Raw genomic sequence first — 54,407 nt, 5'->3', positions numbered from 1 at the left:
GCCGTTGGCATCGCGCAGCGGATCGCGATAGGTCGAGTTGTCCTGCCAGCCACCGAGTTCGTAGCGGGCTTTCAATCGTGCCGAAGCAGGGCTGCGCCAGCCGATCGTGTAGGGCACGATCCAGCCGGTGGCCTGGTTCGTATTCCACTTCAGGCCATGCTGGCCATCCTCGGCCTGGCTGGGATCAACCTGGTAGGCGCCGACGCGGACATAGACATCGGGCGTCACCCAGGCCGTGGCATCGGCCATCCAGCTCGACACCGGCCACCAGGTGAAACTGCTGGTGCGGAATACGTAGGTCGGGTTGCCACAGGCCGAGTTGCCCTGGAAGTACTGGCACAGGTCCGAACCCAGGTGGTGGATGTTGGCGACGCTGCGCCCTGCTTCCAGCACCAACCGGTCGTTGAACAACTTCTGTTCGAGGGTCAGGTTGGCCAGGCGCGTGCCCTGGCCGCCGTAGATTTCCTGCACCGAGGTGCTGTTGCCTGTACTGCTGTTGGCGAGATTGGTGCCATGGCGGTTGATGCCGTAGGCCTTGACCGTCGCACCTCGCCAGCCAAACGCCGCGTCCAGGTCCACGTCGGCACCGAACATCAGCTGGCCGGCATAGGCCGTGCCGCTGCGCTTGCCACCGTCGAGCGTGGCGGCCGCTTCGCCGGTGTAGGCGAGCTTCGGAGCGAAGACGTCGCTCGCGTCGGCGGCTGCGGCCAGTGATGGCAGGGCCAGCAGGATCACTGTCGGCAGCAGGCGGCGGGAAGGGGAGGTCATGGGCGGGTTCCTTTTACAGGGTGGGAGCCGTGACCGGCTTCTTGAGCACGCGCAGCGCGACCGCGGTGACGGCCACGCCGGCCAGGAGTGCCAGCAGGTAGATGCCAAGATGGGTGACTGCGTTCGGGATCGGCAGCACGAACACGCCGCCATGCGGCACCTTCAGTTCGACGCCTGCGGCCATCGAGATCGCACCGGCCACGGCAGAACCAAGGATCAGCGCCGGAATGGTGCGCAGCGGATCACGCGCGGCATAGGGGATCGCGCCTTCGGTCACGAAACTGAGGCCAAGCACGCCAGCGGCACCGGCCGTGCCACGCTCCTCGGCAGTGAAGCGGTTGCTGAACAGCCATGTCGCCAGTGCGATACCCAGCGGCGGCGTCATGCCGCCGATCATCGTCGCCGCCATCGGCGTGTAGACCTGGCTGGAAATCAATGCGGTGGAGAAGGCGTAGGACGCCTTGTTGACGGGTCCGCCCATGTCCACCGCCATCATGCCGCCCAGCAGCAGGCCAAGCAGGATCGCGCTGCTGCCTTGCATGCCGCGCAGCCAGTCGGTCAGCCACGCCAGCAGCCCGGCGACCGGCGTACCGATCACGTACATCATCAACAGGCCGACCAGCAGTGTGCCCAGCACTGGCAGGATCAGCACCGGCTTGAGGCCTTCCAGGCTGCGCGGCAGGCGCAGCGCACGGTTGATCCAGTGCACGCCATAACCGGCGATGAAACCGGCCAGGATGCCGCCGATGAAGCCAGCGTCCATGTTCACTGCTACCAGTCCGCCGATCATGCCGGGGGCAATGCCGGGCCGGTCGGCGATGGAGTAGGCGATGTAACCGGCCAGTGCCGGCACCATCAACATGAAGCCGGACTTGGCGCCGATCTGGAACAGCGACCACGCCAGCGTGCCCTTGTGCGCGTCATCGAAGGCATAGATGCCGCCGAGTGCGAACGCCAGTGCGATCAGCAGGCCACCGGCAGTGACGAACGGCAGCATGAACGACACGCCGGTCATCAGGTGCTTGTAGGGGCCGGTGACCCTGGCCTTCTCGGTGGTGCGACCTGAAGCCACCGTGCCGGTCTGCACGCCAGCCTCGGCCAGCGCCTTGCGGATCAGGTTCTGGCCGTCATTGATCGCCGGCTTGGTGCCGCTCTTGAACAGGCGTTTGCCAGCAAAGCGCGACAGATCGACTTCGCGGTCGGCGGCGATCAGCACCAGGTCGGCGGCAGCGATTTCGCCGTCGCTCAACGCATCCTGCGCGCCGACCGAGCCCTGGGTTTCCACCCGGATCGCGTGGCCCAGTGCCTTGGCCGCCTGCTGCAGGCCTTCGGCCGCCATGAACGTGTGGGCGATGCCGGTCGGGCAGGAGGTGACGGCGACGATGCGCTTGCCCGTGTCATCCCTGGAAGGGGGTGCCGATGCTGCGGCGAGCTGCGCCAGCACGGCGAGCGGGTCGTCCAGCACTTCACCCAGGCCGGCGCGCACGATCTGGGCATTGCCGAAGCGGGCGCTGTCCGCCTCGCCGTCACCCACCAGCAGCAGCTGCGTTGCGGCGGCAGCCTGCGCGTCGGGCAATGCCCCGGTCACGCCCTGATCGCTGCGGATTTCGATCGCCAATTCGACCCTTTGCTGGCGTGCGGCGCGGCGCAGCGCTTCGGCGGCAAGAACGGCCTCGATGCTGCGTTCGCCAGCGGCGATGACTACGGTGGAAGCTTGCATGGCAACTCCTGGAATTCTTCGGGTTCGTCCTTGCAGCAGGGGCCATCGGTGGCCCAAGGCCAGCCGCAGCCCCCTCTGCAGGGGTTTCAATCCAACCGCTCGATCAGTACATCGCCGGTCCACGCGCGCACCTGCGCCGGGTCCAGCCGTCGCGCGTCGCCACTCTCCAGCCGGCTCATCGAGAACGCCGTGGCCAGTCGCGCACAACCGGCCAGGTCGGGGGAGGGCTCCAACAAGGCGGCGGCGATGCCGGCGACCATGGCGTCGCCGGCACCGACCGTACTGCCCTGCGCCAGTCGCGCCGGTCGTGCGACCAGGGCGCCGCTGCGATCAATGAACAGCGCGCCGTCGGCGCCCATCGAGATCGCTACGAGTGCAACTCCGCGTTCGACCAAGGCCCGGCCCGCGGCGCGCAGGGCGCTGCGATCCAGCAGCGGCGTGCCGGCCCAGGCCTCCAGTTCATGGCGGTTGGGCTTGACCGCGTAGGGCAGTGCACCCTGTGCACCACTCAACGCCGCGGCAAGCGCGTCGCCACTGGTATCCAGCAGTACGCGCGCGCCGGCGGCGCGCACCTGCGCCTGCAGTCGGGCCCATGCATCGGCTTGCAGCCCGGACGGAAGGCTGCCGGACAGCACCACCGGCAGCTGCGGCTGGAGCAGTGCGTCGAGTCGGCGCGATACCGCGTCCAGATCGGCGTCGCACAGTGACAGGCCGGGCAGGTTGATGTCGGTGGTCTCGCCGTTGGCATCTTCCACCAGCTTGATGTTGGTGCGGGTACGGCCCGGAATGCGCAGACACGCGTCTGCGATGCCCCGATCGGAAAACAGTGCGCTGAACACGCCGTCGTTGCCATCGCCGAGCACACCCAGCGCAGTGGTCGGCACGCCCCAGTCTGCCAGGCAGGCGGCCACGTTGATGCCTTTGCCGCCGGCGTCGTCGCGGGAACTGCGGGCGCGATGCACGTGACCCGGTTGCAGGTTCGCCAGCCGCACGGTCTGGTCGATTGCCGGGTTCAGGGTAATGGTGACGGCGCGGGAACTCATGCGCGCGCTCCATCGAGGGCACGCACCTGCTCGGCGGTTTCGCAGTCCAGCGCCGTCGCAGCCAGCGTTCGCAGATCGGCCAGCGCGCTGCCACGCAGGCGTGCTTTCACGGCCGGGATGTCGTTCGGGGTCATCGACAGTTCGTCCACGCCCAGGCCGGCCAACAGCAGTGCGCCGAACGGATCGCCGGCCAGCCCGCCACAGACGCCCACCCAGCGCCCATGCAGTCGTGCGCCTTCCACCGTGGCGCGGATCGCGCGCAGCACGGCCGGATGCAGGCTGTCGGCCTCGGCGGCCAGTTCCGGATTCTGGCGGTCGATCGCCAGCACGTACTGGGTCAGGTCGTTGGTACCGATCGAGAAGAAGTCGGCGTGGCGGGCCAGCACATCGCTCTGCGCCGCAGCGGCCGGCACTTCGATCATGATGCCGATCGGTACCCCGGGCGCCTGCAGTGCTGCGCGCTGGCGCTCGCAGATGGCGCGCAGTGCGACCAGCTCGCTCACCGAGGTGATCATCGGGAACATGATGGACAGGCGCGCGCCGTCTTTCGCCGCGCGGTACAGCGCACGCAGCTGCGGTTCCAGCAGGTCCGGCCGGCGCAGCAGCAGGCGCGCGCCGCGCACGCCCAGGAACGGGTTTTCTTCATGCGGCAGCTCCAGGTGCGCCACCTGCTTGTCGCCACCGATATCGAGCGCACGCACGATCAGTGGGCGGCCGCCGAGTGCCTTGGCCATCGCCACATACGTGGTGTACTGCTCATCCTCGCTGGGCGTACTGCCACGTTCAAGGAACAGGAATTCGGTGCGCATCAGGCCGACGCCTTCCGCGCCTTGCTCCAGTGCCAGCGGCACCTGCTCGGGCAGGTTGACGTTGGCGCCGATGTCGATGCGGTGGCCGTCCGGCGTCTGTGCCGGCTGCGCGCGTTGCGCCGCTTCACGCTCGCGGATCTGCTGCTGTTCGGCGATCCACGCGCGCGCCGAGGCGAGGTCGGCCTCGGACGGAGACAGGTAGAGCCGCCCGCTGCTGCCGTCGATGATCGCCTCGCGACCGGCGCTGATCGCGAGCAGCTCGCCCCCCCCGGCGACCAGGGCCGGCAGGCCGAGGGTGCGCGAGAGGATCGCGGTGTGCGAGGTCGGCCCGCCCTGCGCGGTGGCCAGGCCAATCACGCGGGTAGTGTCGAGGTTGGCCGTGTCGGACGGCGACAGGTCCGCCGCGATCAGGATGCACGGGTGCGCGGGCAGGTCGGCCAGGCCGCCACCGGCGGCCGACGGATCAAGCTGCGCCAGCACTCGGCGGCCAACGTCACGCAGGTCGGCGGCGCGCCCGGCCAGCACCGGGTTGCCCAGCGCGGCCAGGCCCGAGGCGATGTGTTCGATGGCCTGGTGCCAGGACCATGCGACGCCATGGCCTTCGACCATCAGCTGGCAGGTACGGGTAATCAGGTCGGTGTCGTCCAACAGCGCGGCATGGGCCTTGAAGATGGCGGCGTCCGAGGCGCCAAGCCGGCGCTGGGTGTCATCCTGCAGCGCGGCCAACTGCTGGCGGGTACGTGCGAGCGCGTCCTGCAGACGCGCCCCGCCTTCGCCGAGCGGGGCCGGGCGATCGGCGACCTCGGCCTGCGTGCTGGCCAATACATGCACCGGGCCGATTGCCAGCCCAGGGCTGGCACCGATGCCGACGATGGCAGCCTGTGCCTCGGGCGGATTCCAGCCTGCCACCGGCGTGGCCTTGCGTTGTGCTGCGCGTTCGGCGTCGGCCTTTTCCTGTGCCACCAGGTCCTCCATGACCCTGCGCAGCGCGGTCAGCAGGGCAGGGGCATCCGCCCCCTCGGCAGATACGCTGACGGCATCGCCATGACGCAGGCCAAGTTGCAGCAGCGCGACCAGACTCTTGGCGTCCGCTGCCTGGTCGCCGGCACGCACCTGGGCGCGGGCCGCAAAGCGGCGCGCCGTCTCTGCCCAGCGCGTGGCCGGGCGCGCGTGCAGGCCGCTGGGGTAGGCAATGGTCCAGTCAAAGCGCTCGGCCAGATCGGTGGCCGGTACCTGGGCGGTCGTGATCGCAATGTCGCCGGTCAGCGCGTTGACGATCTCACCCGCATCGGTGGTCGCAAACAGGCGCTGCAGCGTTGCCTCATCCTGGATCAGCCGGGTCAGGCGGCGCAGCAGGGTAATGTGGGTATCGGACTGGGCAGCGATGCCAACCACCAGACGGGTGACCTGCCCCGGATTCCATTCCACGCCTTCCGGCAACTGCAGCACGGCAATGCCATCGCGGCGCACCAGATGGCGGTCCTCGCCAAGCCCGTGCGGGATTGCCACGCCATGGCCGAGGAAGGTGTTGGCCAGCGCTTCGCGCCGTCCCATGCTGGCCTTGTACCCCGGCGCCACGCAGCCGGCCGCGACCAGCATCTGCGCGACCTGGGCGATCGCATCGGTCTTGTCCTGCGCCCGCGCGTCCAGGCGGATCAGTTCCCGGCTGACGGGGGAGGGGAAGGTCTGGGGCGACAAAGGGCGGCTCCGGCAAAAGGATGGCTGGGCATATTGGGAACGTTCCCACCGCCTATTTCAATGTGCACTGCACAAAATGCCAATAGCTCTTTGGCGTTAGCATTGTCCTGAACAGCCGCCGGGCCATGGCAGGCGCACTTTTCCGGGAACGTTTCCAATGAGTATCAGCATCAATGACGTCGCGCGTGTAGCGGGGGTATCCAAGTCCACCGTGTCGCGGGTGCTCGGGGGCGGCCCGGTCAGCGAAGAGGTTCGCGGCCGGGTCGAGGTGGCGATCCGCCAGACCGGCTATCGGCCGAACCTGCAGGCAAGGCGGCTGCGCTCCCGGCACACCGGCATCATCGGGTTGATCGTTGCGGATATCCGCAACCCGTTCTTCACTGCGCTTATCCGTGCGGTGGAGGAGGTCGCCTATCGCGAAGGCCTGCGCGTCACGCTCTGCAACACCGACGAAGACCCCGAGCGCGAGGCGCTGTACCTGCAGTTGATGCACGAGGAGCGCATCAGTGGACTGATCTTTGCGCCCACACGGACCACGGTGGGGCGGCTGGAACGGCTCACACTGGACTTCCCGACGGTACTGGTGGACCGCGCCGCGGCCAGCGGGTCGATCGACAGCGTGGTGCTGGACAATCCCGCGGCGATGGGCGCCCTGGTCGAGCATCTTGTCGAGCGTGGCTATCGCCGCATCGGCGGCCTGTTCGGCAGCACCAGCACCACGGCGGCCGAGCGCCGCGACGGTTATCTTGCTGCGATGCGCACGCACGGATTGGAGCCGGATTACCGTGAAGTCGAGCCAACGGCCGAGGCCGCCATCGCAACGGTCGACCAATGGCTGGCCGGCCCTTCGCGTCCCGACGCGCTGGTCACCAGCAACAGCCTGCTGCTCATGGGTGCATTGAAGGCGGCACGCGGCGCCGGTCTCGCCATTCCAGGAGAGCTGGCGCTGGCAGGGTTCGACAACGAGCGCTGGACCGAGCTGGTCGAACCTGGCATTACCGCGGTCGAGCAGCCGGTTGAAGACATGGGGCGCGCTGCGATGTCGCTGTTGCTGGAACGCCTGCGCATGCCGGAGCTGCCCGTGCGCAGGCTGGTGATGACGGGAAGGTGCGTGGTGAGAGGGTCGACGGCTGGGCGATAGTCCGGCACCGGCCTGCGGCAGCCGCCAGATGTTGGCGGGTCATGCGTTGTCTGCTACAAGCCAACTGTACGCAGACACAGTGGAGGATCGCCTTGTCAGAGCCCTATTCAGCACTGCTCCGCCTGAAGATTTCCCACCACGATCTTTCCAGATGGCTGGCAGCGCCCGTGCCTTCATCATCCCGTTGGTCCGACTGGCGAGGCATCTCCGGGCAGTGGCGCATGGAAAACGGTCAATACCTTGCCTCGTGCAGCGACGAGGCGTTGGACCACCTGCTCGCGGATTGCCAGGCGCTGTTGGCCCGCTACCCCGACAATCGCGCCGCATTGAAGGCTTTCCTTGCCTCTGCACAGGCCGGGAATATCCAGATTGCCGCCTATGACCGCACTGCTACGCACTTTGTCGCAGGATCGCTGACGTATTCGGAGAGCCTTTACGATCTCATCGCGTTTCTTGCCGTGGCACGAGGCGCCGCCGACTTCCTGAAGGGGGGCGACGAAGGCGTGGCACTGATCCACGACTATCTCTGGGCCGAGGAAGGTGAGCAGGAGACGGTTGCTGCGATTGGGCTGGCCGGCCCCGGGGAATCCGGATTCCTGTCATCCGCAGACCTGGATGCCGCCACCGAGCCCTTCGAAACATTGGTGGAGGCCATGCTGGAAGCCGAGGACGACCCGGAGTTTCGTCCGCGCAACCAGCTTGATCGGCTTTGACCTCTGCCGCGTGGCATCCATGAAAGCAACAGCCAGGGCCCCGAAATGAAAGGACATCACACTCCCAACGCGCGCCACCGCATGCCTCGGCTCCTCGCACTTGGCCTCTGTGCGCTGGCTGGGTCCGCCGTGGCCGGAACAACGCAGCCGGCACGGACCTGGCTTGTCAGCGGCACGGAACTCATCACCCTCCTGCAGGGGAAAGGCGATGACGGGTTCTGCGACGGTGAACAGTGCCGGAGCCTGTCCAGCGCTCGCGCCAGCGGCTATATCCTGGGCGTCGCCGATGCCAGCCGCGGACAGTGGTGCGGGCAGGGCCAGATCCTTCCGCATGAACTGGTCGACCATGTGTCTTCCCATCTCCGGCAACTGCCCCGCGAGCGATTGCAGCAGGATGCGTCGCCACTGGTTGTCGAAGGGCTGCGCACGGCGTTTCCCTGTGGTCGCGGCACACCACGTGGCAACAGTGCCGAGCCCGGCAATGACCAATGAAGCACGCCGCGCCCGCTTGGCGACGATGCGGACGTCCTACACCCTCGCGACACGGTGCATTCACGGCCACCGACATTGGCGCTCGCCACACTGCATGTTCCTTCCACAGCACGACGTGCCCCATGGCTACCTGTGATGTCTGCGGCAACAACTACGACAAGAGCTTTACCCTGCAGCAGGGCGGGCGCAGCGGCACGTTCGATTCGTTCGAGTGCGCGATCCACGCATTCGCACCCCGCTGCGCACACTGCAAATGCGCGGTCATTGGGCATGGCGTTGAAGGAAATGGCCAGATCTTCTGCTGTGCACATTGCGCCGGTCATGCCGGCGTACAGGGGATAGCCGACCGGGCCTGAGCTGCCTTCAGCGCCCTCCTGCTTCCTGCCCAGAGACAAGCGAAGAAAGCCGCGCGATCCGGGCTGCACCCGAATCAGCCAGCAGCGCCAGTGCGCGCCGCTTCCGGGATGGCAGCCCCGCCACGACCTCCGGTGCCAGCACGACGTCGAACTCTCTGGCGTTGGCATCCAGCGCGGTGGCCAGAACGCACGAATCGGCCGTCATGCCACTCAGGCACAGGCGGCGCACGCCCAATTTGGCCAGCAGAATCGGCAAGGGACTGGCCAGGAACGCCGAGTGCTTGGGCTTGAGCACGAAGTAATGACCGGACAAGGGCGAGAGAAGGCTGGCAATTCGTCCCGCCGGACCGCCGTCCTGCCGGCACTGTTCCACCTGCTGGCGGAAATCGCGCTTCCAATCCGAGAAATTGTCATTGGCGTAGATGACCGGCCACCCGCGTTCGTCGAAGTGATCCCTCAGGCGCCGGATCTGCCGGGCGGCCCGCTCTGCCGCGGGCGCCAGCTCCTGCGCGCCCGGGAAATCGAAACGGCTGAACATGTCGATGATCAGCAAGGCCCTCGACGGATCATCTGCCATGGTTCAATCTCCTGTCTGGGTATGCGGCGCCTCGACCGGCTTGGATTGCGGCGAATCTTTCTGGCGCAGGAAGATCGTCAGCACCACCAGAGACAGCACGGCCAAGAATTCGCTTTGCCAGTTCTGCATGGATTCGAACCAGAATGTGCTGCTGGCGAGATGCTCCACAAAGCCTGGCGGCGGCAATCCCTTCAACTGCTGTTCGGCCTCCTCGGCGCGCCAGCTTCCCAATGCATGCAGCGTAAAGCTGAACAGGAACAACAGCCCGAACGCAATCGCCAGCGAATGACCGTAAAGAACCTTCCACAGGCCACCGCGCCTGACTGGCCAGGGCGTGCGGCCGGGTTCGATGCGATTCTGTTCCTGCGCAGGGTCCAGCGGCCGCGATTCGGCCGAACCGCGCTGGCGCAGGCTGACCGTCAGCAGAACGTACATCCCCATCTGCAGGAACTCGCTCTCCCAGTTCTCGAACGTAGCGCTGACGAAGTGCCCGGTAGCCAGGTAGTGCCAGAAATCGATCGGCATGCGTCCGTGCTCGACCAGTTCCTGGTTGTGCACGTGATGCCCCGCAACTGCCTGCCCCACAATGAACGCCAACGTGAGCGCAAGCAGCACCAGTGAGAGACCGTTGCGTTTCCACATGCAAGACCTCGTTCAGGCTGTTCCAAAGATCGTCCATGAAGCTTGCGTGGGCAAAGGGCCATGCCTCGTGATTGCTGCGCATCCGGAATGTGAGGCGGACTCAACGCTTCCCCGTCGGATCGGGATCAGGGCGCTCGTAGTCCTCCGGTACCGCCTTGGGGCCATCGCCGTCGTCGGGCATGTCGTGCTCCTTCCATCTGGCTCGATCGTTGCGCCGTTTGTCCGGCGTGTGCGCCTTTGACTGATCGTCCACATCCGTCGTTGGATTGAAGGGCAGTTTGTCGTTCATGGGCAGCTCCTGCGGCGAGAGAGTGAAGCCTGCGCCGCGCCGGGTTAACGCCACGACGCTGCAGAATGAACGCCGCGCACACCGGGATGTCACTGCAGCCGGATGGCGGCCTTGCGATGCTGAAGGCCCGAGCTCCTGGAGCAGCACGATGCAGGCATTGACCTATCACGGCCGCAGGGATGTGCGCGTCGAGACTGTGCCCGACCCGGTACTGGCGGCGGATGACGATCTGATACTGCGGGTGACCGCCACCGCCATCTGCGGTTCAGACCTGCACCTCTACCGCGGCAAGATTCCTGATCTGCACGATGGCGATGTACTGGGCCACGAATTCATGGGCGTGGTGGAAGAGGTCGGCAGCGGCGTGACCCAGGTGAAGCCGGGCGATCGCGTGGTGATTCCCTTCGTGATCGCCTGTGGCGAGTGTTTCCACTGCAGGCTGGCCGAATATGCCGCATGCGAGACCACCAATCCTGGCAAGGGCGCGGCGCTGAACCAGAAAGGGCTGCTGCCTCCAGCTGCTTTGTTCGGATACAGCCATCTGTATGGCGGCGTAGCCGGTGGCCAAGCCGAATTCGTACGCGTGCCGAAGGCCAACGTGGGCCCGTTGCGCATTCCGGAAGGCGTGGCCGATGAGCAGGTGCTGTTCCTGTCTGACATTCTCCCGACCGGCTATCAGGCCGCGCTGAACGCGGGTGTGAAGCCCGGCTCGACGGTGGCCATCTTCGGCGCCGGTCCGGTTGGGCTGATGAGCGCGGCCTGTTGCCGACTGCTGGGAGCAGAGACCATCTTCATGGTCGACCACCTCCGTTACCGCCTGGACTATGCACGCCGTGCTTACGGCGTGACCCCCATCGACTTCAAGGAGATCGAAGACCCGGCCGATTACATCCTTGCCCAGACCAGTGGGCGGGGCGTAGACGCCTGCATCGAGGCCGTAGGCTTCGAGGCCGAGGGCAGTGCGCTGGAGTCAGCGTTGACCGCTGTAAAGCTGGAAGGCAGCAGTGGCGTGGCGATACGGCAATGCATCGCGGCAACGCGCCGTGGCGGCGTGGTCAGCATTCCAGGCGTCTATGCCGGCTTCATCCATGGTTTTCTGCTGGGTGATGCGTTCGACAAAGGACTGACATTCAAGATGGGCCAGACCCATGTGCAGGGGCTGATGCCGGAACTTCTCGACGCAATCATGGAAGGAAAGCTGGATCCGGGTGACATCATCTCGCACCGGATGCGCCTGGCCGACGCTGCGCAGGGCTACGCGATATTCGATGCCAAGGATGACGACTGCCGCAAGATCGTGCTGACACCCTGAGCATGCTGCCATGAGCGCGATTGCCGCCGGTGTCTACGCACTGTGGCTGGCTGCCGGCTGGCTGGACTTCCATTTTCACCGGCGGACCGACCTTCCACACACCTCTGCGATGCGCGAAAGCCTGTTGCATGGGGTGCAGTTGCTGCTGATCGGCAGCGGGGTGCTCGCATGGCTCCTGCTGGAAAACACGCTGTCGCTCGTCACGTTTCTGGCACTTCTGGTCCTCGCGCACGCAATCGCCGGCTACTTCGACACCGTCAGCGCGGACGGCAGGCGACGCATCAGCCCGGCAGAGCAGCATGCGCACAGCGTGCTCGATGCCGCGCCGTGGGTCCTGCTGGGCTGGGTGGGCTGGCAGGTCCACCCCCGGTGGTCGCTCGAAGTGAAGCCTGCAGCACCGGGCCTCTGGTGGCTGGTCCTGCTGCCGGCGCTGGGCGTGGTCGTGCTGCCATGGTTGTGGGAGCTGCGGCAGTGCCTGCGCGCACGGCGGCAGCGCCGGCAAGCGAGCGCGTGAGGATGATCGTGCAGAGAATTCATGCGCCGGCTACGCCTCCCAGACAGTGATGCGACCGCTTGCGGCCTACGTTCGACATGTCTCTTCATTTCAGGCCCCTTCATGCAGCATGTGACGTCGCCATCCCCGCTGGAGGGCCGCGCTCGCGAGGTAGTGGTCCAGCGGCCCGACCTGCCATTGCCCGGAAGCGGCCGCACGCTGCGGCGGTGGCAGGCGCTGGCGGCATGGGGGGCGGAAGACCTGTGCCTGGCCAAAGTGCTTGAGGCGCACTACGACGCCCAGGCGATCATCGCCGAACTGAACGCGCCCGAACTGGCTGAAGGCCAGCTACTGGCGGTCTGGGCCGCGGAAGGTCCAGCCAACACACTCCGCTTCGATGCCCACGGCCAGCTCCATGGTGACAAGCCCTGGTGTTCCGGCAGCGCGTGGGTGGATGCGGCATTGGTAACCGTCCGCAACGCGCAGGGCGTGTGGCTGTGCCAGGTCGCGGCGAAACACTGGCGCACGCTTGCAGATGAGCCCTGGCCGGCCGTTGGCATGGCCGGCGTTCCGTCCACCACGGTGCGATTCGACGGCGCACCGATGGCGCTTCTGGGAACGCGCGATGAGTACCTGCAGCGACCGGGTTTCTGGCACGGCGGTGCGGGCATCGCGGCAGTCTGGTTCGGCGCGGCGGCCGCCTTGGCCGAGCGCATGCGGCTAGCCTGCACCGAGGGGAATCGCGCGCGATTACTGGGTGAAGTGGACCTCGCCTTGGGCCCGGCGGCGGCGCTGCTTCGCGAAGTGGCGGCACGCATCGACGCCGCGCCGGAATCGGCGCATCGCGAAGAGGTCGTGCGCCTGCGCTGCGTGGTCGAGCGCGCGGCGACGCGTGTCCTGGATCTGGCGGGGCGCGCACTGGGCCCGGCGCCGATGTGCCTGGAGGATGCCCACGCCCGTCGCTGCGCGGACCTGACCGTGTTCCTTCGGCAGAACCACGCAGATCGCGATTGGGAATGGCTGGGCGGCCAGCGGGCGAGCCAGGAGGCGACATGGGCGCTGTAGCCAGGACACCCCTGCAGGGGGAAGGAACGCAGGAGCAGGCATGGCTGCGCTGCGATTGGCTGTGGCAGCGGCCGGCAACATCGGCCAATGCCCTGTGCGCCGGCCATGATCGCGTCGTGGTGGTCGCACCCCATCCAGACGACGAGATCCTCGGCTGTGGTGGACTGCTCCGTCACGCTGCGGAGCAGGGCATGGAGGTACGCGTCGTCGCCGTGACCGATGGCGAAGCGTGCTATCCGGACGAGCACTGGTGGACGCCAGAACGCCTGCGCTCGGCGCGACGCGCCGAGCTTGCCGCAGCGCTTGGCGAACTCGGTATCCGGCCTGGATCCGCGTTTCATCTCGGCATCGCCGACGGCGCGGTCAGTGCGCACGAACAGGGTCTGGAAGATTGGCTGCAGCAGCACCTCCAGCCGAGCGACCTGGTCCTGGCACCCTGGCGCTTTGATGGGCATCCCGATCATGAAGCCGCAGGGCGTGCTGCCTGCAGGGCGGTGCGGGCAGTGGGCTGCCGACGCCTGGAGTACCCGGTGTGGGGCTGGCACTGGCTTGACCCCGCCTGCGCACATATGGCGTGGGAGGTTCCCAGGCTGATCGACATTTCAGCAGTGGCTGCCGCAAAACGAAACGCCATCGCGCACTTCCGGACCCAGACCGGCGAGGTGCCGGAATTGAACAGCCCGCCGGTGCTGCCCGCACATGTACTGACCCGATTCTTCCGGAACTACGAGGTATTCCTGGCATGAGCGCGCAACCATACTTCGATGAACTGCATGAGCAGGAGGATCCCTTCGGCTATCGCAGCCGGTGGTATGAAGAACGCAAGCGTGCGCTGCTGCTGGCCAGCCTGAGCCAGCGCCAGTTCACTCGGGGCTGGGAGCTGGGATGCTCCAACGGCGTGCTGACCGAGGCCTTGGCCGCCCGCTGCGAGCGCCTGCTGGCCACCGACATCAGCCCACGCGCAGCGTTCCGGGCCCGCCGCAATCTGGCCCACCTGCCGCATGTGCAGGTCCATTGCGCCAGCCATCCCGAGCAATGGCCGCCGGGCCGCTTCGACCTGATCGTCTGCGGGGAAATGGGCTACTACTTGGGTGCAGCAGCGCTGCACGAGCTGCGCGCCGGCATCGATTCGGCCCTTCGCGACGACGGACTGCTGGTCGCCTGCCATTGGTTGCCTTCGTTCCATGGGCGCGCAAGTCGCACCGACGTCGTGCATCGGTGCCTTGGCCAAGGCCTGCACGAAGCCTTCCACTATCGTGATGCGGACTTCGTGCTGCAGGGCTGGACGCGCAGCGCACTATCGCTGGCCCGCAACGAGGACCTGCGATGATCGGCATCCTGGTTCCGGCCCATGACGAGGCAGCCAGCGTGGAGCGCTGCCTGCAATCGATCCGAAGGGCAGCCCTGCATCCCGAGCTGCACGGCGAAGCAGTGCAGGTGGTGGTTGCACTGGACAGCTGCTCGGATGCCACCGCGTCCATCTGCCAGCAGCAGCGGGTCGATACGGTGCGCCTGGAAGCACGCTGCGTCGGCGTTGCCAGGGCAGCGGCCGCCGCTGAGCTGCTCGGACGCGGTGCGAGATGGCTGGCGAGCACCGATGCCGACAGCGAGGTACCTCCCGAATGGCTGGTTGCCCAGCTTGAGGGCCGGTGCGACGCCTTCTGCGGACTGGTGGACATAGCAACCACCTCCAGGACGGAGAAGCGCCTGCGACGCGCGTTCCAGAAACGGCAGCAGTGGGGCGACGATCATGGGCGCATCCACGGTGCCAATTTCGGCGTCTCCGCCCAGGCCTATCTGGCGGCAGGGGGATTTGCTCCCCTGCGCTGTGGAGAGGATGTTGCACTGGTGAGGAGGCTGCAATGCCTCGGCGCTGACGTAAGGTGGGCCGGCGCTCCCATCGTCATGACCAGTGCCCGCCTGGTGGGACGCGCGACCGGAGGGTTCTCGGCCTACCTGGCCGGAATGGAGGGTGCGCGCCCCGCCACGGCGGCAGATCGGCGGATGGCGGTACCTGGAAGCGCCTCGGAAACCACGCTGAATTGGGCATGATGTGATGTTTTCCCGGCTGGCGTTTACGGTTTCGCCACGATGCCCGTCCTAGAGTGAAGCGCTGGAAGAGCAGGAGTGGCACCATGCCGAATCGAGCCATCGCCTACGTCAGCGAGGCCGTCAGTGGATTCTCGCCGGAACGTCTGAAAGCGCTGATGGACGATGCCGCGCGCTTCAATCGGGGCGCAGGGGTGACCGGGGTGCTGCTGTTCGACGGCGAACGCTTCCTGCAGTACATGGAGGGCCCTGCCGATGGACTGGATGTGGCCTTCTCCCGTGTCACCGGCGCCAGCAGTCACATCCACCTGATCGAACTTGCGCGGGGGCGTGTCGGCCAGCGGCGGCTGCCGTTCTGGCCCATGCGTTGCCTGTCCGTCACTGCAGATGAGCTGCGCGAGATCGCCTGTGCCGACTGGACCAGCTTCATCCAGCGGGCAGCGACCGGACAGGCCGATGCCACGGCGATGGACAAGCTGCTGCTGATTGTCGAGCCCTACGCAAAGGCCGCCTGAGCCGGAAACCTGTTACTGCAGTGTGCCGCAGGGGAGAGGATGGAGCGAGGCAGGTTGTGAACCGCCTCATTTGGCTCTACGGCAAGGGCAGCATCATGGAAGGGCAGGACACTTCCTGCGTCAGAAGGAATCAACGTGCCCCTCCGCGCAATCGCTTACGCAAGTGAGGCGATACCGGGGCTTTCCATGGACCCTGTGGACGACCTCGCCAGGGCCGCTGCCCGCTTCAACTTCGAAGCAGGCGTGACGGGTGTGCTTCTTTACGATGGGCACCGCTTCCTCCAGTACATCGAGGGACCGGAAGACAGCATCAACGTGGTGTACAGCCGTATCCTCGGTGCCCGCAGCCATTGCGAACTGCTTGAGCTGGGCCGGGGCAGGGTGTCCGGCCGGTTCTTTCCCTATTGGTCGATGCGGCTGCTCTGGACCGACCCTGCCGACATCCGCAGCGTCGCTCGTGGCAACTGGAGCGGGCTCTCCCGCGGTGGTGCGCTGCGCCAGCTGGGGCAGGTGGTAGCCCCACACCTGGCGTAATCCCGGCGTCTGCCGCTCAATGCGTGGCAGGGGGCGCGCAGGCGTCTCCCACGACCTGCTGGACGGCTTCCTGCAACTGGTCGATGTGGAACGGCTTGGCCACGAAGGTTGCGCGGCGGTGGCGCAGCGGCACCAGCTGGTCATAGACCGCAGAGACGAACAGGTAGGGAATGCCGAGTTCCGCCAGTCGATCGGCCACCGGGAACACCACGCCATCGCGGAGCTCCACATCCAGAACCGCGCCATCGAAACGTTGCGTATCCAGCAGCCCCAGCGCATCGAACACGCTGTAGGCGTGGGTCACCCGGCCGCCGCCGTCTTCCAGCGCCTGTTCCATCAGTGCAGCCAGGTCGAGCTGGTCTTCAACCAGCAGCAGGTTGCACCTGCGCTGGTCCATTTCCGATTGCATGCGCGCATGCCTGTGTTGCCTTGGGAACTGCAGTGTGTGCTGTATTGCATCAACGGCGCGCGTGGGCCGTGTCAGCCCAGCGCGAAGCCGCCCCGCGCAGGTGCTCCATGCCGTCGATGCGGCGTGGAAGGCGGTGCGCCTTTTTTGACGGCGCGTTGGCGGCGGCCATGGATACTGCCGCCGTCCCCCAGCACTGGAGCCATGACCATGCCTCGATCCGCCACCGACCCCACCGCCCCCTGCGCATTGCGCGTGGAGTGCATGTCCCTGGATTGCGGCGGCGCTGCGATCGTCGTGGAGCTGGATCGCACCCCCGAACGGGCATGGATGAAGTCGCTCAAGCGCGCCCTGCAGGAGGATGACGTGCTGGAGGGTGCCCAGGCCAAGTTCGATGGCCGCTTTGTCTATGTCGTGGGCGTGGAAGGGGGCGCGCACCGTGCGCAGCACCGGGTGATCCAGGCGTTGAAGGCGTCCGCAGGCGCGCGCGCACCCGCAGCAAGCCCCCGTCGCGACGCCGGCAGCGCTGTAGTGTCCGGCGCGATGCCCGCCTGAGTTCGCGGCAGGCGTTGCCACGCAACAGCGGATGTTATGACCGCATCAGCGCCAGGTGCAGCGCGCACGCCCGCCGGCTCACGCCGGCCGACGGGGCAGTGATTGCTGCCTCGCCACCATGGTCTCCGGAGGCATGTCGCCCCACTACCGGAGACCATGATGGCAGACCAGAACACCGTCCGCAGCGAGCGCCTGCTGAAATGGCTGCAGGATGCCTACGCCATGGAGCAGGAGGCGGAGACCATGATGAAGGCCATGGCTTCGCGCATCCAGAACTATCCCCATCTTGCCGCACGCATCGGCCAGCACGTACTGGAGACGCAGCAGCAGGCCGCCTCCCTGCGCGAGTGCATTGAAGCGCTCGGCGGAAGCGTGCCCACCGCCAAGGGGCTGTTCGCGAGCATGACCGCAGCGATCCACGCTGCCGGCAACACCCTGATGGAGGACGAGGTCGTCAAGAGCATCGGCATCTCCTTTGGCTTCGAGAACACCGAGATCGCCACCTACCGGGCGCTGGTGATCGCGGCCGAGCGGGCCGCTGCGCCGGATATCGCGGCCGTGTGCGGCCAGATCCTGCAGGAAGAGATCGCCATGGCGCGCTGGCTGGAAGAGCACCAGGACAGCCTGGTCGGCGCCTTCCTCAACCGTGACGAAACGCCTGGCGCCCAAGCCAAGCGTTGATCCCGGTCCCGCCTGCCATACACAGGAGACAGTCCCATGTTCTTCCACCACAGGAAGCTGATGTACACCGTGCGCGTGCGCGAATCCAACCCGCAGCTTGCCAGCCTCATGCTGGAACAGTTTGGCGGCCCCCAAGGCGAACTGGCGGCTGCAATGCGTTACTTCACCCAGGGACTCGGTGAATGCGATCCGGGCCGCAAGGACCTGCTGATGGACATTGCCACCGAAGAGATCAGCCACCTGGAGATCATCGGCACCATCATCGCCATGCTCAACCGCGGCCCGAAGGCCATCCAGTCCGAGGGTCTTGCCGAAGCCGAGGACATGCGGCTGCTGGGCCAGAACAGCACCAGCCATACCGAACAGATCCTGTATGGGGGCGGCCCGGCGCTGGTCAATTCCAGCGGGGTGCCGTGGACGGCGGCCTACGTCGATTCGATCGGGGAGCCCACCGCCGACCTGCGCTCGAACATCGCCGCCGAAGCCCGCGCCAAGCTGGTCTACGAACGACTGATCACGGTGACCGATGATCCAGGCATCAAGGACGCACTGCGCTTCCTGATGACGCGCGAAATCGCCCACCAGAAGTCCTTCGAAAAGGCATTGCACAGCATCCAGCCCAACTTCCCACCGGGCAAGCAGCCGGGTGACCCCGCCTTTACCGACCTGTACATGGACATGTCGCAGGGCGACGGCGCCGATGACCTGCTGGGCAGCTGGAACAGCGGCGAGCTGTGGGAGCGGGTCAGCGACCGCGAGGCCCAGGCCGCTGTGGACGGCGGTGACGGCAGCGCCACGGTGGGCCTGGACCCACGCGAGCAGGCGGCGGTGCAGGCCATGACCCTGCGAACGCTTTCCGATCCCGAAGCACGGCCGACAACCGGTGCCGAACTGGGCGCCGGGCCGGGCGCCGGTGCGCTCGACCTGCCGCCACGGGAGCCTTGACGCGGGACAGGCCGGGGCGGGCCTCCGCCCCACGTTTCGCGTGAAAAAAAGTGGGCGGACACGCTGTCCGCCCACATGGGGTGCAACCGGTCAGTCTCGATCAACGCTGCTGGCCACCGCGGTTGTTGTTGCCGCCACGTTCCTGCTGTTGCTGCCGACCGCCCTGGTTGCCACCCTGGTTGCCGCCGCCATGGCTGTTCTGGCCGCCTTCGCGGCCGATGTCGGCCATGTGCTGGCGATCCTGGCTCACCGCTTCGCCGCCCTTGCGACCGGCTTCGCGCGCTTCTTCAGAGCTGAATTCATGGGCGTTGCCCGACTCATGCGCGGCGCGGCCGCCCTTGGCGGCGATCTCGCGCTGCTTGTCTTCGTCCATCGAAGCGAAGCCGCGGTTGCTGCTGCCCTGGTTCTGGTTCTGGTTGGCCATGGAAAGTCTCCTTGGAGTGAGCCGCCCGATTGGCGGCAGCGACCATCTTCCAGATCCGCCGCTAGACGGCGGTGGCACCACCGCCAACGTGATGTCATGCGCAGGCACGCGCTTCCTCATGCATTCTCCACGAAAGCAAATCCATCGGCGGGGGACACGGCATGCCGGTCGTGGTGCTCGAGCCGGGTGTCAACGCAGCGCGGCGTTGGCACGTACAGGTTCAACGCCGCCTCCACGCCGGTGTCACCGCGCGTTTGATCCGCACCGCTAAGGTAGAGCCATCTGCAACAACCCGGTGCTGTCATGCCTCTTCGTGCCATTGCATATGTAAGTGAAGCCACCCGAAACCTGACTGCAGAACGGCTGCAGCAGCTTGTCGCGGACGCGATGCTGTTCAACGAGTCGGTTGATGTGACCGGCGTCCTCCTGTTCGACGGCACGCGCTTCCTGCAATATCTCGAAGGCCCGGAGTCCGGTGTCAGCGCGGCGTACACCCGCATCCTGGCGGCCGGCAGCCACAACGGTCTGGTCGAACTCAACCGGGGCAGGGTGGGGCGGCGGCAGTTCCCGCACTGGCGCATGCACAGCGTGCGCGTGGATGAGCTGGCGCTGGGAAAGATCGCGATCTCCGACTGGACCGGCTTCGTGCGCAGCGCCTCCGCGCTCGCTCCTGGCACCAGTGCGCTTGATCGACTGCAATCGGTGGCGCAGGCGCCGCCAGGCGCCGGCGATGGCCGGTTGCTGGAGCCGGACGGACCGGTAGCACGATGAGCGCATGCGCCGCCCCGGGCACGCCAGGACATGTACGGATCGGCTGCGCAGGCTGGTCGCTGTCGCGCGCGGCGCAGGCGGCGTTCGGCGCAGGCGACAGCGTACTGCAGCGCTATGCCACCCGCCTGCCGATGGTCGAGATCAATTCCTCGTTCTACCGCCCCCACCAGGCGGCGACCTACGCCCGGTGGGCGGCGAGCGTGCCCGCGGGTTTCCGCTTCGCGGTGAAACTGCCGCGCGTGATCAGCCATGAACGCCGGCTGCGCGACGCGATGCAGCCGCTGGCGCTGTTCCTTGATGGCGTGATCGCGCTGGGGGACAGGCTGGGGCCGCTGCTGCTCCAGCTGCCGCCCAGCCTGGCGTATGAGCCGGCAACCGTAAAGGCATTCCTGCACGGACTGCGCGCACGCACCTCGGTTGATGTCGCCTGCGAACCGCGCCACCCCAGTTGGTTCACTGCAGACGTCGATACGCTGCTGAGCGACCATGGCATCGCACGGGTCGCGGCTGACCCGGCCCGGGTACCGGCAGCAGCTGTCCCGGGCGGTGACCGCACGTGGAGCTACTGGCGCTGGCACGGGCAGCCGCAGATCTATCGCAGCCCCTACAGCGAACAGGCGCTGGCGGGGCTGGCCCAGCACCTGCAGCGTGAAGCCGCTGCGCAGCGCCGCGCCTGGTGCGTACTGGACAACACCGCGCTGGGCCACGCGACCGGCAACGCCCTGCACCTGCAGGCACTGCTGCAGGAGGACGCGCATGCCTGAGGGCCCGTCCATTGTCCTGCTGCGCGAAGCCGCCAGCCGCTTCAAGGGTCACGTCGTGCGCGGCGTCTCCGGCAACAGCCGCATCGACCTGTCACCGCTGCAGGGACGCAGGGTCAAGGCGGTTCGCAGCTGGGGCAAGCACTTCCTGCTGGAGTTCAGCCACCACACGCTGCGCATCCATCTGATGATGTTCGGCAGCTGGCGCATCGACGAACGGAAGCCAGCTCCTGCACGGGTGTCGCTGGCATTCGACAACGGGGAACTGAATTTCTACGCGTGTTCCGTCCGACTGATCGACCAGCCGTTGGACGACGTCTACGACTGGCGGGCGGACGTGATGAACGACGCCTGGGATCCAAAACTGGCCCGGCGCAAGCTGAGGGCACTGCCGGACACCCTGGTCTGTGATGCGCTTCTGGACCAGACGATCTTCGCGGGCGTCGGCAATATCATCAAGAATGAGGTGCTGTTCCGCATCCGCGTGCATCCGGCCACGCGACTGGGCGACCTGCCACCGCGCAAGCTCACCGCCCTGATCAACCAGGCCCGTGCCTACAGCTTCGACTTCCTGGAATGGAAACGGCGCTTCGAATTGAAGAAGCACTGGCAGGTGCATACGCGAAAGGTGTGCCCGCTCTGCGGTGGCCCCATCAGCAAGCTGTACATGGGTACGACGCGGCGACGCACGTTCTTCTGCCCAAACGATCAGGTGCTCTACCCACCCTGAGGCCGCCTTCCATGGCGGCCGAGGGGCATGCGATTCGACTCAGGCGGCCTGCGCGGCCTTGGCATTGCCGCCGCCCTTGGCCAGCAGGGTCAGCTTCTCATCGGTTGCCTTTTCTTCCTCCAGCGTCTCCAGCAGCAACGGCAGGGCATCCTTGTAGCCCAGCTGCTTGGCCAGCGCGGCGATGGTGCCGTAGGAGGCAATTTCGTAATGCTCGACCTTCTGCGCGCCACCGATCAGGGCAGCGTCGCGCACCGGCCCCTTGTCGATGCTGTCGATCACCTCCTTGCTTTCCTCGACCAGGCCTTCCATCGCCGCGCACTTGATGCGCTTCAGGCGGATGCCGAGCACCTCGACCACCTGGTCGATGCGTTCGATCTGCCCCTGGGTTTCTTCCAGGTGCGTTTCGAACGCTGCGGCCAGATCCGGATTCTCGGCCGCACGGGCCAGGCGCGGAAGCGCCTTGGTCAGCTGCTTCTCGGCGCTGTAGATGTCCGAGAGCTCGTGGATGAACAGATCTTCCGCCGTCTTGATAGCCATGCTGGGCTCCGCTGTGAATGGAGTGCTCAGAGTAGGTCCCGTCCGGTTGCGATCAGGCGGGGAAGGAGTGAAGGTGGCATGTGAATTCCCACGCGGACCCTGCGCGCTGCCTTCACGAAGCAGCGTCTTTCGCGCATCGGCAGGACGCCGTGCCGGCGGCCTTCGCCATGGCTTCACAGTGGCATCGCTCCGTGCCCATGGAATGGCCGGTACGGTCAGTTCACCCCCGATCACGCTGGAGACTCCCATGAGCGATGACAAGAACAACGCCGGCAGCCCGGACCGGGACCGCATCAACGTCAATGAGGATTACGAACTGCGGTACTGGACCACGACGCTGGGCGTGTCCGCCGACGAACTTCGCGCGGCCGTCGCGGCAGTCGGGCCCACGGCGGTTGCTGTCCGGAAGCACCTGGGCAAATAGCGCGGAGCTGGCCATGTCCCTGGTCGAGTATCGCCGCAAGCGTCGTTTTGACCAGACCAAGGAGCCCGAGCCGGGCAAGGCGCTGCCGAAAGGCCAGCGCGCCATTTTCGTGGTGCAGCTGCATCATGCCAGCCGCAGGCACTATGACTTCCGCCTGCAGGTTGGCGATGCGCTGAAGAGCTGGGCCGTGCCCAAAGGCCCCAGTTACGACCCGAAGGTCAAGCGCATGGCGGTGGAAGTGGAAGACCACCCGGTGGACTACGCGGCGTTCGAGGGTGATATTCCCAAGGGCCAGTACGGCGGCGGCCATGTCGCCCAGTTTGACCACGGTGTATGGGCCACGCAGGGCGATCCGGAAGCCCAGCTCGCCAAGGGCCATCTGCGCTTCGAGCTGTTCGGTACCAAGTTGAAAGGCGGCTGGCATCTGGTCCGGTCGGGAAAGCCCGCGCGCCAGCCACAGTGGCTGCTGTTCAAGGACGACGACGAATTTGCCAGCGATATCGAGGCAGACGATCTGCTGGGGGACGTCGCTGAAGCGCCACCGGAGGATCTGAAGCGAGCCGGCGCTGGCAAGGCCGCGAAGAAGCGGCTGACGGCGGTACCTGCCAGACGCGCCCGGCGAAAGAACTGGGCGAAGAAGGCCCTGACGCTCAGCAAGGCGAAAAGGGCGGCAGCGCCGTCCGGGCCGTTTGAGCCGCAGTTGGCCAAGCTGGGCGAAGCGCCGCCCCAGGGCGGGCAGTGGGTGCATGAGATCAAATGGGACGGGTACCGCATCCTTGCTACGGTGGTTGAGGGCAACGTGCAGCTGTGGTCACGGAACGCGCTGGAATGGACCGCCAAACTTCCCGAAATACGTGATGCGATCGCGGCCCTGGGCCTGACTTCGGCGGCACTGGACGGCGAGCTGATCGCCGGCGCCGGCACCAAGGAAGACTTCAACCTGCTGCAGGCCACGCTTTCCGGCGAGAAGCAAGGCGTCCTGACGTATGCGCTGTTCGATCTGCTGCATCTTGATGGCGTGGATGTCGCCGATGCGCCCCTGCTGGAGCGCAAGGCCCTGCTGCAATCGGTGCTGGAGGGGCAGGGCAGCCCATTGGCATTCAGTTCGCATGTACAGGGGGATGGCGACCAGGCCTACCGACTGGCCGGTGAGCGGCACTTCGAAGGCATCATCTCCAAGCGCGCCGATCGCAGCTACCACAGCGGCCGCAGCGAGGACTGGCGCAAGACGAAGCAGCTGGCCAGCGACGAGTTCGCGGTGGTGGGCTACACCGCACCCAAAGGCAGCCGCACCGGCTTTGGTTCGCTGCTGCTGGCCCGGCCAGACGCAACGCATGGCTGGCTCTACGCAGGGCGCGTCGGGTCCGGGTTCTCGGATGAACTGATTGGCGACATCAGCAAGCGCATCAAGGGCGGCGGCGGCCGCAAGCCAACCGCGTACGTGCCCACGCAGGACACCGATCTGCGCGCTGCGACCTGGTTCGAACCGCGTTTCGTGGTGGAGGTCTTCTACCGCGGAATCGGTGGGCAGCAACTGTTGCGCCAGGCGTCGCTGAAGGCGGTGCGGGCGGACAAGGATATCGCCGACCTCGCCGATTCCGATCGCGCCGGAGCGGCCCCGGCCGCAGCGCGGTCGCAAGCGCCCGCGCTGCGTGGGCGCCGGGTGGAAAGGGCGCCGGCAACGGATCGCGCGCCCCCCGTGCTGTCGTCCCCAGGCAAGATCCTGTTTCCCGGCGACGGCTACACCAAGCAGGACGTGTGGGATTACTACGCAGCAGTGATGGAGCACCTCCTGCCCGAGGTGGTGGATCGTCCGCTGTCGATCATCCGCTGCCCCAGTGGCACCGCAAAGCCCTGCTTCTTCCAGAAACACCACACGGCCGGGCTGGCGCTGGTCGATCCGGTAAGGCTGAAGGAGGAAAGCGGCATCAACGCCCATTACCTGGTGGTGCGGGACGCAGCCAGCCTGCTGGAACTGGTGCAGTTCAACGCGTTGGAGTTCCACCCTTGGGGCAGCCACGCCGAGGCGCCCGACAGGGCCGACCGGGTGGTGTTCGATCTGGATCCCGGACCGGATGTGCCCTTTGCCGACGTCAAGAAAGCGGCAACCGACATCCGGAAACTGCTGGCGCAGCTGGAACTGGAATCGTTCCTGCGAGTCTCCGGCGGCAAGGGCCTGCACGTGGTCGTGCCGCTCAACCCAGGGTGCGATTGGGACCTGACCAAGCGTTTTGCGAAGGGTTTCGCCGATGCATTGGCACAGTCCGAACCGCAGCGGTTCCTGGCAACCGCCACCAAGAGCCTGCGCAACAAGCGGATCTTCGTCGACTATCTGCGCAATGGGCGCGGTGCAACGGCGGTCGCGTCCTATTCGTTGCGCGCCCGGCCGGGCGCACCGGTGGCACTGCCGATCGCCTGGGGTGATCTGGCGAAACTCAAGCGCGCCGACGCCTTCACGATCAAGGACGTGCCCGCAAAGCTCAGACGTCGCCGCAAGGACCCTTGGGCCGGCATCGCGGAAGTGAAGCAGAATCTCGCCCGATGGGCCCGGGCAGACCCGTAGGCCAGGCCCGTGCTGCGTACCGTCTGTCAGCCCGAACCCAACTGATTCGCAGAATACACAGGGCCGGAACATATCGTCGGCGCGGTTGGCCTATGCTTGCGGTACGGAATCTGGGGGGATTCGCTACAGGAGCAGCCAATGCCGATCAGGGCAGTCGCATACATAAGTGAGGCGGGTCCGGCCGTTGCGGGTGACCCGTTGGGCCTGCGCAGCGGGAAGCTGGACGACCTGGTCGATGATGCCGCGCGCTTCAACCGGAATGCCGGCGTTACCGGCGTACTGCTGTTCGATGGCGCCCGCTTCCTGCAGTACATGGAAGGACCCGAAGATGGCTTGAATGTGGCGTACTCGCGGGTACTCGGTGCTACAAGCCACACGGGACTGATCGAACTGCAGCGCGGCAGGGTAGGCAACCGGCGTCTCCCGTTCTGGCCGATGCGCTGGCTGCCGACGCAACCCGAGCAGTTGAAGAGTCTTGCCCGCGCGGACTGGTCAGGGTTCGCCCAGCGGACCGGTGACGATGCGCCAACCGAGACGGCCATGGATGTCTTGGCCAGGTTGGTGGAACCCTATGCCGTCGCGGCGTGATCGATCGGCCTAGCGGCCCCCATAGCGCGCCGCCCAGGGGATCTCGCCGCTGCACGAATCGAGGTGCCCGGTGCGCATCACGCAGTACAGGCGGGCATCCGGGTCCGCACTGGCAGCGATGTAGTCCAGCGCCTCGGCGAGCATGCGGATGAACTGCGGCTCGGGATAGAACGCCGCCCAGGTGGGCAGCATTTCCTCCAGTTGCGCGATCATCAGGTCGATTTCCAGATGCGTGCTCACTGCCTGGCCCTCCATGCAGCCACGTTAGCAACCACGCTGCAAGCAGAGGGTCGCGGTTCGCACAGGCGACGCTGGCATCGTGTCCATGCGGCACTCACCCCGTCTTGATCCTTACCGCGGCAGTGCCACGCACGTGAGCATTTCCTGCACGGGCACGCCACCGTCGTTTCACCCGGCAGGGCGTATCAGGGAAGGCTCTCCGATGAACCTGCAAGGATCCTTTTCATGGCCGACCCGTCCCCGCGCGCCAGCTTATGGTCAGCTGATTCCGATCCGCACGGCTTCCGCCCGCTCGCCGGGACCACGCGCGCGGACGTGCTCGTGGTCGGTGCAGGCATGACCGGCCTGTTGACCGCCGCCCGCTTGGCCGACAGCGGCCTGGATGTGGTGGTGGTGGATGCCGGCCCCATCGGCGGGCGCAACACGGTGATGTCAACCGGCAATCTTTACGCTCCCGTGTCCCGGATGGCAGACCTGATCGCGCGTTGGGGCGGTGACACGGCACGTCGTGTCGTGCAGTGGCGGCAACACGCGCTGCGTTCCATCGAAACACTGGTCCACCGCTACGATCTGCACTGCGGCTTCGAGCGCGTGGCCATGCAGTACGGCGTGCAGGAACGTTCGCGCGAGGCCACGGCGCAGTTCGAACGCGAGCTTCAGGCCTACCAACGCGTTGGCCTGCATTGCGAGCACCGCCAATCCGGGCTGCCGTTCACCTTGGGCAACGCTTTCCGCGTTCCCGACCAGGCGCAGTTGCATCCGGCGGCGTTCTGCAGGGAACTGGCCCGTCATCTGGTGGGCCGCGTGCGCATCCACGACTGGACCCGGATCACCCGCATCGAGGCTTCAGCCGGAGTGGCGACGGCCCCTGGTGCCCGCATTCATGCCAGGCACTTTGTGCTGGCCACCCACTCGCCAGCAGGATTCAACCTGGTGCAGGCCGAAATGGAGGTGTACCGCGAATACGGCGTAGCGGTACCGGTGGCCAATCCGCCAGCGGCAGGCATTCACTGGATCGCCGACCGGCACCGCTCGCTGCGCGGGGTGCATGGCGCTGATGGCCGCGACTGGCTGGTGCTGGTCGGGGAGACACATCGCACTGGCGAAACCCCGGCGATGGATCCGGCCCAGCATCTGGTCGCCGACGCGCGTCGCAACTTCAGCGTGCAGGGCGAGCCGCTGTGCTGGTCCGCGCAGCAGTTCCGGGCCGCGGATCAGCTGCCCTACATCGGCAGCAGCGCGCACGACAATGTATGGGTCGCTACCGGCTATGGGCCGGACGGATTGACCTGGGCGGGCGTGGCCGCGCGCGCGATCACGGAGGGAATCACGGGAACGACCAGCGAGATCGAGCAGCTGCTCAGCCCCATGCGCTTTACTCCGCTGCGCTCGGCTGCAGGCTGGGCCCGCACCAACGCCACGGTTGCGCGGCACATGGTGGGCGATCGCCTTGGAACCGCGTCGTCGCGCGCTCCCAGCGAGCTGGGCCGCGGGTGCGGTGCGCTGCTGGACGTGGGCGGAGAGCGCACCGCGATCTACCGCGATGATGATGGCCAGCTGCACGCAATGTCGGCGCTGTGCCCGCACCTCAAGTGCGTCGTCCAATGGAATGGCCATGAACGCACATGGGACTGCCCGTGCCACGGCAGCCGCTTTTCCGCCACCGGGGCCCTGCTGGAGGGCCCCGCCAGGCAGGGCCTCACACCGGCGGCGCTGTAGGCCGCCGCCGCAGCGGTGACCTCAGGCTTCGGCGGTTGCATCCGCTTCGCAGGGCATGCAGCGCTCCTTCTTGGACTTGATGTCTGCAGCGGTCTTCGCCAGTGCCTCGTAGCGCTGGCGTATCTCTTCAAGATGGGCCGGCTCCATCGATTCCAGGTTCAGCAGCTCCTGGTTGGCGTCCTTGCTGACCCGGATCAGCTCGTCCAGCTTGATGTGCAGCGCAGCGGTGTCAGCGTTCTGGGTATGCTGGATCAGGAATACCATCAGGAACGTCACGATGGTGGTGCCCGTGTTGACCACCAGCTGCCAGGTGTCATTGAAGTGGAAGGCCGGCCCGCTGGCGGCCCAGGCGATGATCACCCCCAGTGCCGCGACGAACGCCCCAAGACTGCCGGACAACCGCGCCGTGGCCGCCGCGACGCGCGCAAAGCCGCGCCGGATCACTGCTCACCTCCGCCGGCCTCCTCATCCGTCCGGCGGTCTGGCAGTTTGACCCGCTCACCCAGACGCGCGGCCTGCTCGTCGGGCGTCGGGGCTGCGACGAAGGGCGAGATCGGGTCACTGGCCGGGAACGTCTCCTGCAACGCCTCGTCATGATTGCGATGGTTATGCAGCTTGGCCTGAAGCGGGCTGACCGGGTCGGTGCGCTGTGCTTCCGGGTCCGGGTGGGGCAGGTCTTTCTGATCGCGTTGCATGGTGAATCTCCAGGTTGGGTCCCACTGCCGTAGTGGCGGGCCCAGCATAGGAGCCGCACTGTGAGCGGCTGCATCAAGGGTGCGGCAACGTGGCGTCAAGCCTTCAGCCAATGCAGGTTAACAATCAGCCGTATAGCGCGGTTGGCGTCGGCCACCTGGTGTTCCGACGCTGCACGCAATCAACATCCCCTCACTCCATTCACCCTGCAGCAGCGACAATAGCCGCCCGTGTGCGCATGCATGTATTCCACTCATTGGCAGCAGGATCGCGAAGATGTCCAACACCCCCTTTGGCGAGTCGTCATGCGCTGCCGCAGCCAGCGGCTGCATCGAGGTCCGCGGCGCACGCGAGCACAACCTGAAGAACGTCGACGTCTCCATTCCGCGCAATGCGCTGGTGGTGTTCTCCGGGGTATCGGGTTCGGGCAAATCCTCGCTGGCGTTCGGCACGGTCTTCGCCGAGGCCCAGCGGCGCTACTTTGAATCTGTCGCACCGTATGCGCGCCGCCTGATCGACCAGGCGGGCGTGCCCGACGTGGATGCCATCGACGGCCTGCCGCCGGCGGTGGCCCTGCAGCAGCAGCGCGGTGCCAGCAACGCACGTTCATCGGTGGGCAGCGTGACCACGCTGTCCAGCCTGGTACGCATGATGTATTCGCGTGCAGGCGCGTACCCGGCCCACCAGCCCATGCTGTACGCCGAGGACTTCTCGCCCAATACGCCGCAGGGGGCCTGCAGCACCTGCCATGGGCTGGGCCACGTCTACGAAGTGACCGAAGCGCTGATGGTGCCGGACCCGTCGCTGAGCATCCGCGAGCGCGCCATCGCCTCCTGGCCGCCGGCCTGGCATGGCCAGAACCTGCGCGACATCCTGGTCACCCTGGGCTACGACATCGACGTGCCGTGGAAGAAGCTGCCGAAGAAGGACCGGGAGTGGATCCTGTTCACCGAGGACACGCCGACCGTGCCCGTCTATGCCGGCTTCACGCCTGCCGAGACGCGTGCCGCACTCAAGCGCAAGCTGGAGCCCAGTTACATGGGCACCTACACCGGCGCCCGCCGCTACGTGCTGCACACCTTCGCCAACACCCAGAGCGCGCTGATGCGCAAGCGTGTCTCGCGCTACATGGAAGGCAAGCTGTGCCCCGCCTGCAAGGGCAAGCGACTGACGCCCGAAGCACTTTCGGTCACCTTTGCCGGTGTGGACATCGGTGAGTTCATGCGGCTGCCGCTGGATCAACTGGCCGGGCTGCTCGAGCCCATCGCGCAGGGTGACTTCAGTGCACACAGCCACGGCGCACGCACCCGCAGGAGTGCGACGCCCCGCGATCGCGCCAAGCGGGCAGCCACTGGCCGTGCGACCCACGAGGGCGCGCCCGATGTGCGGCTGACCTCGGCCCTGTCGGAGGAAAAACGCCTGGCCGCGCAGCGACTGGCGGGTGGGGTCATGGCGCGGGTACGGCAGCTGCGCGAGCTGGGCCTGGGGTATCTCTCGCTGGATCGTGCCACGCCCACCCTGTCGGCCGGCGAACTGCAGCGCCTGCGGCTGGCCACACAGCTCAGCTCGTTGCTGTTTGGTGTGCTGTACGTGCTCGATGAGCCGTCGGCCGGCCTGCATCCGGCCGACAGCCAGGCGCTGTACGACGCGCTGGACCGGCTGCGCGATGGCGGCAACTCGGTGTTCGTCGTTGAACACGATCTGGACCTGATGCGACGTGCACAGTGGCTGGTGGACGTGGGACCGCAAGCGGGCGAGCACGGCGGGCGCGTTCTCTACAGTGGCGAGCCCGACGGCCTGCGCCGCATCGAGGACTCGCGCACCGCGCGGTACCTGTTCGACCAGGTGCCTGCGCCTGCCAGCCGGCAACGCAGCGCCGACCGCTGGCTGGAGCTGAAGGGCATCCACCGCCACAACCTGCAGGGCGTGGACGCGCAGCTGCCGCTGGGAGTGCTGACCGCAGTGACCGGCATTTCCGGATCGGGCAAGTCCAGCCTGATGGCGCAGGCGCTGCCCGAGCTGATGCTGCTGCACCTGGGGCACGAGCCCGTGGACGACAGCGCCGACAGCACGCCCGAGGACGGGCCAACCGTGATCGAAGCGACGCGGGGCCAGCTTGCCGGAGCCGTGGACGCCATCCAGCGCGTGGTGCAGGTGGACCAGAAACCGATCGGCCGCACGCCACGCTCCAACCTGGCCACCTATACCGGCCTGTTCGATCACGTGCGCAAGCTGTTCGCCGCGACCCCCGACGCGCGACGCCGCCGCTTTGACGCCGGCCGCTTTTCGTTCAACGTGGCCAAGGGCCGGTGCGAGACCTGCGAAGGCGAGGGTTTCGTCAGCGTGGAACTGCTGTTCATGCCCAGTGTCTATGCGCCATGCCCCGCCTGCCATGGCGCCCGCTACAACGAGGCCACGCTGAAGGTGTTGTGGAACGGCCGCAACATTGCCGAAGTCCTGCAGATGACGGTCGACCAGGCACAGGCATTCTTCGCCGGTGAGGAAGCCATCGCGCGGCCGCTGCAGCTGCTGCAGGAGATCGGCCTGGGCTATCTCAGGCTCGGTCAGCCGGCCACGGAGCTTTCAGGGGGCGAGGCGCAGCGCATCAAGCTGGCGACCGAGCTGCAGCGCAGCCAACGCGGCCGCACGCTCTATGTGCTGGACGAACCCACCACCGGCCTGCATGCGTTGGACGCAGACAGGCTGCTGGTGCAGTTGCAGCGGCTGGTGGACGCGGGAAACACCGTGGTGATGATCGAGCACGACATGCGGTCTGTCGCACAGGCCGACTGGGTGATTGACGTCGGCCCGGGCGCAGGCGGCGCAGGTGGAACCATCGTGGCGAAGGGTACGCCACGCCAGGTGGCCCGCGCCAAGGGCAGCAGGACGGCGCCGTTCCTTGCCAGGGAACTGGCGCTGTAGCGACGTCATCCCCGGCTATCGCACTCCACCACGCCGGGCATCTGCAAGCCGTTCGCCGATCAGGCGCCGCTCACATAGCGCGGCGCCGGCTGCGCACGCGAAAGGCCCGGTGCCATTGCCTTGCGTGCCTGCTCGAAGGCGTCCCACTCAGCGATGTCCGGAAGCGCGGGAATGGTCACAAGTTCACCCTGCGCCAGCCCGGCCAGGGACGCGTCCACCATGTCTTCGGCGCTCATCACGATGCCCTGTGGCAGGTGCTCCACCGGCAGGCCGGAAAGGTGCCAGAAGTCGGTTGCGGTGGCGCCCGGCAGGACGACCTGGACACGCACGCCCTTGTCGGCCAGCTCATGGTGGAGCGACTGCGAGAACGCCAGCACGAACGCCTTGCTTCCCGCGTAGACCCCGTTGAGCAGCTCCGGTGCCAGCGCGACGATGGAGGCGATGTTGATGATCGTGCCCCGGCCACGTGCCACAAACACCGGCGCTGCAGCATAGACCAGGCGCATCGCGGCGTTCACGTTGAGCGTGATCATGCGCTCCATCTCGCCGATGTCCGACTGCAGCAGGGGCGCCGTAGCGCCGATACCGGCATTGTTGACCAGCACCTGGATATCCGCTCGGCCTTGAATGACCTTTTCAACTTCGGCACGCCCGTCGGAGGTGGTCAGATCCGCGGCGACGATGTCCACCGTGCGGCCGGTGCTGCGGGCCAGCGCTTCGGCCAGTTGGCGCAGGCGGTCGGCGCGTCGCGCGACCAGGATCAGGTCATGGCCGGCGTGGGCCAGGCGATCAGCATAGATCGCCCCGATGCCGGACGATGCGCCAGTGATGAGTGCGGTGCCGTGATGGGTAGGGTCGTTCACAGAGGTCAGTCCGAACCGGCGAACGTCGCCGGGGTCAGGGGAAATCTAGGTCGGCTTGTAAGTGTCGTAAATGTCGTATATACCTCGTTTACGGCCACCCCTGAAAAACCGTCATGCCCAGTGTTGGATTTGTCCTGCCCGCCGGATTCCAGACCATGGCGATCGCCGCGGCGTCCGCCTTCGAACTGGCCAATGCCACCGAAGGCGAGCGCCTTTACGATCTGCACATGCTGTCCGAACAGGGCGGGCTGGTGCCCAGCTCGCTTGGCATGGCCATGCAGACAGCGCCGCTTGCGCAGCAGCCGCTGGATACCATGATCGTGGCCGGCCTGCTGGAGCCAGCCCCGTCCAGCGGCGCGCTGATCGATCCGATCCGTCATGCGGCCGCACGCACGCGCAGGACCGCGTCGGTGTGCACCGGCGCGTTCCTTCTCGGCGAAGCGGGGTTGCTGGACGGGCGCCGCGCCACTACGCACTGGTTCCACGCACGTGCGCTCAGGCAGCGCTTTCCCGCCGCGCAGGTGGAGGAAGACCGCATCTTCATCACCGATGGCCCGATCTGGACCTCCGCCGGCATGAGCGCGGGGCTGGACCTGGCGCTTGGCATGATCGAGCAGGACTTCGGTGCGGATCTGTGCAGGGCGGTGGCCCGGAAGCTGGTGATCTACCATCGGCGCGGAGGCGGGCAGTCCCAGCATTCGGTGCTGCTCGAGCTGGATGCCCGGTCTGATCGCATCCAGAACGCGCTGACCTTTGCACGCCGCAATCTGCGCGCCACCTTGTCGGTTGAAGAACTGGCGCAGGCCGCGCATCTGAGCACCCGCCAGTTCAGTCGCGCGTTCCGCGAGGAAACCGGACAATCCCCCGCCAAGGCAGTGGAGGGCCTGCGGGTGGAGGCCGCTCGCGTGTTGATCGAGCAGAGCCGCTACACGATGGATGAAGTGGCGACTGAAACGGGCTTCGGTGATACCGAACGCATGCGACGTGCCTTCCTGCGCGCCTTCGGCCAGCCGCCGCAATCGCTGCGGCGCAACGCACGGGGCGGGGCGGACTGAGTGTTCATGGCTGGATTCATGGGATGATGCACCACTGCGCCCGACTGCCACTACATGCACACACTGACCGATCCCCACCTGCTGAATGACATCGCTGAGATCGGCCGTATTGAAGCAGTGCCGCGCATCCTTGAAACCGTCGCCCATATCACAGGCTCAAGATTCACCGCGATTGCCCGGGTGACAGAAACCACGTGGACCGCCTGCGCCACCCTGGACACCCTGGGGTTCGGGCTCGTTCCGGGCGGGCAGCTGGTCCTCGAAACCACCCTCTGTGACGAGATCAGGCAGTCATCGACCTCCGTGGTGTTCGCGCACGCCAGTGCACATCCGCTGTATTCCAAACACCATACGCCCAGGATCTATGGGCTGGAGAGTTACGCCTCCGTGCCGATCCATCGGCCGGATGGCAGTTTCTTCGGCACCCTGTGTGCCATTGATTCGTCGCCGGGCAACTTCGATGAGGCGCATGTCCAACGATCCATGGAGCTGCTTGCCGACCTCGTTGGCAACTACCTCGACAAAGAGGATCAGCTGCTGGAGGCAGAGACAGCCCTTTCAACGGCACAGCGTGTTTCCGATCTGCGCGATCAGTTCATCGCGGTGCTGGGCCATGACCTCCGCAGCCCGCTGCAGGCCATCAGCGTGGCCGCCGATTCACTGGAACTTGAGGCAACTTCCGAGCGCCAGCAGCGGATGCTCGCGCACATCGCCGCCGGCGTCACCCGGATGGATGGCCTCATCGGTGATGTGCTTGATTTCGCCAGGGGGCGGCTGGGAGGAGGCATTCCGGTCTCGCTCCAGGAAAGCCACACCTTGCAGGCGGCGCTTGAACAGGTTGCAGAAGAAGTGGCGATCGCTACCGGTCGGCAGGACATCAACGTCCAGATGCGGATCGAAGGTGGCGTGGTCTGCGACACCGGCAGGCTGTCGCAGCTGCTGGCCAACCTGCTGACCAACGCAGCCCAGCACGGCGAGCGCTCCGCCCCAGTCACGCTGAGGGTTCATGCCGCATCCCATCGCCTCACGCTGGATGTGCATAACGCCGGCTGCATTGCGCCTGAGCGGCTGGGGACGATTTTCAGCCCGTTTTCGCGTGAGCAGGGCGAGCTGCCCAAGCCAGGGCTTGGCCTGGGCATCTACATTGCATCGGAAATTGCCAAGTCCCACGGCGGCACACTGGACGTGCAGTCGAGTGAGAGCGACGGCACCGTGTTCACATTCCAGATGCCGACCGCGGCGCGTCCATGAAGGTGGGCGCCAGGCAACAGAAGGGCTCCGGCACCGCGCCGGAGCCCTGGCCACTCACTTTTCCTGCAGGAACGTCAGCAGGTCCTGGTTGACCTTGTCCTTGTGGGTGTCGGTCAGGCCATGCGGCGCACCCGGGTAGACAATCAGCCTGGCGCCCTTGATCAGTTTCGCTGACTGGCGGCCAGAGATATCGATCGGCACGATCTGGTCGTCGTCACCGTGGATCACCAGGGTGGGGACATCGAACTTCTTCAGGTCGGCGCGGAAATCGGTGGCCGAGAACGCGGCGATCGAATCGTAGGTGTTCTTGTGGCCGCCCTGCATGCCCTGCGCCCACCACGCATCGATCAGCCCCTGCGACACCTTCGCACCGGGGCGGTTGAAGCCATAGAACGGGCCCGACGGAATGTCCCGGTACAGCTGCGCGCGGTTATCCATCTGTGCCTTGCGGATGCCATCGAACACTTCGATCGGCAGGCCGTTGGGGTTGTCGGCGGTCTTCAGCATGAACGGCGGCACCGAGCTGATCAGCACGGCCTTCTTGACCCGGCCGGTGCCATGCCGGCCGATGTAGCGCGCCACTTCGCCACCACCGGTGGAGAAGCCCACCAGGGTCACATCGTGCAGGTCCAGTGTGTTGATCACCGTGGCCAGGTCATCGGCGTAGTGATCCATGTCGTTGCCGTCCCACGGCTGGCTGGAGCGCCCGTGGCCGCGACGGTCATGCGCGATGACGCGGTAGCCATGGTTGGCCAGGAAGATCATCTGCGACTCCCAGCTGTCCGAATTCAACGGCCAGCCATGGCTGAAGGTCACGACCGGGCCGTCCTTCGGGCCCCAGTCCTTGTAGTACAGCTGCACGCCGTCGGCGGTGGTGATGTAGCTGGCAGTGCGCGCGATGGCGGTGACCGGAGCCGGCTTGGCTGGTTCGGCGGCCTGCGCGGACAGGCCGGCCTGGACCGAGAGGGCGAGGGCGGCAACGGCCAGGGTACGGGCGAAGGTGTTCATGCGGAAACTCTCATGGGTGGGTGGTGAGACGTACTTTGCGCCTGCAATCAGGCGTCCGGGTGATGAAGTGTCCGGATTTCTTGATAGATCGTCTTGCACGGATGTGCGCGTACGAATCGATCGCGATCGCCTGTTGACAAGGTAGAACGCCCGTTCTACCTTGCAGCCATGAGCAAGCTCACCACCGACACCCAACAGAAGATCCTGGCCACGGCCGAGGCGCTGATCTACCAGAACGGGATCCACGCCACCGGCATGGACCTTCTGGTGAAGACCTCGGGCGTGGCGCGGAAGAGCATCTACCGCCACTTCGAGAACAAGGACGACGTGGCCGCCGCTGCATTGAAGGCGCGCGACGTGCGCTGGCTCGCCTGGTTCCGGCAGGAGTGTGAGAAGGCGGATACCCCGGAAGCACGCATCCTCGGCATGTTCACCGTGCTCAAGAACTGGTTCCAGTCCGAGGGCTATCGCGGGTGTGCGTTCATCAATACCGCAGGGGAGGTCGGCGACCCTGCCGATCCGATCCGGGAAATCGCGCGGAATCACAAGCAGAAGCTGCTCGATTACACGCGGGAACTTACCGAACAACTGGATGTGGAGCAGCCGGCGGACCTGGCCCGTCAGCTGCTGATCCTGATGGAAGGCGCCATCACCCTGTCGCGCGTGATGGGTGATTACGGCGCCGCAGACACCGCGAAGGACGTTGCAAAGCTGTTGTTGGAACAGGCCAAGCGTTAGCGCCTGGGTACGCCAGATCCTTTGAAGCAACCCGTATATCCATTTCTATTGGAGGTCTCCCCGTGTCCGCAGAACAGCCCCGTCCGCCGCTTCCTCCGTTCACCCTTGAATCGGCCATGCAGAAGGTGCGTCTTGCCGAGGATGGCTGGAATTCCCGCGATGCCGACAAGGTGTCGCTTGCCTATTCGCTCGACACCCAGTGGCGTAACCGTGCCGAATTCACCAATGGCCGGGAGGAAGCCCGGCAGTTCCTGGCACGCAAATGGAACAAGGAACTTGAGTACCGCCTGATCAAGGAGCTCTGGGCCTTTACCGAAAACCGCATTGCGGTCCGCTACGCGTACGAATGGCACGACGACTCCGGCAACTGGTTCCGTTCCTATGGCAACGAAAACTGGGAATTCGGAGAGGATGGCCTGATGCAGCGCCGCTTCTCCTGCATCAACGACCTGCCGATCAAGGAAAGCGACCGCAAGTTCCATTGGCCGTTGGGGCGTCGCCCGGACGATCATCCGGGGTTGTCGGAACTGGGTATGTGATTCCCGCTGAGGCGCCTTCCGAAGCGCGCTCAGGTACGATGGGGCGGCCGGCATCTGCGCCGGCCGGGGCAGGGGCGCAATGGACATGCAGGCAAGGGGCGGCGTCGATCCGCCGGCAACGACGGATTCGCAGGAACTGACATTCCACTGGCTCTATCAGCGGGTGCAGGGGCTGGTTGAGCACAGCATCTACCCGAAGGCGGGCAGGGTGGAGACGTGGGCGTTCCGCATCGGCATGGGTGCGGCGATCGTCGGCATTCTCACAGGCCAGCTTCCGGATCGATGGCTGCCTGTTGGCGTAGTGCTCCAGGTGGTTGTTGCCTGCCTGGCAATCGAAATTGGAGGGTTCATTGTCGGGGGCGTCCTGGCCGCCCGCAGGGGCATTCGCCAGTTCAGTCAGCCTCGGCTCTCGCACGCGCGGGAGATGGATGGCGATTTCGCGCACTGGCAAGCGGTGGTGACCGAGCTTCGCGGATTCCCGCGCGTCCAGCGCGAGCGGCGCCTCAAGTACGTCAGTCACCTGCGCACAAACATGATTGAGCGCATGGGCATGATGTATGGCGGGCTGCAGCGGCTTGGACCATTCCCGCTGTTGATTGCCCTCTACCTGCAGTTCCGCGGATGGAAATGGGGCGACTGGGCGGGCGCTTTCGATGTTGGATTGCTAGGCGCACTGCTTATCTTCGCCATGGTGCTGCTGTACCTGCTGGGCTGGATGCTGATCGGCCTTCGCACCAGGCTGGATACCTACGTGGCATTGTTGGAGGGCTCTATCCACGAGCCCGAACCCTCGAAGCCAGCGCCGTGAGGGATAAACAGAACTGTGAGCCATCCAGTGAAGCATACGCATGGTTCAAGAGTGCCGCGCTGAAGAGTAAAAGTCGCGGTTGCCTGCATTGGTCGGATCGTACATGTCGCCGACTTCACAGGCCTGTACCCCGCAGATGGGCATAGTGCCCCTTGGGTAGTGTGAGCGCGTCCATCCAGCCACGGGATTTTCCCGAACGCCAGGAGGTCACTGTGCCAAGTTGTGATGAAGGAATGAAGTTGACGCGTCGCCAGGTGATCGCCGGCGGCGTCACGACCGTGGCAATGTCCGCCGCACCGGGGGCGTCATCGCTCGCCGCCGAACTGGCGACGCCCCCGCCGCCCAGGCCGCCGGTCATCAGCACGGTGGCGTTGACCGTCAACGGCAAGCGGCGGGAGCTTGAGCTCGACACGCGGACTACGCTGCTCGATGCCCTGCGCGAACACCTGAAGCTGACCGGGACCAAGAAGGGCTGCGATCACGGTCAATGCGGTGCCTGTACCGTGCTGGTCAACGGTGAGCGCATCAATGCCTGCCTCAGCCTGGCGGTGCAGCACCAGGGCGATGCCATCACCACCATCGAAGGCCTCGGAACCCCCGATGACCTGCATCCGCTGCAGGCCGCCTTCATCAAGCATGACGGCTACCAGTGCGGGTACTGCACGCCGGGGCAGATCTGCTCGGCGGTGGCGGTACTGGACGAGATCAAGCGGGGTGTCCCCAGTCATGTGCAGGCAGACGTCAGCGCACGGCCCCGGGCCACCAACATGGAGATGCGCGAACGCATGAGCGGCAACCTCTGCCGCTGCGGAGCCTATTCCAATATTGCCGAGGCGATGGAAGAGGTTGCAGGCGTGACCCCTGCAGGGAGGCGCGCATGAGGGCCTTCAGTTACGAACGCGCGAAATCCCCGGCCGAGGCCGCCAAGGCCGTCGCCGGTATCGAGGGCGCGAAGTTCCTGGCCGGAGGGACCAACCTGCTCGACCTGATGAAGCTGGAGGTCGAGACGCCAGCGCACCTGGTCGATGTGCAGGACATCGGCCTGGACAGGATCGAACCCACCGACGAGGGCGGCCTGCGCATCGGCACGCTGGTCACCAATACCGCGCTGGCCTCGCATGAGCGCGTGCGCCGCGACTACGCGGTGCTGACCCGCGCGATCGTGGCAGGCGCCTCCGGGCAGCTGCGCAACAAAGCCACCACCGGCGGCAACCTGCTGCAGCGCACGCGCTGCCCGTATTTCTACGATCCCCATCTGCCCTGCAACAAGCGCCTGCCCGGATCAGGGTGCGGCGCACTCGAGGGGTTTTCCCGTCAGATGGGCGTGATCGGCACCTCGGACAGCTGCATCGCGACCTATCCGGGCGACATGGCGGTGGCCCTGCGGGTGCTGGACGCCTCGATCCAGACCGTCACGGGTGACGGCAGTACGCGCAGCATCCCGATTGCCGATTTCCATCGTTCCCCCGGCGACAGGCCGCAGCAGGACAACGTGCTGCAGCGCGGTGAGCTGATCACCCACGTCACGCTGCCGGAGCCGCTGGGCGGTCGGCACGTGTACCACAAGGTACGTGACCGCGCGTCCTATGCGTTCGCACTGGTGTCGGTCGCCGCGGTCGTGCAGCGAGACGGTTCGGCGCGGTTCGCCTTCGGTGGAGTTGCGCCGAAGCCGTGGCGCGTCGAGGCAGCCGAACCGCTGCTGCGCGACGGCGTAAAGGCCGCGGCCCGGCAGGTGTTCGCCGGCGCCCGTCCGACGCGGGAGAATGCGTTCAAGATCGCTCTCGCCGAGCGCACCCTCGCAGCCGTGCTGGTGGAAGGAGAGCGCTGATGCCCCTTGAATTCAACGCCCCCGCCGGCGACAACCTGTTCGACAAGGCCAAGGTCGTCGGCAAACCGACGCCGCGCATCGACGGTCCGCGCAAGACCACCGGCACCGCCCCCTATGCCTACGAGCGCCACGACGTGGCGCCGAACCAGGCCTACGGCTACATCGTCGGTGCGGGCATCGGCAAAGGGCGCATCATTTCGATGGATGCCTCCCGCGCGCGTGCCGCGCCCGGCGTACTGGCGGTCATCACCGCACCGGAGACCAAGCCGGTCGGCAAATCGAACTGGAACAATGCGCCGCTGTTCGGTGGACCCGAAGTGGCCCACTACCACCAGGCCATCGCCTGCGTGGTGGCAGAGACCTTCGAGCAAGCCCGCGCCGCCGCGGCGCTGATCCGCACCCGCTACGAGCGCAGCAAGGGCCGCTTCGATTTCCCGGCCCTGGCACCGACCGCGCCGCTGGCAAAGGGGCGTGACGGCAAGCCCGACCGGCAGGCGCTGGGCGATTTCGACACCGCCTACGCGAGCGCCGCGGTCAAGCTCGACGAGACTTATCACACCTCCGACGAAAGTCATTCGATGATGGAGCCGCACGCCACCATCGCCGCCTGGGAGGGTGACACGCTCACGCTGTGGACGGCGAACCAGATGATCGACTGGGCCAGGCAGGGCATGGCGGCGATCCTCGGCATCGACCCTGCCAAGGTGCGCGTGGACTCGCCCTATATCGGCGGCGGCTTCGGCGGCAAGCTGTTCATCCGTGCCGACGCGGTGCTGGCCGCATTGGCGGCCAAGCAGGTCGGGCGACCGGTGAAGATCGCGCTGCAACGCCCGTTGATGCCCAACAACACCACGCACCGGCACGCCACCCTCCAGCGCGTGCGGATCGGCTGCGGAAAGGATGGCCGGATCTCCGCCATCGCCCATGAGAACTGGTCGGGCAACATCAACGGCGAGGATGGCGAAAACGGTACCCTGCAGACGCCCAAGCTCTATGCGGGCGCCAACCGCCTGGTGGCCAACTACATCGCCACGCTCGACATGCCCGAAGGCAATGCGATGCGCGCACCGGGTGAAGCACCGGGCCACATGGCGCTGGAAGTGGCGATGGACGAAATGGCCGAGAAGCTGGGCCTCGATCCGATCGCGTTCCGCATCCTCAACGAGCCCGAGGTCGTGCCCGGCGATCCGTCCAAGAAGTTCTCCGACCGCAACCTGGTGCGCTGCCTGCGCGAAGGCGCGGAGCGCTTCAACTGGAACAAGCGCAACGCCAGGCCGGCGCAGGTCAGGGAAGGGCACTGGCTGGTCGGCATGGGCGTGTCCGCGGGCTATCGCGGCGCACCGACAATGAAGTCGGCGGCGCGGGTCCGGCTTGACGGCCAGGGCGGGGTGATTGTCGAGACCGACATGACCGACATCGGCACCGGCTCCTACACGATCATCGCGCAGACGGCAGCCGAGACCATGGGCGTGCCGCTGGACCAGGTCCAGGTCACCCTCGGTGACTCCCGTCATCCCGCCTCCGCCGGTTCCGGCGGCCAGTGGGGCGCGGCAAGCTCCACCGCGGGCGTGTACGCGGCGTGCGTCAGCCTGCGCCGCAAGGTGGGCGAGAAACTCGGCTTCGACGGCGACACCGCAAACTTCGCCAATGGCCGCATCCAGGCGGATGGGCGGACCATCACGCTGGCGGAGGCGGGAACCCTGTCGGCGGAGGACGGCATTGCCTTCGGCGACTTCAAACAAGGCTACGACGTCGGCACGTATGCAGGGCATTTCTGCGAGGTCGCCGTGCATGCCTACACTGGAGAGACGCGCATTCGCCGCATGCTTGCCGTATGCGATGGCGGCCGGATCCTCAATCCGCTGTCAGCACGCAGCCAGGTCATCGGCGGGATGGTGATGGGTGCGGGCGCGACCCTGATGGAGGAGCTGGTGGTCGACAAACGGCTTGGTTTGTTCATCAACCACGACCTGGCCGGCTACGAGGTTCCCGTGCACGCCGACATTCCGTACCAGGAAGTGGTCTTCCTCGACACGCTGGATCCGGTGATCTCGCCGATGAAGGCCAAGGGTGTGGGTGAACTGGGCATCTGCGGGGTTGGCGCCGCGATCGCCAATGCGATCTACAACGCAACCGGCGTGCGCGTGCGCAGCTATCCCATCACCCTGGACAAGCTGTTGCCCGGCTTGCCCGACATAGGCTGACGTTGCGCATGGACCGACCCGTAGCCTCGCCCACTCTGGAGGTCTCCGCCGCAGGCGGAGGGGAGCCCGGCGATCTTGCCGAGGACCTGTCCGCAGCGCCGGGCTTCCTCGCCGAAGGCAGCCCGCGCGGCGTACTCGAGACGGCCTTGACGCGCGTGCGCGCGGGGGAGCACGCCGTGCTCGCGCTGGTGCTGGAAACCGATGGCTCCACCTACGCCGGTGCCGGCGACATGGTGCTGTTCTGCAACGGCAGCCAGGTCGGCTGGCTGAGCGGCGGATGCCTGGAGCCCGAGCTCGCGCGACGCGCGGAGCAGGTGAGCGCGGCAGGGCGGGTCGACTGGATCGAGATCGACACCCGCAGTGACGACGACCTGTTGAGCGGGTCCGCGCTCGGCTGCCGCGGCCGGCTTCGGGTTGCGCTGCTGCCGTTGCGTGCCATGGCCGGCATCGACGACGTTATCGAGGCTTGGTTGCGCGAGGGCGTGTCACTCCAGCGCGACCTTCGCACGTCGGGGCAGGTCGTTTTCCGTGCCGGCCATCGCGAGCAGGCGTGGCCGCTGCATCCGATGGAGGGTACACAGCCCTTTGGCGAGGGCGCGTGGCGTTTGCCGTTGCCCCGGCTTCCGCGGGCCCTGGTGTTGGGGGGCGGTCCCGAAACGCCCTTCCTGGTTCCGCTGCTGCGCGGCCTGGGGTGGCGGGTCAGCGTGGCCGAACGGCGAGCGCGCTGGGCCCCAGCCGGGCAGTGCGCGGATACGCATCTTCAGACCAGCCCGGCCGAGGCCCTTCATGGCGACCAGTGCGACGCGGTACTGGTGATGCATCACGATTTCGAACTGGACCGGGAGGCGCTGGTGGCCCTGGCTGATACCAACGTCGCGTTCATTGGACTGCTGGGTCCGCGGCGAAGGCGCGAGGACCTGTTCAAGCTGCTGACACCGGATCAGCGCCACCGCCTTTCCCCGAGACTTCGATCACCGGTCGGCCTGAACATCGGCGGCCGAGGGCCAGAGGCGATTTCGCTCAGCATCGCCGCGCAGCTGCAGCAATGGCGAGGCGCGCACGGCAGGTGACTGACGCGCATGCGATCGTCGTGCTTGCTGCCGGCGGGAGCACCCGACTTGGCCAGCCCAAGCAGCTTCTGACCCGGCAGGGCGAGACCCTGGTACACCGCGTAGTGCGGCTAGCGCTGGAGCTCGCGCCAGCGCAAGTCCTGGTCGTGGTGGGCGCGAACGCACAGGCCGTGACATCCAGCGTTGCCGGGCTGGATGCCACTCCGGTAACCAATCACCACTGGGAGCGTGGCCTGGCGAGCAGTCTGCAGGTTGCCGGCGCACACCTGCTGCCCACGGTGACCGCGGTGATGATCGTGGCATGCGACCAGCCCGCAATCGAGCGCTCCCATCTGCAGGCGCTGCTTTCCGGTGCCCGCGCCGCAGCGTCAACGTGCGCGGGCACCCGCCACGGAAATGCGCTTGGCGTTCCCGCAGTCGTGCCGCGCGCCTGGTTCACCCCTGTCGGTGCATCCGGTGACCGCGGCTTCGGAGCGCGCCTGCGGCAACTTCCTGTCGATACAGTGCATGTCCTACAGGCACCGGAACTCGGCCTGGATATCGATACGCCAGAAGATCTCGCGCGTGCGCGCGATGCGGGCTGGATCGATGCCGGGAGGTGACCTGCATGATCACTGGGCCAATGCCTGTCGCGCAGGTGACTAGTGCGGGCCACATCGCGCGCCCTCAGGCACCTCGCCCCCGAACATCTGCAGCACCCGATCCGACAGAACAGGTTCCGGCACGTCAGCCAGCACCTGCTCCAGATAGCCCACCGGCTCCAGCTGCCATTGAAGCAACGTACCAAGCTGCACAACGGCGGGCGCCCGCTGCTCCGCGTCCAGTGAGACCTGCAACAGCAGATGGTGCGAGCGCCCCTCCAGCCACAGCGCGCGTATGCCCCGGCAATGAACCTGGAACTCGGCATCTCGGCGCCGCTCGACGAACTGGAAGCCCTGTCGTGGCCGAGAGTCCACGAACTGCATCGCCTGGCGGCGCAGTTGTGAGAATCGATCGTCGTTGATGTTTTGGAACGCGACAGGCGAGGGCACTAGCGTCGCCGGCCACTGCGCCTGTGCCGCAACCACCACCACAAGACAGAGCGCGGTGGCCGCCCAGCGCCACCACGCCACTCACCCCTCCGGATGCAGGCGCGTACTGGCGTGTGCGGCGAGGCCGAGTCCGGCCATGATCAGGCCCTCCATGACGCGAGGGCCGACATACTGCTCCAGCTCGCCGTTCTCGCGGGCGCGCTGCGCGGCCAGCAGGATCTCCAGCACCACCCGAAGGCCTGCCAGAGAGCAATCGGTATCTGCCAGGGCGATGCGTCGGCCGGGCATCTGATGGCGTTCCGGCCACGGCTGGCCATCGGAGGCGGCGCCCGAGCCGATGCTGTGCAGCAGGGCGATGAGGGTGTTCGGGTCCAGCGCAGGGCCATTCGCAGGCGTGTCGCGAATCGGGTGCGGGGCAGGGGAGTGGGGCTGGGTCATGGCTGGGCTCCTTGCGTGCATGCAGAAGCCGCCACCGATAAAGGTGGCGGACGGTGCGAGGTTCGAAACCCGGTGTTCGCTAAACCGGCAGGCACAAGGCCTCCACGCACCGCCCGCCATAGCCGGCCGACGGATTGCCAGCCGGCACCACACAGGGTGATGCCGGCTGGCAAGCGTTTACTTCAGCGAACTACCGGGGTTTCGAATCCCGGCCACCTGTTTCCGGTGGCACGGAGAGGAATACGCCCGGCTGTGCGCGATGCCAATGCAGTAAGGCCGATGCCGTCACCACATTCAACATTTTCAGAATCGTTGCATATGGCGCAACGGGGCTGGAGCCTTGTGCTGCAAGGTTGTTGTCGGTGTCGGCGGTGCACACCTTACGAGTGTCGGCATCCGCCCGGCGAGGCTATGAGCGAGGCGGATGCGACAGGATCGCCAAAGGCCGCCAGGCGTCAGTAGCCCTTCAACGCAACCTTGGTTCGCTCCAACCACACGGCATTGTGGCTGCGCGCGTGCCGCGACCAGTGCTGGGCATCATCGATGATGCTGGCGAACAGGCTGCGGGCCTGCTCGCGGTCGTCGGGCTGCGGCTGTGCCATCAGCCACTCGGCGTACAGGCAGCGAGCGGCCGCATCGTTTCCGCATTCCACGGCCCGCTCGAACGCGGCGCGGGCTCCGGGTGCTTGGGCGGCAGCCAGTGCCTGCGCGTAAAGCAGCGTCTGTTCCGGCTTGCGGCGTACATCCAGATGGCGGGCGAACAGTCCGTCCAGCGTCTCCACCGCAAGCGCGGGTTGCCCGGAATCGAGGCGGGCACGGGCAAGGCCGGTCAGGATGTAGGGATCGTCGCCCAGCGGCGAGCTGGCCGCTTGCTCGAGCAGGGTGCTGGCTTCCTCCGCCTGGCCGGCATCCAGCAGCGTCATGCCAAGGCGAACCCGGTTCTGCACGGTGGGCGTGCGCGCCAGTTCGGCGCGGGCATTGCGCAGGTCCTGGCCCGGGTCCATGAGCTGCTTGGCGGAACGGACGACCTGCCGGGCGCCGCGCGAATGGCGGACTTCCGGGAAGTAGATCGCCAGGAAGTAGACGACGCTGCCGAGCAGCGGGAACGAGAAGAGCAGGATGAGCCAGTAGAGGCTCTGGCCCGAGCGGATGGCGTGTACCGCGAAGTAGATGGCGGCCAGTACGTGGAGTCCGATTCCGATGTAGGGCATGTGTGCCGCCTCGTCCTTGTGAGGGTTGGCACTATAGGGGGCGAAGGGCGGCGTGAAAACGGGTAATCACCCGAATGACCCTCACATGACCATAACGTATGACCGCCCGGAGCAAATTAGACTCGGCCGCACTCACTGGCTGCTGATGTGGCGGTGACCGACGCCGGAAGGATGCCGCGTTGATGCGGGTTCGGCCGCTTTAATGGATTGCCGGGAGACCACAGGATGGGTCGAATTGCATGGATGGGTGTCTTCGCTTGCTTGGCCGCAGGACCGGCATGGGCTGAAGTTCCCCCCGAATGTGTGGAGCTGTACCAGGAGGCGGGCGCGAGCCCCGGGTCACAATCGTGCCGGGATGATGCGTCAAACGCCCAGTTTGGTCTCGGGACCTACCACTGCGAAAACCCGCGGATCATCGACGAGTACTGCGGCGGCGTGGTGCTGCCGCCTTGGGATCCTGGCAAGAACAACCAGTGCGACGTGACCACCGGCGCCACGCAGGTGGGTAATCCGATCAATGCGCTGCTGGGCATCAAGGTTCAGACCGAGACAGATGTGTCGGACGCGTCTGGCCACCTATCGTTGCAACGTCATTACAACAGCCTGTCCATCGACAGCAATCCCGGCATCGAGCTGGGGCCGCGCTGGCGTCACAGCTTCCAGATTTCGCTGGCCACTGCCGACGAGGGGGCAGTACTGGTGCGCCGGCTGAACCTGCCCAGCGGCGACAGCTATCGCTTTGTCGGCCAAGACCAGGATGTCTGGCTACCCGACGCGGACGTGCGTGAGCGCTTGAAGGTGGTCAAACAGAATGGCACGCAAACCGGATGGGAGGTCGCCGGTGACGACGATACCCGCTACCAGTTCAACCTCGATGGCAAGTTGGTACGGATAAGCTACGTTGACGGCGATGTGTTGAGCTTGCGCTACACCTCGAGCGGGGCGTTAAGGGACGTCACCGACAGGCGAGGGCGCCGCTTGAGCATGAGTTATTCCTCCGGTCGCCTCAGCACGGTGACGCGCCCAGATGGGCGCACCGTCAAGTACGTCTACACCCAGCAGAACCTCAGCCGGGTGCGGTATGACACCACGGAAGGAGCAAGCGCGACGTTCTCCACCGTCGGCTATGCCTACACCGACAGCGACGACCCGCTGCTGTTGACAGGAATCGTGGATGAAACCGGCCAGGCCTTTGCGAATTGGGAGTACGACACCCAGGGTCGCGCCGTTGCAAGCTGGCATGGCGGCTTGGACAGCCCGATTGATCGGGTGTCGGTGTCCTATGGTTCACAACAATCACAGGTCACCAATGCGCTGGGCAACACCACCACCTATGCCTATACCCTTGCCCTGGGTCGCGCCAAGCAAACGTCGATTGACCAGCTATGCAGTCAGTGCGGCGGCTCGCAGATCAGCCAGCGCAGCTACGACGCAAATGGCTATCCCGACGTCCTCACGGACTTCAACGGGGTTACTACCGACGAGGACTATGATGCCCGGGGCCTGCTGACCCAGCAGATCAGCGCCTCCAACGACACCCAAGGCTACAGGCGCACCATACAGACTGACTGGCACCCCCAGTTCCGGGTACCGATCGAGCGCCGCATCTACGATGCAGCGGACGTACCGGTCTCACGCTGGACCTGGGCATACAACGCACGCGGGCAAGCAGTAGGCGCAACGTCGCACGATCCGGCTTCCAGCTTGGCTCGGACCACCACCACGACCTACTGCGAGCAGGCCGACGTCAACGCGGGGAACTGCCCATTCGTAGGCCTGTTGACTTCGATCAAAGGTCCCCGCAGCGATGTTGCGGAGCTTACGACCTATCAGTATTACGCCTCCGATGACGCGGCCTGTGCCGGTACCCCGACCACTTGCCCGCACCGGAAGGGGGATCTGTGGAAGGTCAGCAATGCACTGGGGCACATCACCGAGTACTTGGCCTACGACGGTGCAGGCCGAGTACTCTCGATGCGAGACGCCAACGGCGTAGTCACCGATTACGGTTATCACCCACGTGGCTGGCTCTCCACCCGCATCGTTCGTGGACCTGATGACTCGAGCCCGGCCGATGATCAGATCACACGCTTTGACTATTGGCCCAACGGCCTGGTCAAGCAGGCGACCCAGCCAGACGGCGCCTTTGTTGTGTTCACCTATGATGCGGCCAAGCGGCTGACAAGCATTGCCGACAATGCCGGCAACACGCGGCAGTACACCCTCGACAATGCGGGCAATCGGGTGACAGAGGACACGCTGGATGCCAGCGGCGCACTCACACACACACTTTCGCGCATCTACGACCAGCTCGGCCAGCTGACAACACTGGCCACCTCCAGCGGTGACCCCACCGACATTGGCTACGATGCCAATGGCAACGCCACCCAGGTTACCGATGCCCTCGGGCGGAGAACCCAGCTCGGATACGATCCGCTCAATCGCCTGGCCAGCACATTGCAGGATGTCGATGGCGTGGCGGCGGAGATCCGCAGCCAGTACAACGCGCTGGATCAGGTCACCCAGGTCACCGACCCGAAGGGCCTGCATACCACGTACGCCTATAACGGGTTCGGCGATCTGACTGGACAGGTCAGCCCAGACAGTGGCGCTAGCAGCTTTACCGTGGATGCGGCAGGCAACCGCAAGACGGCCACCGATGCTCGTAGCGTCACCGCCACCTATCACTACGATGCACTCAACCGCCTGATCGGCGTCGCCTACCCGGACCCCAATCTCGACGTGGGCTACAACTACGACGTCGCACCAGCGGTCTGTGCTGCCGACGAGCGCTTTGCCAAGGGACGCCTGGGGCAGGTGCTGCACGCCAATGGCAGCACCCAGTACTGCCACGACCGCTTCGGCCAAGTCACCCGCAAGGTGCAGACGCTCAATGGGGTGGCCAGTACCCTGCGCTATGCCTACAGCAAGGCGGGTCGCCTGACGGCGCTGACCTACCCCGACGGTAGCGTGGCCGACTACGTGCGAGATACCCAGGGGCGCATCAGCCAGATCGGCCTGAGCCGACCCGGCCAGGCGCGCCAGATCGTGGTGAACAACGTGACCTATGCGGCCCTCGGCCCGGCGACTGGCTGGACCTATGGCAATGGTCGCCAGCTACAACGCCCATTGGATCTGGATTACCGCCCGCAGGCGGTACATGACCCGGCCGCGGGCGGCCTGTCGCTGGGCTATGGCTACGATCCCGTCGGTTCAATCACCGAATTGAAGAACGGCGCAGGCTCGACGGTGCTGGCCCAGTACGCCTACGACACGCTGGGTCGCCTGACCCAGACCCAGGACGGTACGACCGGTACACCGATTGAAACCTATACCTACGACGCCACCGGCAATCGCACCGCGCTGACCACCTCGGCAGGCATCGCCAGCTATACCTATCCAGCAACCAGCCACCGGCTGACGGCCGTGGATGGCGAGGTACGCAGCCATGACGCGGCGGGCAACACCACCGGCATCGGCGGCAAGACCTTCACCTACAACGATGCCAACCGCATGAACGCGGTGAAGCAGGGCGATGCTGTACTGGAAAGCTACGCCTACAACCATCGCGGTGAACGCGTACTGCGTACCCCGGCCGGTGGCGCTGCGCAGATCACGTTGTACGACGAGGCGGGGCAGTGGCTGGGCAACTACTCGGCCACGGGTCAGGCGCAGCAGCAGGCGATCTGGCTGGACAACTATCCGGTGGCGCTGATCAATGTGCCGGCTACCGGCGTGCCAGAGCTGGCCTACGTGCAACCGGATCATCTGGGCACACCGCGCGTGGTGATCGATCCGGTGCGCGATGTGGCGATCTGGGAGTGGAGCAACAAGAGCGAGGTATTTGGCAACCAGATTCCGAGTGCCGACCCGGATAGTGATGGTGTGGCGTTCGAGCTGGCGCTGCGCTTCCCGGGCCAGCAGGCGACGGCTGCAAGTGGGCTGTTCTATAACTACCAGCGGGAATACGACCCGGCTGTGGGGCGGTATTCGCAGAGTGATCCGATTGGGTTGATGGGGGGGATTAGCACTTATGGCTATTCGGCCGCCCGGCCAACGGATCGAATTGACGAACTCGGTTTGAAGGCCTCATGTAAATGCACGAAGGAAGGAGCAAAGATCACTGTAAAGCTCAAGTTCAAGGGGGAGGCGGCTTCAGATAGTGCTCGCATTACATCACTCCTCTCCAGCGTTGAAAGAAGTTGGTCAGCCCCAGGATTCGATGTAAAAACTAAAATAGGGGGGATTGGCGCGACTGAAGTTAACCTATTGCCCGGCAAGGGGCGATCCAATAGGATAAACTGGTATACTGGCGAAGACACATGGGTCGCAAGCCACGAAGTTGGTCACATCATGAAACTGGGAGATAGATACATAGAAGATCGACCAGGTCACACCACTCCCCAACCGGGCTGGGAGGGCACGGTGATGGCAGAGCACCTCGGCGAGGTGACGCCCGCCGATCGCCAGGGAGTGCTGAACGCCCTAGGATGCAACTGCGACTGTGGAGGCTGATATCATGCGTTCGATCCTTAAGTTGCTTGCCATGTCGATAGGCCTGTTTATTTCTTTCTCGGCCTGCACGACGGATTTTTCTGGGCGAGACCTAGATCCAATAGTATCCGACCTTGTCAAAAGATTGGCAGGGACGCAGAAGCAGCGCCAGGCCGCTGTTGATCAGATCGAGTTACTGGGGGGAGGTGCAATCCCTTATCTTGTTGGGCATCTTGAAGATAATCGACCGCTCGCCTCCCCAGGCCTCGTAATGACGAATAGAGATCCTTCTGGATTTGAAAGTCGCCGCGAATACACCCCGGAGACTGTTCACGATGTAATTTCAGCAATACTCAATGAGGCTACTGGCCAGAGTTTTGTATTTGTATATAACGGCGGCACAGCAATAGAGCGGAAGAATAACGCATCTCAGTGGGTGCTTTGGTGTCAAAAATCCTTTCCAGATATGCGAGATATTTGCGCAAAAAACGAGCCACTCCCGAAAAATCCGAGCCAGGGCAAAGTCGAGACTTCGCCTCGCAAGGGCTCCGTGGATCGCAAGGAATCAGGCCTCGACATTCACTAGCGGGTTGCTCGATGGAAGGGATGCACGGGTCGTAGCCCATGCAGTCGCGACAAGGGGTTTTTTATCGAGGGGGGGGGGCACACAGCCACCTCACAACTGGGATGCGGATAGTCGAGCCGATATCGACGCAGGTGCAATCGAAGCGATGCATGAGACGCTGGGCAACCGGCCTACAGGCTGCGGCTGCGGGGGATAGAATGATGACCTGGACGCTGCTTGCCTTCTACGCTGTTCTCGCGGTGCTTACGTATTTCGCAATGACCGGCAGAACTCCTACCAGACGGCTGTTATCCGCGATTGGAATAGCTGCCGTTCAGATTGCTGCGCTTGTGTGGATTCAGATCATTGCCAGAGCGCTGGGGTCGCAGTCCACTCATGGATCTTATTCCATCGGAGTCGGTGAAATCTATCTCGCCATACGCCCCATTCTCTTGTTCAACGTGGCAGTTTGCATTGCGCTTGTTCTGATATTTTTGACTGCACTATCGGGAAAAAAGGCAGCTGGCAAGTAGGTTCCCGCGCTTCAACTTGCGAGGGCAGGCTTGTCTTTGGAACAGACAGTGGCGGCGAGAAATGCTCTGAAGTCCTACTATCGTGGTCGCCACTGGATACTCTTTTGCCGAAGATCAGTAACAGGTTCGGCTATCCCGTAGCACAGGAAATACTGGCAAAGAATGGGGGCGACGCTGCCCGGGCCATTGCGCGATCTGGGAGCACAAGTCTTCCGTGGACGCTCGGCTTGGTTGGTACTGGTCTCGGCCTTCGCCGCGATCTGCTGGTTCAACGGCAACCTGTGGGCGCTGGCAGCGATTCCGGTCGCATTGGGCATGTCTCGGGTGGCTTGGCCGGTGCCGCGTGGCCGGTGGGCCTTCTACGGCTACTAAGTTGGGCATCTGGCGTGTCTTGGGCTGGTGGCGCTTATACTGCCGCCGTGAGCGCCAGCCATTTCCTTGGCGCTCAAGCATCAGGGGGATGCCATGTTCACAAGGATTGCAGCTGGATTGCTGCTGTGTGCACTCGCCGCGCCTGCGGTCGCCCAGCAGATTTACAAATGCGTCACCAAGGCCGGGACCGAATACCAGTCAGCGCCGTGCGCCAACGGCGAGGCGGCCAAGACGTGGGCCGTGGAGGTCGCGCCTCGATCTGAGGGCGTCATTGAGAATGAGCGCCGCCTGGACGCAATTCGACAGCAGAATTCAGCGTCTATCGCGCCCCGACCTGCACCAACGCAGCCTGTCTATCGGATCGGCGGTGGTGGCGCACGCCTCCACAACATTTCTCAGTACAGGGACCCGGAAGCATGCGAAGCCGCCAAGGCCGAGCGAGAGCGTGTTTTCCGCATGTACGGTTCTAACCGGCCTTACATGGTCGGCCGCCGCATGGATGACATGGTTTGGTCGGCCTGCAAGTAGGCCGCTTGCATATATCACTGGCCTCGCCAGATCCTATCCAGAAGACAAATTGACGCCATGCCAATATCCATCGACGCCAGGCTAAAGGTGCGCTTGATCGAGTTGCTCGCCGATCAATTGCGTCATTCCTTCGTGTGGTATGACAGTTACATTTTTGATGCGGGTGGGTTGAACCCCGGGGAAATGGAGGCAAGCTTCCCGATAAAGGGAAACTTGCGGATGAGCTCCGCCTCTTCATCGGAGACGACGCGTTCACTACCTTCGTACAGGGCGAGTTAAATAGGCACTTTAACGGCGGGGGCTATAACCGGGACGCGGACATCAAGCCTCTCACGTCGTATCCCGGATATGAGGATACAGTCGGCTTGGCCACCGCCTTGGTTGAGAGCTTCTGCTCCCTTCCATGGAAGTATCAAGTGTGTATGCGTCTACCAGAAGGATTTGGCGATCTCCTTAAGATGCACCCTGACGGGTTCGAACTGTCAGATCGTCATCGAATTCTGCTAGGGTCTGCCCTCACTAACCCTTACCCCAGCCACCCCAATCGACTACTTGATCTGGCTTCGGGAAAGCCTCTTCCCGGAGATTGGGATGACGCAGGCGCATATCTTGTCGTCGATGTTGAGGGTTACTTCAGAGTCCTCAGAACCGAGCCAGTGATGTCCGCTCGGGATGACATCTTTTCTTTCATAGGCCTCGCTCTCGCCTTCGGCCTATTTGGAAGTGGCAGAGCGGGGGAGCTCGGTGCGCCACGAAGATCACATCAGCTGATCATCTATCGGTTGTCGCACGAAGACATGGATGGACAGGGCTTCGTAGCCCTTGACGAGCACCTGCAGTCCGGCATTCGAAACCTATCAGTACTGGCGGACCCAGCAGAGGATGGCATGCACTTAGCCTACGCGCTGGAGCGCATCGGCTCCGTTTTTCGATCTGCAAATGGAAAGAGTCTTCGTCTGTCAGCGCGATGGCTGTTCGACAGTCACTGCGGCAGGGACGAGCTACTTAGCTATGTCCAGGCGACCGTCGCCATTGAAATTCTTCTGGGCGATGAGGATGCCGATCCGGACGTAGGCCTCACAACGCTGATGGCTAATCGTTGCGCATACCTAGTGGCGACCACTGCCAAGGCGCGGGCGCACATTCTTAGGGCCTTCAGGGATATCTACAAGGTGCGATCCAAAATTGTTCATCGAGGCAAGAGTCGCCTCAACTCGAAGGAGGTCATGCTATTCAATTACCTTACGGCTCTCGTCCGCTCCGTAATCGACAAGGAACAGCGCTTACTTGAGCGCGGCGAGCGATGATGGTGGGTCACAGGCTTTCTCGGGGGTGTAGGGGCGTAGCCCCTACGGAAGCGCCTCACACGCGCTGGCGAGGCGTCGGCCCCGGCATCGGCAGGACTACTGATGGTGGTTCGGCGTCAGGGCCAGCCATCGCCATCGCCGACCGCTGTTTGCGCTGGCTCACAACGTCCCGCAGGTTGACGACAGTGGCAGGATGATGGCGAATACCGGCATCGCGATTACGCCCATTTCTGGAACTGTCGATCGATGGCACCGAGCGTGCAGCTTCCATCATCCGGCGCCATTCCTGCGCTTGGCAGGCGGTGAGTGACAGCCAGGCCAGATCTTCGGGAAGCAGCTCGCGGCCTTCGGGCGTGATCAGACGATCACCGAGGAAAGAAAAACCGGCCCAAGGGCCGGTCAAGTCGATACGGTGGTGCGGGTCGAACTCAATCATGCCGCGATCTCATCCTCGGCCGGGGACTGAGCGCGCAGGCAAGAGCCGAGCCAGAGGCCCAGCCATTGCCATGCGGAGGACACGAACGCCGCCACAGCCCGATACATCATTTCGCAATCTTGGTAGGTATGTTTAGTGTTGCATCAGTAACGGACTAAATTTAAAAGCGTTTTTGCCGATATAGCACATTAATCTGTTGCGCCTTTTGCATCGAGCCTTGTGTTGCGCGACTCAGGCTCCTAAGCGCAACAGGCCAACTCGTGGTCCGCAACACCCAGAACAGTCGCTGCAAGGCTTCTGACTAGTGGCCAGTCCCCCTCGCCGCTTGTCCCCTCTTTGAGCTTCAAAGCTTGCGGCTTCATGGGTCAACGCATTTTTTTATCGGTGGGGCTGAAAGAGGTCGCCATTACCGTCTCCATGAACCAGCTCGACGTGGAGACCTTGCCTCCCGACAATGATCGAAAGCTGCGGTCGCTTGTCTTTTCTCCCCGTAGCCAGTCGGCGCCATTCCGAGCGGTCCAATCCGGACGGGGTCGGGTAGTCCTCCGGGTGGGTGTGCCATTCGCCCAGATATCGTACCGTGCCACGTGAGGCGCGCCAGCGATCAAGGGCAAGCTTGGCATGACCGAATGGGGAGCGGTGAAAAAAGGTGCGCAGCCTGAGGTCCCAGATAGTTGGGGCTGTGGCCTGTTCAATGATCAGATGCTCGCCATGAACTGTCCCAAGAAGTAGCCCGCCTGACTCGGGAGCTTGATCGCCGTCTTGCACGTAGCGGGCAAACACATCCAAAGTGGCCGGCGAGAGATGAATGAGCTCGCCCAAGCCCGCCAGGTCATCGCCGACTGGCGACGCGACTACAACCAGGTGCGACCACACAGCAGCTGCGGTCGAATCCCGCCTGCCCAGTTCGCTGCCAACCACCGAGCACAACAAGCCGACAACGCAGTAACCTT

The 54,407-nt window shown here is 65.2% G+C and carries 59 protein-coding genes and 1 pseudogene (1 of these 60 running past the window's edge); 40 read left to right on the top strand and 20 right to left on the bottom strand.

Annotated features, from left to right (window positions below):
- From AC5P7F_RS15965 to ptsP, 4 genes are all read right to left on the bottom strand, one after another.
- Positions 1-768, bottom strand: partial view of a carbohydrate porin gene (locus AC5P7F_RS15965; protein WP_164076895.1) — the 5' portion only. It extends 486 nt beyond the left edge of the window; the window shows 768 of its 1,254 coding nt (coding positions 1-768); the start codon lies at positions 766-768; its stop codon lies off the left edge, out of view.
- 13 nt (positions 769-781) lie between these two features.
- The gene (locus tag AC5P7F_RS15960; protein WP_164076894.1) at positions 782-2,488 is read right to left on the bottom strand and encodes a fructose-specific PTS transporter subunit EIIC; all 1,707 of its coding nucleotides are present in this window, start codon (positions 2,486-2,488) and stop codon (positions 782-784) included.
- A gap of 86 nt (positions 2,489-2,574) precedes the next feature.
- Positions 2,575-3,531, bottom strand: a complete 957-nt coding sequence (locus AC5P7F_RS15955; protein WP_032955983.1) for a 1-phosphofructokinase family hexose kinase — start codon at positions 3,529-3,531, stop codon at positions 2,575-2,577.
- Positions 3,528-6,038 carry a phosphoenolpyruvate--protein phosphotransferase gene (gene ptsP / locus AC5P7F_RS15950; RefSeq protein ID WP_164076893.1) on the bottom strand — a complete coding sequence of 837 codons (2,511 nt, stop codon included), beginning with the start codon at positions 6,036-6,038 and terminating at the stop codon, positions 3,528-3,530. The genes AC5P7F_RS15955 and ptsP overlap by 4 nt, the downstream gene beginning before the upstream one ends.
- A gap of 157 nt (positions 6,039-6,195) precedes the next feature.
- Here ptsP and AC5P7F_RS15945 point away from each other — a divergent pair, with 157 nt between their 5' ends.
- From AC5P7F_RS15945 to AC5P7F_RS15930, 4 genes are all read left to right on the top strand, one after another.
- Complete coding sequence (locus AC5P7F_RS15945; RefSeq protein ID WP_164076892.1) at positions 6,196-7,179, top strand: substrate-binding domain-containing protein; 984 nt, start codon at positions 6,196-6,198, stop codon at positions 7,177-7,179.
- A gap of 92 nt (positions 7,180-7,271) precedes the next feature.
- Positions 7,272-7,892 (top strand): hypothetical protein, encoded by a 621-nt coding sequence (locus AC5P7F_RS15940; protein ID WP_227863764.1) that lies wholly within the window; start codon positions 7,272-7,274, stop codon positions 7,890-7,892.
- Between the two features lie 45 nt (positions 7,893-7,937).
- Complete coding sequence (locus AC5P7F_RS15935) at positions 7,938-8,384, top strand: Rap1a/Tai family immunity protein (protein ID WP_236636175.1); 447 nt, start codon at positions 7,938-7,940, stop codon at positions 8,382-8,384.
- A 122-nt stretch (positions 8,385-8,506) separates the two neighbouring features.
- Positions 8,507-8,740 carry a metallothionein gene (locus AC5P7F_RS15930; RefSeq protein ID WP_014647190.1) on the top strand — a complete coding sequence of 78 codons (234 nt, stop codon included), beginning with the start codon at positions 8,507-8,509 and terminating at the stop codon, positions 8,738-8,740.
- 7 nt (positions 8,741-8,747) lie between these two features.
- On the opposite strand, the gene AC5P7F_RS15925 is transcribed toward AC5P7F_RS15930, so the two are convergent.
- The 3 genes from AC5P7F_RS15925 to AC5P7F_RS15915 form a co-directional block, all read right to left on the bottom strand.
- Entirely contained in the window at positions 8,748-9,317 is a 570-nt protein-coding gene (locus AC5P7F_RS15925) for an isochorismatase family protein (protein WP_164076891.1), read from the bottom strand.
- Between the two features lie 3 nt (positions 9,318-9,320).
- On the bottom strand, positions 9,321-9,959 hold the full coding sequence (locus AC5P7F_RS15920; protein ID WP_164076890.1) for a DUF6766 family protein: 639 nt from the start codon (positions 9,957-9,959) through the stop codon (positions 9,321-9,323).
- A 100-nt stretch (positions 9,960-10,059) separates the two neighbouring features.
- Positions 10,060-10,248 (bottom strand): hypothetical protein, encoded by a 189-nt coding sequence (locus tag AC5P7F_RS15915; RefSeq protein WP_014647187.1) that lies wholly within the window; start codon positions 10,246-10,248, stop codon positions 10,060-10,062.
- A 148-nt stretch (positions 10,249-10,396) separates the two neighbouring features.
- Between AC5P7F_RS15915 and AC5P7F_RS15910 the strand changes: the two genes are divergently transcribed.
- From AC5P7F_RS15910 to AC5P7F_RS15875, 8 genes are all read left to right on the top strand, one after another.
- Positions 10,397-11,560: a zinc-dependent alcohol dehydrogenase gene (locus AC5P7F_RS15910; protein WP_075076914.1), complete on the top strand. Its 1,164-nt coding sequence runs from the start codon at positions 10,397-10,399 to the stop codon at positions 11,558-11,560.
- Positions 11,561-11,570: 10 nt separating this feature from the next.
- The gene (locus tag AC5P7F_RS15905) at positions 11,571-12,074 is read left to right on the top strand and encodes a hypothetical protein (protein ID WP_164076889.1); all 504 of its coding nucleotides are present in this window, start codon (positions 11,571-11,573) and stop codon (positions 12,072-12,074) included.
- A gap of 102 nt (positions 12,075-12,176) precedes the next feature.
- Positions 12,177-13,118, top strand: a complete 942-nt coding sequence (locus AC5P7F_RS15900; RefSeq protein ID WP_164076888.1) for an acyl-CoA dehydrogenase — start codon at positions 12,177-12,179, stop codon at positions 13,116-13,118.
- A complete protein-coding gene (locus AC5P7F_RS15895) occupies positions 13,106-13,864 on the top strand; it encodes a PIG-L deacetylase family protein (protein WP_014647183.1) in 759 nt (252 codons plus the stop codon). Before AC5P7F_RS15900 ends, AC5P7F_RS15895 begins: the two co-directional genes overlap by 13 nt.
- Entirely contained in the window at positions 13,861-14,448 is a 588-nt protein-coding gene (locus AC5P7F_RS15890; protein WP_014647182.1) for an SAM-dependent methyltransferase, read from the top strand. The genes AC5P7F_RS15895 and AC5P7F_RS15890 overlap by 4 nt, the downstream gene beginning before the upstream one ends.
- Entirely contained in the window at positions 14,445-15,170 is a 726-nt protein-coding gene (locus tag AC5P7F_RS15885) for a glycosyltransferase family 2 protein (RefSeq protein ID WP_164076887.1), read from the top strand. The genes AC5P7F_RS15890 and AC5P7F_RS15885 overlap by 4 nt, the downstream gene beginning before the upstream one ends.
- A gap of 83 nt (positions 15,171-15,253) precedes the next feature.
- Positions 15,254-15,682 (top strand): BLUF domain-containing protein, encoded by a 429-nt coding sequence (locus AC5P7F_RS15880; RefSeq protein WP_049439716.1) that lies wholly within the window; start codon positions 15,254-15,256, stop codon positions 15,680-15,682.
- Between the two features lie 135 nt (positions 15,683-15,817).
- Entirely contained in the window at positions 15,818-16,216 is a 399-nt protein-coding gene (locus AC5P7F_RS15875; protein ID WP_032955963.1) for a BLUF domain-containing protein, read from the top strand.
- Between the two features lie 16 nt (positions 16,217-16,232).
- Here AC5P7F_RS15875 and AC5P7F_RS15870 read toward each other — a convergent pair whose 3' ends face one another.
- The gene (locus AC5P7F_RS15870) at positions 16,233-16,625 is read right to left on the bottom strand and encodes a response regulator (RefSeq protein ID WP_014647178.1); all 393 of its coding nucleotides are present in this window, start codon (positions 16,623-16,625) and stop codon (positions 16,233-16,235) included.
- 207 nt (positions 16,626-16,832) lie between these two features.
- Here AC5P7F_RS15870 and AC5P7F_RS15865 point away from each other — a divergent pair, with 207 nt between their 5' ends.
- The 3 genes from AC5P7F_RS15865 (at position 16,833) to AC5P7F_RS15855 (ending at position 18,803) form a co-directional block, all read left to right on the top strand.
- Entirely contained in the window at positions 16,833-17,177 is a 345-nt protein-coding gene (locus AC5P7F_RS15865) for a hypothetical protein (protein ID WP_100450505.1), read from the top strand.
- Positions 17,178-17,336: 159 nt separating this feature from the next.
- Positions 17,337-17,858, top strand: a complete 522-nt coding sequence (locus AC5P7F_RS15860) for a ferritin-like domain-containing protein (protein WP_046430683.1) — start codon at positions 17,337-17,339, stop codon at positions 17,856-17,858.
- 36 nt (positions 17,859-17,894) lie between these two features.
- Positions 17,895-18,803 (top strand): manganese catalase family protein, encoded by a 909-nt coding sequence (locus AC5P7F_RS15855; protein WP_046430681.1) that lies wholly within the window; start codon positions 17,895-17,897, stop codon positions 18,801-18,803.
- A gap of 100 nt (positions 18,804-18,903) precedes the next feature.
- Here the strand turns inward: AC5P7F_RS15855 and AC5P7F_RS15850 are convergent, their stop codons facing one another.
- Positions 18,904-19,227, bottom strand: coding sequence for a KGG domain-containing protein (locus AC5P7F_RS15850; RefSeq protein ID WP_046430680.1), 324 nt, complete (start codon positions 19,225-19,227; stop codon positions 18,904-18,906).
- 303 nt (positions 19,228-19,530) lie between these two features.
- Between AC5P7F_RS15850 and AC5P7F_RS15845 the strand changes: the two genes are divergently transcribed.
- Genes AC5P7F_RS15845 through AC5P7F_RS15835 form a run of 3 tightly spaced genes read left to right on the top strand, consistent with a single transcriptional unit; the run spans position 19,531 to position 21,489 of the window.
- Entirely contained in the window at positions 19,531-19,998 is a 468-nt protein-coding gene (locus AC5P7F_RS15845; protein ID WP_014647173.1) for a BLUF domain-containing protein, read from the top strand.
- Positions 19,995-20,762: a DUF72 domain-containing protein gene (locus AC5P7F_RS15840; protein ID WP_164076886.1), complete on the top strand. Its 768-nt coding sequence runs from the start codon at positions 19,995-19,997 to the stop codon at positions 20,760-20,762. Before AC5P7F_RS15845 ends, AC5P7F_RS15840 begins: the two co-directional genes overlap by 4 nt.
- Entirely contained in the window at positions 20,755-21,489 is a 735-nt protein-coding gene (locus AC5P7F_RS15835; protein WP_197641299.1) for a DNA-formamidopyrimidine glycosylase family protein, read from the top strand. The genes AC5P7F_RS15840 and AC5P7F_RS15835 overlap by 8 nt, the downstream gene beginning before the upstream one ends.
- Positions 21,490-21,528: 39 nt before the next feature.
- Here the strand turns inward: AC5P7F_RS15835 and AC5P7F_RS15830 are convergent, their stop codons facing one another.
- Complete coding sequence (locus tag AC5P7F_RS15830; RefSeq protein ID WP_164076885.1) at positions 21,529-22,026, bottom strand: DUF892 family protein; 498 nt, start codon at positions 22,024-22,026, stop codon at positions 21,529-21,531.
- Positions 22,027-22,273: 247 nt separating this feature from the next.
- Between AC5P7F_RS15830 and AC5P7F_RS15825 the strand changes: the two genes are divergently transcribed.
- The 3 genes from AC5P7F_RS15825 to AC5P7F_RS15815 all read left to right on the top strand — a co-directional run bounded on the left by AC5P7F_RS15825 (position 22,274) and on the right by AC5P7F_RS15815 (position 25,601).
- Positions 22,274-22,450: a DUF3606 domain-containing protein gene (locus AC5P7F_RS15825; RefSeq protein WP_014647169.1), complete on the top strand. Its 177-nt coding sequence runs from the start codon at positions 22,274-22,276 to the stop codon at positions 22,448-22,450.
- 13 nt (positions 22,451-22,463) lie between these two features.
- Entirely contained in the window at positions 22,464-25,013 is a 2,550-nt protein-coding gene (gene ligD / locus AC5P7F_RS15820; protein WP_164076884.1) for a DNA ligase D, read from the top strand.
- A 138-nt stretch (positions 25,014-25,151) separates the two neighbouring features.
- Positions 25,152-25,601, top strand: coding sequence for a BLUF domain-containing protein (locus tag AC5P7F_RS15815; RefSeq protein WP_049407346.1), 450 nt, complete (start codon positions 25,152-25,154; stop codon positions 25,599-25,601).
- 9 nt (positions 25,602-25,610) lie between these two features.
- Here the strand turns inward: AC5P7F_RS15815 and AC5P7F_RS15810 are convergent, their stop codons facing one another.
- Positions 25,611-25,841 (bottom strand): hypothetical protein, encoded by a 231-nt coding sequence (locus tag AC5P7F_RS15810; protein WP_014647166.1) that lies wholly within the window; start codon positions 25,839-25,841, stop codon positions 25,611-25,613.
- Positions 25,842-26,066: 225 nt separating this feature from the next.
- On the opposite strand from AC5P7F_RS15810, the gene AC5P7F_RS15805 reads away from it, so the two are divergent.
- Positions 26,067-27,560 (top strand): FAD-dependent oxidoreductase, encoded by a 1,494-nt coding sequence (locus AC5P7F_RS15805; RefSeq protein ID WP_197602786.1) that lies wholly within the window; start codon positions 26,067-26,069, stop codon positions 27,558-27,560.
- A 21-nt stretch (positions 27,561-27,581) separates the two neighbouring features.
- Here AC5P7F_RS15805 and AC5P7F_RS15800 read toward each other — a convergent pair whose 3' ends face one another.
- Positions 27,582-28,004, bottom strand: a complete 423-nt coding sequence (locus AC5P7F_RS15800; RefSeq protein ID WP_014647164.1) for a low affinity iron permease family protein — start codon at positions 28,002-28,004, stop codon at positions 27,582-27,584.
- Positions 28,001-28,255 carry a hypothetical protein gene (locus AC5P7F_RS15795; protein ID WP_164076882.1) on the bottom strand — a complete coding sequence of 85 codons (255 nt, stop codon included), beginning with the start codon at positions 28,253-28,255 and terminating at the stop codon, positions 28,001-28,003. The genes AC5P7F_RS15800 and AC5P7F_RS15795 overlap by 4 nt, the downstream gene beginning before the upstream one ends.
- 274 nt (positions 28,256-28,529) lie before the next feature.
- Between AC5P7F_RS15795 and AC5P7F_RS15790 the strand changes: the two genes are divergently transcribed.
- On the top strand, positions 28,530-31,175 hold the full coding sequence (locus tag AC5P7F_RS15790; RefSeq protein ID WP_164076881.1) for an excinuclease ABC subunit UvrA: 2,646 nt from the start codon (positions 28,530-28,532) through the stop codon (positions 31,173-31,175).
- Between the two features lie 59 nt (positions 31,176-31,234).
- Here AC5P7F_RS15790 and AC5P7F_RS15785 read toward each other — a convergent pair whose 3' ends face one another.
- Positions 31,235-32,038, bottom strand: coding sequence for an SDR family NAD(P)-dependent oxidoreductase (locus tag AC5P7F_RS15785; protein WP_164076880.1), 804 nt, complete (start codon positions 32,036-32,038; stop codon positions 31,235-31,237).
- A 155-nt stretch (positions 32,039-32,193) separates the two neighbouring features.
- On the opposite strand from AC5P7F_RS15785, the gene AC5P7F_RS15780 reads away from it, so the two are divergent.
- Both AC5P7F_RS15780 and AC5P7F_RS15775 read left to right on the top strand, forming a co-directional pair.
- Positions 32,194-33,093, top strand: a complete 900-nt coding sequence (locus AC5P7F_RS15780) for a GlxA family transcriptional regulator (protein ID WP_227863780.1) — start codon at positions 32,194-32,196, stop codon at positions 33,091-33,093.
- Between the two features lie 54 nt (positions 33,094-33,147).
- A complete protein-coding gene (locus AC5P7F_RS15775; protein WP_197639463.1) occupies positions 33,148-34,344 on the top strand; it encodes an ATP-binding protein in 1,197 nt (398 codons plus the stop codon).
- Positions 34,345-34,398: 54 nt separating this feature from the next.
- On the opposite strand, the gene AC5P7F_RS15770 is transcribed toward AC5P7F_RS15775, so the two are convergent.
- On the bottom strand, positions 34,399-35,352 hold the full coding sequence (locus tag AC5P7F_RS15770; protein WP_049407332.1) for an alpha/beta fold hydrolase: 954 nt from the start codon (positions 35,350-35,352) through the stop codon (positions 34,399-34,401).
- A gap of 168 nt (positions 35,353-35,520) precedes the next feature.
- Here AC5P7F_RS15770 and AC5P7F_RS15765 point away from each other — a divergent pair, with 168 nt between their 5' ends.
- The 8 genes from AC5P7F_RS15765 to AC5P7F_RS15730 all read left to right on the top strand — a co-directional run bounded on the left by AC5P7F_RS15765 (position 35,521) and on the right by AC5P7F_RS15730 (position 43,141).
- Positions 35,521-36,090, top strand: a complete 570-nt coding sequence (locus tag AC5P7F_RS15765; protein ID WP_049439746.1) for a TetR/AcrR family transcriptional regulator — start codon at positions 35,521-35,523, stop codon at positions 36,088-36,090.
- Between the two features lie 116 nt (positions 36,091-36,206).
- Positions 36,207-36,629 carry a nuclear transport factor 2 family protein gene (locus AC5P7F_RS15760; protein WP_014647156.1) on the top strand — a complete coding sequence of 141 codons (423 nt, stop codon included), beginning with the start codon at positions 36,207-36,209 and terminating at the stop codon, positions 36,627-36,629.
- Between the two features lie 79 nt (positions 36,630-36,708).
- Entirely contained in the window at positions 36,709-37,437 is a 729-nt protein-coding gene (locus AC5P7F_RS15755; RefSeq protein WP_049439748.1) for a hypothetical protein, read from the top strand.
- A 233-nt stretch (positions 37,438-37,670) separates the two neighbouring features.
- Positions 37,671-38,318, top strand: a complete 648-nt coding sequence (paoA, locus tag AC5P7F_RS15750) for an aldehyde dehydrogenase iron-sulfur subunit PaoA (protein ID WP_046430654.1) — start codon at positions 37,671-37,673, stop codon at positions 38,316-38,318.
- On the top strand, positions 38,315-39,265 hold the full coding sequence (locus AC5P7F_RS15745; RefSeq protein ID WP_164076877.1) for an FAD binding domain-containing protein: 951 nt from the start codon (positions 38,315-38,317) through the stop codon (positions 39,263-39,265). Before paoA ends, AC5P7F_RS15745 begins: the two co-directional genes overlap by 4 nt.
- The gene (gene paoC / locus AC5P7F_RS15740; protein WP_164076876.1) at positions 39,265-41,469 is read left to right on the top strand and encodes an aldehyde oxidoreductase molybdenum-binding subunit PaoC; all 2,205 of its coding nucleotides are present in this window, start codon (positions 39,265-39,267) and stop codon (positions 41,467-41,469) included. The genes AC5P7F_RS15745 and paoC overlap by 1 nt, the downstream gene beginning before the upstream one ends.
- Positions 41,470-41,477: 8 nt before the next feature.
- Entirely contained in the window at positions 41,478-42,539 is a 1,062-nt protein-coding gene (locus AC5P7F_RS15735) for an XdhC family protein (RefSeq protein ID WP_164076875.1), read from the top strand.
- Positions 42,515-43,141, top strand: a complete 627-nt coding sequence (locus AC5P7F_RS15730) for an NTP transferase domain-containing protein (RefSeq protein ID WP_164076874.1) — start codon at positions 42,515-42,517, stop codon at positions 43,139-43,141. The genes AC5P7F_RS15735 and AC5P7F_RS15730 overlap by 25 nt, the downstream gene beginning before the upstream one ends.
- A 39-nt stretch (positions 43,142-43,180) precedes the next feature.
- On the opposite strand, the gene AC5P7F_RS15725 is transcribed toward AC5P7F_RS15730, so the two are convergent.
- The 3 genes from AC5P7F_RS15725 to AC5P7F_RS15715 all read right to left on the bottom strand — a co-directional run bounded on the left by AC5P7F_RS15725 (position 43,181) and on the right by AC5P7F_RS15715 (position 45,219).
- The gene (locus AC5P7F_RS15725) at positions 43,181-43,651 is read right to left on the bottom strand and encodes a hypothetical protein (protein ID WP_164076873.1); all 471 of its coding nucleotides are present in this window, start codon (positions 43,649-43,651) and stop codon (positions 43,181-43,183) included.
- On the bottom strand, positions 43,652-44,008 hold the full coding sequence (locus AC5P7F_RS15720) for a hypothetical protein (RefSeq protein WP_164076872.1): 357 nt from the start codon (positions 44,006-44,008) through the stop codon (positions 43,652-43,654). It lies immediately after the preceding gene.
- Positions 44,009-44,463: 455 nt separating this feature from the next.
- Positions 44,464-45,219, bottom strand: a complete 756-nt coding sequence (locus AC5P7F_RS15715; protein ID WP_164076871.1) for a tetratricopeptide repeat protein — start codon at positions 45,217-45,219, stop codon at positions 44,464-44,466.
- A 225-nt stretch (positions 45,220-45,444) separates the two neighbouring features.
- Between AC5P7F_RS15715 and AC5P7F_RS15710 the strand changes: the two genes are divergently transcribed.
- The 6 genes from AC5P7F_RS15710 (at position 45,445) to AC5P7F_RS15685 (ending at position 53,018) form a co-directional block, all read left to right on the top strand.
- The gene (locus AC5P7F_RS15710; protein WP_164076870.1) at positions 45,445-49,734 is read left to right on the top strand and encodes an RHS repeat-associated core domain-containing protein; all 4,290 of its coding nucleotides are present in this window, start codon (positions 45,445-45,447) and stop codon (positions 49,732-49,734) included.
- Positions 49,735-49,738: 4 nt separating this feature from the next.
- Positions 49,739-50,299 carry a hypothetical protein gene (locus AC5P7F_RS15705; RefSeq protein WP_140222830.1) on the top strand — a complete coding sequence of 187 codons (561 nt, stop codon included), beginning with the start codon at positions 49,739-49,741 and terminating at the stop codon, positions 50,297-50,299.
- Between the two features lie 200 nt (positions 50,300-50,499).
- The gene (locus AC5P7F_RS15700; protein WP_164076869.1) at positions 50,500-50,811 is read left to right on the top strand and encodes a hypothetical protein; all 312 of its coding nucleotides are present in this window, start codon (positions 50,500-50,502) and stop codon (positions 50,809-50,811) included.
- A gap of 162 nt (positions 50,812-50,973) precedes the next feature.
- Positions 50,974-51,183 carry a TraX family protein gene (locus AC5P7F_RS15695; protein WP_164076868.1) on the top strand — a complete coding sequence of 70 codons (210 nt, stop codon included), beginning with the start codon at positions 50,974-50,976 and terminating at the stop codon, positions 51,181-51,183.
- 93 nt (positions 51,184-51,276) lie between these two features.
- A complete protein-coding gene (locus AC5P7F_RS15690; RefSeq protein ID WP_164076867.1) occupies positions 51,277-51,711 on the top strand; it encodes a DUF4124 domain-containing protein in 435 nt (144 codons plus the stop codon).
- Positions 51,712-52,370: 659 nt separating this feature from the next.
- A complete protein-coding gene (locus AC5P7F_RS15685; protein ID WP_164076866.1) occupies positions 52,371-53,018 on the top strand; it encodes a HEPN domain-containing protein in 648 nt (215 codons plus the stop codon).
- 55 nt (positions 53,019-53,073) lie between these two features.
- Here AC5P7F_RS15685 and AC5P7F_RS15680 read toward each other — a convergent pair whose 3' ends face one another.
- Together AC5P7F_RS15680 and AC5P7F_RS15675 are read right to left on the bottom strand one after the other, a co-directional pair.
- Entirely contained in the window at positions 53,074-53,454 is a 381-nt protein-coding gene (locus tag AC5P7F_RS15680; protein WP_164076865.1) for a DUF3653 domain-containing protein, read from the bottom strand.
- Positions 53,455-53,832: 378 nt separating this feature from the next.
- Positions 53,833-54,222 (bottom strand): Mov34/MPN/PAD-1 family protein, encoded by a 390-nt coding sequence (locus AC5P7F_RS15675; protein WP_229298564.1) that lies wholly within the window; start codon positions 54,220-54,222, stop codon positions 53,833-53,835.
- Between the two features lie 45 nt (positions 54,223-54,267).
- Here AC5P7F_RS15675 and AC5P7F_RS15670 point away from each other — a divergent pair.
- Positions 54,268-54,407: pseudogene (locus AC5P7F_RS15670) on the top strand (integrase core domain-containing protein); the annotation flags it as partial.

The sequence above is a fragment of the Stenotrophomonas sp. YJH_SMC_105-26 genome (genome assembly GCF_059368915.1).
Note: the sequence above shows the minus strand (reverse complement) of the source record. Positions and strands in the feature narration are given on the sequence as shown.

What these genes read in the sequence shown, in the direction of transcription:
- AC5P7F_RS15920 (WP_164076890.1), bottom strand. Translation starts at nt 9,959, where the DNA reads ATGTGGAAACGCAACGGTCTCTCACTGGTGCTGCTTGCGCTCACGTTG.
- AC5P7F_RS15930 (WP_014647190.1), top strand. Translation starts at nt 8,507, where the DNA reads ATGGCTACCTGTGATGTCTGCGGCAACAACTACGACAAGAGCTTTACC.
- AC5P7F_RS15815 (WP_049407346.1), top strand. Translation starts at nt 25,152, where the DNA reads ATGCCGATCAGGGCAGTCGCATACATAAGTGAGGCGGGTCCGGCCGTT.
- AC5P7F_RS15850 (WP_046430680.1), bottom strand. Translation starts at nt 19,227, where the DNA reads ATGGCCAACCAGAACCAGAACCAGGGCAGCAGCAACCGCGGCTTCGCT.
- AC5P7F_RS15840 (WP_164076886.1), top strand. Translation starts at nt 19,995, where the DNA reads ATGAGCGCATGCGCCGCCCCGGGCACGCCAGGACATGTACGGATCGGC.
- AC5P7F_RS15710 (WP_164076870.1), top strand. Translation starts at nt 45,445, where the DNA reads ATGGGTCGAATTGCATGGATGGGTGTCTTCGCTTGCTTGGCCGCAGGA.
- AC5P7F_RS15925 (WP_164076891.1), bottom strand. Translation starts at nt 9,317, where the DNA reads ATGGCAGATGATCCGTCGAGGGCCTTGCTGATCATCGACATGTTCAGC.
- AC5P7F_RS15935 (WP_236636175.1), top strand. Translation starts at nt 7,938, where the DNA reads ATGAAAGGACATCACACTCCCAACGCGCGCCACCGCATGCCTCGGCTC.
- AC5P7F_RS15760 (WP_014647156.1), top strand. Translation starts at nt 36,207, where the DNA reads ATGCAGAAGGTGCGTCTTGCCGAGGATGGCTGGAATTCCCGCGATGCC.
- AC5P7F_RS15845 (WP_014647173.1), top strand. Translation starts at nt 19,531, where the DNA reads ATGCCTCTTCGTGCCATTGCATATGTAAGTGAAGCCACCCGAAACCTG.
- AC5P7F_RS15915 (WP_014647187.1), bottom strand. Translation starts at nt 10,248, where the DNA reads ATGAACGACAAACTGCCCTTCAATCCAACGACGGATGTGGACGATCAG.
- AC5P7F_RS15945 (WP_164076892.1), top strand. Translation starts at nt 6,196, where the DNA reads ATGAGTATCAGCATCAATGACGTCGCGCGTGTAGCGGGGGTATCCAAG.
- AC5P7F_RS15900 (WP_164076888.1), top strand. Translation starts at nt 12,177, where the DNA reads ATGCAGCATGTGACGTCGCCATCCCCGCTGGAGGGCCGCGCTCGCGAG.
- AC5P7F_RS15700 (WP_164076869.1), top strand. Translation starts at nt 50,500, where the DNA reads ATGACCTGGACGCTGCTTGCCTTCTACGCTGTTCTCGCGGTGCTTACG.
- AC5P7F_RS15835 (WP_197641299.1), top strand. Translation starts at nt 20,755, where the DNA reads ATGCCTGAGGGCCCGTCCATTGTCCTGCTGCGCGAAGCCGCCAGCCGC.
- paoA (WP_046430654.1), top strand. Translation starts at nt 37,671, where the DNA reads ATGAAGTTGACGCGTCGCCAGGTGATCGCCGGCGGCGTCACGACCGTG.
- AC5P7F_RS15680 (WP_164076865.1), bottom strand. Translation starts at nt 53,454, where the DNA reads ATGATTGAGTTCGACCCGCACCACCGTATCGACTTGACCGGCCCTTGG.
- paoC (WP_164076876.1), top strand. Translation starts at nt 39,265, where the DNA reads ATGCCCCTTGAATTCAACGCCCCCGCCGGCGACAACCTGTTCGACAAG.
- AC5P7F_RS15910 (WP_075076914.1), top strand. Translation starts at nt 10,397, where the DNA reads ATGCAGGCATTGACCTATCACGGCCGCAGGGATGTGCGCGTCGAGACT.
- AC5P7F_RS15780 (WP_227863780.1), top strand. Translation starts at nt 32,194, where the DNA reads ATGGCGATCGCCGCGGCGTCCGCCTTCGAACTGGCCAATGCCACCGAA.
- AC5P7F_RS15690 (WP_164076867.1), top strand. Translation starts at nt 51,277, where the DNA reads ATGTTCACAAGGATTGCAGCTGGATTGCTGCTGTGTGCACTCGCCGCG.
- AC5P7F_RS15770 (WP_049407332.1), bottom strand. Translation starts at nt 35,352, where the DNA reads ATGAACACCTTCGCCCGTACCCTGGCCGTTGCCGCCCTCGCCCTCTCG.
- AC5P7F_RS15765 (WP_049439746.1), top strand. Translation starts at nt 35,521, where the DNA reads ATGAGCAAGCTCACCACCGACACCCAACAGAAGATCCTGGCCACGGCC.
- AC5P7F_RS15960 (WP_164076894.1), bottom strand. Translation starts at nt 2,488, where the DNA reads ATGCAAGCTTCCACCGTAGTCATCGCCGCTGGCGAACGCAGCATCGAG.
- AC5P7F_RS15830 (WP_164076885.1), bottom strand. Translation starts at nt 22,026, where the DNA reads ATGGCTATCAAGACGGCGGAAGATCTGTTCATCCACGAGCTCTCGGAC.
- AC5P7F_RS15895 (WP_014647183.1), top strand. Translation starts at nt 13,106, where the DNA reads ATGGGCGCTGTAGCCAGGACACCCCTGCAGGGGGAAGGAACGCAGGAG.
- AC5P7F_RS15730 (WP_164076874.1), top strand. Translation starts at nt 42,515, where the DNA reads ATGGCGAGGCGCGCACGGCAGGTGACTGACGCGCATGCGATCGTCGTG.
- ligD (WP_164076884.1), top strand. Translation starts at nt 22,464, where the DNA reads ATGTCCCTGGTCGAGTATCGCCGCAAGCGTCGTTTTGACCAGACCAAG.
- AC5P7F_RS15695 (WP_164076868.1), top strand. Translation starts at nt 50,974, where the DNA reads ATGGGGGCGACGCTGCCCGGGCCATTGCGCGATCTGGGAGCACAAGTC.
- AC5P7F_RS15795 (WP_164076882.1), bottom strand. Translation starts at nt 28,255, where the DNA reads ATGCAACGCGATCAGAAAGACCTGCCCCACCCGGACCCGGAAGCACAG.
- AC5P7F_RS15885 (WP_164076887.1), top strand. Translation starts at nt 14,445, where the DNA reads ATGATCGGCATCCTGGTTCCGGCCCATGACGAGGCAGCCAGCGTGGAG.
- AC5P7F_RS15905 (WP_164076889.1), top strand. Translation starts at nt 11,571, where the DNA reads ATGAGCGCGATTGCCGCCGGTGTCTACGCACTGTGGCTGGCTGCCGGC.
- AC5P7F_RS15880 (WP_049439716.1), top strand. Translation starts at nt 15,254, where the DNA reads ATGCCGAATCGAGCCATCGCCTACGTCAGCGAGGCCGTCAGTGGATTC.
- AC5P7F_RS15825 (WP_014647169.1), top strand. Translation starts at nt 22,274, where the DNA reads ATGAGCGATGACAAGAACAACGCCGGCAGCCCGGACCGGGACCGCATC.
- AC5P7F_RS15735 (WP_164076875.1), top strand. Translation starts at nt 41,478, where the DNA reads ATGGACCGACCCGTAGCCTCGCCCACTCTGGAGGTCTCCGCCGCAGGC.
- AC5P7F_RS15720 (WP_164076872.1), bottom strand. Translation starts at nt 44,008, where the DNA reads ATGACCCAGCCCCACTCCCCTGCCCCGCACCCGATTCGCGACACGCCT.
- AC5P7F_RS15865 (WP_100450505.1), top strand. Translation starts at nt 16,833, where the DNA reads ATGCCTCGATCCGCCACCGACCCCACCGCCCCCTGCGCATTGCGCGTG.
- AC5P7F_RS15890 (WP_014647182.1), top strand. Translation starts at nt 13,861, where the DNA reads ATGAGCGCGCAACCATACTTCGATGAACTGCATGAGCAGGAGGATCCC.
- AC5P7F_RS15745 (WP_164076877.1), top strand. Translation starts at nt 38,315, where the DNA reads ATGAGGGCCTTCAGTTACGAACGCGCGAAATCCCCGGCCGAGGCCGCC.
- AC5P7F_RS15715 (WP_164076871.1), bottom strand. Translation starts at nt 45,219, where the DNA reads ATGCCCTACATCGGAATCGGACTCCACGTACTGGCCGCCATCTACTTC.
- AC5P7F_RS15870 (WP_014647178.1), bottom strand. Translation starts at nt 16,625, where the DNA reads ATGCAATCGGAAATGGACCAGCGCAGGTGCAACCTGCTGCTGGTTGAA.
- AC5P7F_RS15790 (WP_164076881.1), top strand. Translation starts at nt 28,530, where the DNA reads ATGTCCAACACCCCCTTTGGCGAGTCGTCATGCGCTGCCGCAGCCAGC.
- AC5P7F_RS15855 (WP_046430681.1), top strand. Translation starts at nt 17,895, where the DNA reads ATGTTCTTCCACCACAGGAAGCTGATGTACACCGTGCGCGTGCGCGAA.
- AC5P7F_RS15775 (WP_197639463.1), top strand. Translation starts at nt 33,148, where the DNA reads ATGCACACACTGACCGATCCCCACCTGCTGAATGACATCGCTGAGATC.
- AC5P7F_RS15805 (WP_197602786.1), top strand. Translation starts at nt 26,067, where the DNA reads ATGGCCGACCCGTCCCCGCGCGCCAGCTTATGGTCAGCTGATTCCGAT.
- AC5P7F_RS15685 (WP_164076866.1), top strand. Translation starts at nt 52,371, where the DNA reads ATGTCCGCTCGGGATGACATCTTTTCTTTCATAGGCCTCGCTCTCGCC.
- AC5P7F_RS15755 (WP_049439748.1), top strand. Translation starts at nt 36,709, where the DNA reads ATGGACATGCAGGCAAGGGGCGGCGTCGATCCGCCGGCAACGACGGAT.
- AC5P7F_RS15860 (WP_046430683.1), top strand. Translation starts at nt 17,337, where the DNA reads ATGGCAGACCAGAACACCGTCCGCAGCGAGCGCCTGCTGAAATGGCTG.
- AC5P7F_RS15955 (WP_032955983.1), bottom strand. Translation starts at nt 3,531, where the DNA reads ATGAGTTCCCGCGCCGTCACCATTACCCTGAACCCGGCAATCGACCAG.
- AC5P7F_RS15705 (WP_140222830.1), top strand. Translation starts at nt 49,739, where the DNA reads ATGCGTTCGATCCTTAAGTTGCTTGCCATGTCGATAGGCCTGTTTATT.